We start from the raw sequence: 57,671 nt of genomic DNA, 5'->3' as shown, positions 1-57,671 counted from the left end.
GGCTTGGGAGGCGATCGAGGATGCAGGCATCGTGCTGGACCAACGCAACGGCACGGACATCGGCGTCTTCGCCGGTATTTCGCACACGGACTACCAGAATATCCAAGGCGGGGCGTCCGACCGCACCGGCATAAGCGCGCATTCGCCCACCGGCAATGCGCACAGCATTGCCGCCAACCGCATTTCCTACTGCCTCAACCTGACCGGGCCGAGCATCGCGATGGATACGGCGTGCTCTTCGGCGCTCACCGCCGTCCATGTTGCGTGCGAGCATTTGCGCGAGAGACGGTGCGCGGCAGCTCTTGCCGGCGGAGTGACCGTCATGATTACGCCGGACGGATTCATCGGATTCTCGCAGGCCTCGATGCTTTCACCCGACGGACGTTGCCGCGCGTTCGACGCATCGGCCAACGGATTCGTGCGGGGGGAGGGGGCTGGGATGGTTTTGCTCAAGCCGTTGTCCAAAGCCCTTGAAGACGGCGACCCGATCTACGCTATCATACGCGGCACTTCCGCGAACCAGGACGGTCACACCAACGGCATCATGCTTCCGGGCGAGGAAGCACAAGCGCGTCTGGTGCGCGAGGCGTGTGCGGACGCGGGTATCGATCCTTTGTCTGTCGGCTACGTCGAGGCCCACGGAACGGGGACGGCGGTGGGTGATCCCATTGAGGCGCATGCCCTCTCCCGCGCCCTTTGCCCGGGGCGCGCGGACGGAAGGCCTCTTGTCATAGGCTCGGTCAAAACGAATCTCGGCCATCTGGAGACTGCGGCCGGTGTGGCGGGTCTCATCAAGGCCGCCTTGGTGGTCAATCGCGGCCGGATCCCGGCTAATATTCACTTCACCACGCCCAGTCCGCACATCGACTTCGGGGCTGCGAAGTTGAGGGTTCCGACTCGAACCGAGGATTTTCCCGGCGGGGCGGACGCGGAGCGCATCGCGGGGGTCAACTCATTCGGTTTTGGCGGGGCCAATGCTCACGTCATTGTTTCGGAGCCTCCCAAGCAGCCGCGTCTGGATGGCGGCGGTATCGCGACAGAGCGCGCGTGGCCGGTCACGCTCTCGGCGCGTTCGGAGGAATCGCTCAAGGCGGCGGCTGCCGAATTGGCCGCTTGGATCGATGCGAAAACCGCGTCCAATGGCGGCGGCAATTTGCTTTGCGATCTTGCCTACACTCTCGGGGCACGACGCAATCACCATGCCTACCGGCTCACTGGGGCCCCTCTCTCGGCGAGTGAACTCTCCGGGGAATTGCGCTCCTTCGTGGCGGACGGCGCCGCCGCCGGATTGAAAAGTTCTTTCGCTCCCCAGCCGGAAAAAGCTCCGCGCGTGGGGTTTGTTATGAGCGGTCAGGGGCCGCAGTGGTGGGGCATGGGGCGCGAGTTGATGCGCACGGAGAAAGTATTCCGCGAGACGATGGAGGCTTGTGCGCGTGCCATGGCGCCGCACGCCTCGTTCTCTTTGCTCGAGGAGCTTGCCAAGGACGAGAACGAAACACGCTTGGCGGAAACGGAAGTCGGGCAACCGGCCATTTTCGCCATGCAGATCGCGCTGTCGGAACTCTGGAAATCCTGGGGCATCACCCCTTCGCTCATCACCGGACACAGTGTGGGCGAGTTGGCGGCGGTCTGTGTCGCGGGGATTCTTTCGCTTGATGTGGCGGCGCGCATCATTGTCATGCGTGCCCGCTTCATGTCGGGTTGCGCACGCAACGAAGGTGCCATGCTGGCGGTCGGCTTGCCGGAAGACGAAGTCCTCGAACTTATTTCGCGGCACGACCCGGCAGCGAGTATCGCGGCTTTCAACGGTCCGCGTTCGCTCACCATCGCGGGGCTCAAGCCGCCCCTCGAAAAAATGGCCGCCGAATTGGAGGCACGAGGTGTTTTCAACCGCTTTGTGCGCGTGCAGCACCCCTTCCACCACGCACTCATGCAACCCGCGGCGGCCGAATTGGAGAAGGCCCTTGCCGGCTTGCAGCCGGAAGATGGCACGATTCCATTCTTCAGCACGGTGACGGGCGCTCTGTGTCCGGGGCGCGAATGCACCGCGTCTTACTGGGCCTCGGGGATCCGAAATCCTGTTCGCTTTGTTTCTGCCGTGAAGTCCATGGCGCAGGAAGGCGTGGACGTGTGGCTTGAGATCAGCGCGCATCCCGCGCTGGCTCTGTCCATCCAAGAGTGCCTCGCCGACAACGGTGTCAAAGCCCCGGTTGTCTCCTCGACGCGCCGCGAGCGCGAGCAGCAGGCCATGATGGAAGCCGCGCTGGAGATGAACAACCTGGGTGCGACCGTCGATTTCGCGGCCATGATCCCGTCGCGGACCCAGCTGGTGCTGCCTTCCTACCCGTGGAAAAAAGAGCGCTGGTGGCACGAGTCTTCGGACGTGCGCAGCAGCCGGCTCGCTCCCGGTGGCCGGGGGCTGCTCGACGCGCGCCTGCCCCGATCGCTTCCGACTTGGAGCGCCCGTCTTGACGAACGCCACATGGCCTACCTGCGCGATCACCGCGTGGACAATCATATCGTGTTTCCTGCAGCCGGCTTCATCGCCATGGTTCTCGAAGCCGGTGTCCAGTTGTTCGAGGGGCGGCCCTTTGCCATCGAGGACTTCGAAATCCGCAAGCCGCTCATTTTGCCCGAAGCCGTCGAAACACTCGTCATGGAACTGTCCTATGATCCGGCCGAGCGCTCCTTCACAATCCAAAGCCGCTTCGAGCCCTCGACGACTTGGTCGGTGCACGTTGTCGGCTCGCTGCGCGCCGAGAGGGTGGAATCTTCATTCGAAGCCACGCGCTGGCGCGGGCCGGAAGGGGAACTCGATCCGGCGGACATCGACGAGCACTACGAGCACAAACGCAACCGCGGGTTGCGCTACGGCCCCGAATTCCGCGCCGCCCGCGAGTTGTTCGCCCGCAACGGAGAGTCCGCGGGGCTCGTCACGCTTTCCGAGGTCGCCGCGCAGCGGGCGGCGGAATATGCCCTGCATCCCGTCATCATGGACGGCGCGCTCCACGTTTTTTCCGCGGGTGCCCGCACGGTTGAAAGTCGCGGCGTCAAGCTGAAGCTGCCGGTCCGCTTCTCCCGCATCCTTTATTTGCGTCCGCCCGGCGCTGCCTGCCGTGTTCGGGCCCGCGTGCTCAATTGCAACGACGAACTGACGGAAGGGCGGATTGGTGTCTATGACACCGATGGCGCGCCCTGTGTTTTGGCGGACGGTTTTCGTGCGGTCGCGCTCAGTTCGGCCCGGCGTGCGGGCTCTCCCACGGGCGAGGGGAGGGAGCTTGTCTATCACGTGGACTGGGAAAGGTGCGCTGCGGACAGCACGCCGGTTGCACAGCCGCCGTTGCCTTTGGCTGCGCTGCATGAGTCCGCGGCATCAGCGCTCGATGCGGTGCTGGACCTTCGCGGCAAAGAACGCCTGGAGGCCGTGATGGTGGAGGAAGATGCAGTCGCCGCCGCGCAAGTTGCCGCGGGCCTTCGCGGCATGGGTGTCAATGGCGGGTCATTCACCGCGGATTCGCTGCGCGTCGCGCCCGGCATGCGCAGGGTCTTCCAGCGGCTTGCCGCCAAACTGGCCAAACGCGGACTGCTGGAGGAGTGCCAAGGCGAATCGTGGCGGACGAGGGAAAGTTTTGGCCGGGTTGCGGACTCCGCGCCGCACCTTTTGCGTGATTTTCTGGCGCGAGTTCCGGGACACACCTCCGAAGGTTTGTTGTGCGCGGCAACCGGGGCCGAATTCGGTTCCATCATGCGCGGTGAGAAGGATGCGGTGCAGGTGCTTTTTGCCGGTGCGGGCACGGATTGGCTGGAGCAGTTTTACGGCGACGGTTTGTATGCCAGTCACTGGCTGGCGGCGATCGGTGCGGCCGTGCGCAGGGCGGCAGACTCGCTGCCGGAAGGTCGCGGCCTGCGCATTTTGGAAGTTGGCGCGGGCACAGCCGGGCTTGCTTCCCATGTGCTCTCGCAACTCGAGCGCGGCTTGCACACCTACGTATTTTCCGACGTTTCGACGGGATTCTTCAGCGCAGCCCAGCAAAAACTCGCGGCATTTCCCGAGGTCGAATACCGGATTTACAACCTCGACCGCAGTCCGGCCGAGCAGGACTTCGAAGACGGCACATTCGATTTCATTGTCGGAACCAACGTTCTGCACGCCGCCGCCGATTTGCGGTCGGCCCTGCGGAATCTTCACGGTCTTCTCGCCCCGGGCGGCACGCTTGCTTTCATGGATGTGGCATCTCCGCGTCTGTGGACCGAATCGATCTTCGGTCTCACCAGCGGATGGTGGAATCTCAAGGACAGTGATCTTCGGCCCGAGCACCCTTTGCTCTCCCGGCAGCAGTGGGAGGAGGTGCTTCGTGATTGCGGATTCTCCGAGGTGGCCAGCCTTCCCGGCATGCGCGATCCCGAGGGTGGCGAAGGGCAAATCGGCGTGCTCGCCCGCAAGGCTTGGGCAGCGCCGAAACCGGAGCTGTCGCAAGCCGCGGAGTTGGACGAGAAGTCGTGGGTTGTTTTCGCCGATGACCATGGTTTCGGCGACGCACTGGCCGTGCGATTGCGTGAGTGCGGGGCGCGGTGCCGTGTTGTGAAGCGGGGGGAGACATTTGCCTCGGCCGATGCCGATACGAGCATCGTGCAGCCTGATGCTCCGGAAAATTGGCGCCGGTTGATCGACGATTGGTCCTCGGCCGACCGGCCGCAGCGCTTTGTTTATTTTTGGAGCCTCGATGCCGGGGATTCAACGGACGCCCTGATGGGAACGGACGCATTTTTGCACCTCGCGCATGCCCTCGAAATATTCGCTCCGCACGGAAAGGTAAGGCTGGATCTTGTCACGCGCGGGGCGCAGCCGGCAGGGCGTGACCCGGCGGATGTTTCCCCCGCCGCGGGGGCTTGCATCGGGCTGTTCCGCGTTTTTCTGAGCGAGCATCCTTCGATAACCAGTCATGCGATCGACCTTCCGCCCGTGGCTCGCGCCGGCGACGGCGAGATGCTGTGGTCGGAACTTCAGCGCAAAGACGCAGAGCGCGAGGTGGCCTTGCGTGGCGAAGCGCGCTACGTGCAGAGACTCGCGCGGGGTTTGCCCCTGCGGGACAAAACGCTGGGCGCAGATGTCCCGATGCGGCTTGAGTCGCGCGAGCGCGGCAGTCTCGACAGTTTGAAGTTCACGGCTTTTGCCATGCCGGCGCCCGGTCCGGGCGAGGTGCTGATCCGCGTGAAGGCTGCCGCCTTGAACTTTCGCGATGTGCTCAAAGCTCTCGGCCTTTACCCGGCGGAAACGGCCGACGCGCGGATGTTCGGTGATGAAGTGGGCGGCGAGATTGTTGCCGTCGGCGACGGGGTCGGGCACGTGAAAGTCGGCGACCGTGTTTTCGGCCTTGCGGTGTTCGGTCTTGCCACGCACACCCTCGCACGTGCCGCGGACGTGCGTTGCATACCGGAGGGCGTGACGTTCGAGGAGGCCGCGACGGTGCCTGTTGTGTTCATGACGGCATGGCACTCGCTGAAAAACGTCGCCCGCCTCCGCAAAGGTGAGACGGTCTTGGTCCACTCGGGCGCCGGTGGCGTCGGCATGGCCGCGATCCAGATCGCGCGCCACCTCGGCGCGAAGGTGATTGCTTCCGCGGGAAGCCAAGCGAAGCGCTCTCTTCTTTCCACTCTCGGAGTCGATCATGTCGTGGATTCGCGGCGCGGGGATTTTGCCGAGCGCGTGATGGAGCTGACCGGCGGGAAGGGTGTCGATGTGGTGCTCAACGCCCTTGCGGGCGAGGCGATACCCATGGGCCTTTCCTGCCTCGCGGAGTTCGGTCGCTTCATCGAGATCGGCAAACGCGACATTTACCAGAACTCGAAGCTTCCGCTGTGGCACATGCGGCGCAACGTCTCCTTCCACGTTGTTGCCATGGATGCGGTTTTTGCGGGCGACGAGGAGCTGACTCGCGAACTTCTGGCCGAGATTGCCGGATTGATGGAGCAGGGGGCTCTGCGGCCGCTTCCCTACCGCTCGTTCCCGGCGTGCCGTGCCGATGCTGCTTTTCGTCTCATGGCTGCGGGCAAGCATACCGGCAAAGTGCTTCTCGCGTTTGCCGAACCGTTCCTCCTGCGGCGTGGCGCGGAGCCGCATGCGCCGTTCGCGGTGGATCCGGACGCAACCTACCTTGTCACGGGGGGATTCGGGGGCTTCGGAAAAGTTCTCGCTCGATGGCTGGCCACGCGCGGCGCGCGCCATCTTGTGCTCGCCGGTCGCCGGGGAATCGATACCGACGGTGCAAAAGAATTTGTCGCGGAACTGGAAGCCGCGGGGGTCACGGTTCTCGCGGTCAAAGCCGATGCCGGTTCCGCGGAAGACACGAGGCGCGCGTTCTCCGAAATACGCGCTACGAAACGGCCTCTCAAAGGTGTGTTCCATCTCGCAATGGCGATCGACGATGCGCCGCTATCCGAACTCACGCCCGAGAGATTCGCAACCGTCCTGCAGCCCAAGGCGCTCGGTGCCCTGCATCTCCACGAAGAAACAAAATCCCTCGACCTCGACGCGTTCGTCCTTTTTTCCTCGGCCTCCAGCGTTTTTGGGAATCCGGGCCAGGGGAATTACGCGGCGGCCAATGCATTTCTTGATTCCCTGGCGCACCACAGGCGTTCATTGGGACTGCCTGCCTTGGCTGTGAACTGGGGTGTTCTCGGCGGAGACGGTTATGTGGCTCGCAACGAGAAAGTCGCGGAGTATCTCCTCCGCCAAGGAACGGCGGCTCTCGAACCATCGGAAGTCACATCCATTCTCGAGTCGTTTCTCGACGCGGATGCCACCCAGGCCGCGGCGATGCGGGTCGATTGGGCCAAATGGAGACAGGCTTTTCGCGGATTGCAGGAGAACCGTTTGCTCGAGCGCATCTTCGCCGCGGGCGTGGAACTCGAGGAATCCGCGGGTAAGACCGGAGACTGGCGGCTGCGCATCGAGGCGGCGCCTGCTGACGCCAAGGAGGCGGTCATCGTGCAGGCTCTGCAGGAAGTTGTCGGCTCCGTTCTGCGCGTCAAACCGGATTCCCTGCGCCCGGATCAACCTTTGACCGATCTCGGACTGGATTCGCTCATGGGCGTGGAGATCGAAAATCTCATCGAGGCTTCAATAGGCGTGGCCTTGCCTCCCACGAGTTTGATGCGTGCCCGCACGATTGGTCAGATCGCCTCTCTTATTCATGGTCATCTCGGTGGTGAACAAAATCCGGCGGCTGCGGCCCCGGCTGCTGTCGAGGAGGTGTCGCTCGAGGAGGTCGATCTCGATGCCTTGGCGGACGTCGATCTGGGCGATGTTCAGCCCGCAGATCGTGCGAGGGATGGCAAAGAAGCCAGACCCGTTGGTGCGGCTTGACCTTCGGTCATGCAGAAAGACCTCAAGTCGAAGTTGCAGGATTTGGTGGCGAGCGGTCAGGTGCGGCTTGTGCCGATGACGTTCCCCCAGCGCGAGTTATGGGAGACTTCACCGGTCGCGCCCGGGGACCCGTCGAACCACATCCGTTCGTTCATCGACCTCACCGGTCCGCTCACTTTCGACATGTGCCGCGAGGCCTTGTGCATGGTGGTTGCGAGGCAGGAGGTCATGCGGACGTCTTTTCTTCCCGGCAAGGACCGCCCTTTGCAAATGATCCGCGCGCAGGCGGAGCCGGCGATCGAATATCGCGAAATCGACGACCCGTCCGCCGGCGACGAGGAAATCATCGCTTCGATGGAGGAAGGGTTTCGCCGTCCCTTCGATCTTCTGCGTGGTCCGCTTTACCGTCTGCAAATGGTGCGGCGCGGTCCCGATCACAACGCGCTGGGTCTCACGATCCACCATGCCATCGCCGACGGCTGGTCGGTGACGAGTTTCGTTGAGGACCTCTACACCGCTTGCATCAGTCTCTGGCGCGCCTCCGGCAAAGATATGTCGCGCCTCAGCGGCATGCGTGATTCGCTGCCGCCTTTGCCGGTGACTTATTCCGCGTGGGGTGCAGGCGAACGCGCCCGCTGGCAGCCCGGCGAAATTTCCGGGCATGCGGACTATTGGCGTTCGCGGTTGGGCGGCAGCCGTCCCTTGTTCGACGTCGCCGGCGCGGTATCCGATCAATTGGAGAAGTGGGACACCAGCCTTCCGGCTGACCTGGCGGAGCCGGCGCGCGCGACCGCCCGTCGCGAAGGGGTGACGCTTTTCAGCACGCTTCTCGCCGCATTCCGTCTGGCCTTGCACCGATGGAAAGGCGCGAACGATGTGGTGGTCGGTGCCCCCGTTGCCGGACGCGCAAAGACTTCGCTTCGCGAGACCATGGGATATTTTTCGGCGAATGTTCCCCTGCGAAGCATCATCGACTCCGGTGCACCCTTCAACCGGACCCTGAAGAATCTTCACAACCAAGTCGTCGAGGATTTTGCGCGGGCCATGCCGTTCGTCGAGTTGGCCGCGGCAGTGGAGAATGACGCGCCGCGGGCCCGTCATTCGGTCTATGACGTGCGCTTCGGCGTGCACAACCACCCGTTCCCGGGTATCGAGATACCCGGAATGAGTTCCAGCCTGCGCAGCCTTTCGAGCGGCACGTCGCGTTTTGACATCGGGTGCGATCTGACGGAGGATGGCAAACGGATCATCCTTACCTGGCTGAGGCGACCATCAGCCGCCACCCGTTCGGATATGGAGGAATTGGACCGTCTGTTCCGTGCGGTGCTGTCGGAAGTCTGCCGCTGACAGGTGCAACAAGTCGAAAGCGTGTGCATGACATGAGCCGACAAACTGAAACAGGTGGGTGGGAGCCCTGGGCCAACCGTGCGTCGTTCACCATTGTCTCCGCGGCCTATTACCTTACGGCCGCCGCGATGATCGTCTGTCTTTATTACCGCTGGTGGCTGCCGCTTGTGCCCCTTGTGCTTCTTTCCAGCCACCTGATGCATGCGATGCTGCTCGCTTTCCACGAGGCGGCTCACGGGATCCTGCGGAAGAACAGGGTTTGGAACGAGTTCGACGGTCTTTTGGTAGCTGCTTGCAGTCTCAGTTCGCTCACCCTCTACCGCGTGCTGCACCAGCAGCACCATGTCAACGTCGCCACGGTGAAGGATGTGGAGCTTTGGCCGTTTGTGGATCCGAAGCAGCCGCTCTGGTGGCGGCGCCTCGCCGCCTTTCTCGAGCTTAACTTCGGCTTCTTTTACACGCCGTGGTTGTTCTGGCGTTTTTTCTTCGTCCCCAACTCGCCGATCACGAACCGTCGGGCGCGCCGCCGCATCTGGCTCGAGTTCTGGCTCATGGTTGTGTTCTGGACCGCTGTCTTGTGGTTCGTCGCGCGGTTTGACGCGTGGATCTGGTTCCTCGTGCTTTATTTCATACCGGCTTTCATAGCCGGCAACATGCAGAGCTGGCGCAAATACATCGAGCACGTCGGGTTGTGCGGCAACACGGGGCGGAGCGCGACGCGCAGCATCCTCAACTTGGACTGGAAAGGCAAATTCGTCTCCGTGAGCCTTCTTCACCAGCCTCTGCACGGCGTGCATCATGTGAAGGGTTCGCTGCCTTACCACGAGTTGCCGAACAACACGCATTTGATCGTTCCGACGGACGAAGGCGACACCGTCCCTTTTCCCAACTATCGCGCGGCCTTCGCCGATCTTTTCAAGTGCCTCGCCGATCCGCGTGTGGGCAGCCAGTGGAACGTTTCCCCGGCCGCCTGACCGGCCATGCCTGATGCCCGCGACTGATTCCAACGGCGTCCTCTTCGAGGCGGCGGGTCTGGCCAAGGAGTATGACGACGGCCGGGTGCCCGCCTTGCAGGGTTTGGATTTCAGCATTCGTGATGGGGAGTTTGTTTCGATCGTCGGGCCCAGCGGGTGCGGGAAGACCACGCTCCTGAACATTCTCGGCCTTCTTGATGCACCGAGCGGCGGCGTCCTGCGCTACCGCGGACGTTCGCTCCAGGAGTTGCAGGATCCGGCGGCCTACCGAGCCCGCGAGATAGGCTTCATTTTCCAGTCGTTCCACCTCCTTCCGACATTCACCATCGAGGAAAATGTGCAGATTCCGACATTTGGGCTGACCATCCCGCGGTGCGAGCGCAGAAAGCGCGCTGCCGAGTTGCTTGAATCCGTGGGCCTCGGTCATCGAATGGATCATTTGCCGGTCAAGTTATCCGGGGGGGAACGCCAGCGCGCAGCCATCGCGCGCAGCTTGGTCAACCGGCCCTCCATTCTCCTCGCAGACGAGCCGACCGGTAACCTCGACAGCAAAAACTCGGCACACATCATGGAACTTCTTATCCGCTTGCAGCAGGAGCATCGCGCCACCCTCGTTCTCGTGACCCACGATCTGGAGATTGCGAGCCACGCGCAGCGCGTATTGCGCATGAAGGACGGACGCATTGTTTCCGACGCGAGCGGGACGCCATGAGTTTTCTGCACGTCATTTTTCGCGGTCTCTGGCGCCGTCCCGTGCGAACCGGTCTAACCGTGCTGGGTATCGCTGTCGGTATCGGGGCGGTGGTGGCTCTCGTCGGCATGGCTTCGGGTTACGAGAAAAGTGTCGTCGATCAACTCGAGGTTGTCGGGATCGACATCATCGTCAGCAACATGCAGGGCGGGATCATGCCCAAAGCGTTCGACCAATCCGTTGCCGGCCGGATCCGCAAAATGTCCGGGGTTGCCGATGCGAACTGCACGCTCATGCAGATGCTCAGCGTCGAGGACGCCCCGATGATGGTGGTTTCCGGACGTGAGTGGGGCGGGTTCACATGGAACCAGTTCCGTCTCGTCGGGGGACGGCTTCCCGGTGATGCCACGGAGAGGTCTGTCGTTCTCGGCACGCTGGCCGCCGAGGTGCTCCGCAAAAAGCCCGGCGACAAGATTCAGATCGAGAACGGCGAGTTCGAAATTGCCGGGATCGTCGATGGCCGATCCGTCGTGGAAAACGGCGCGATTGTCATGTCCCTGCCGTTGTTCCAGGAGGTCTCGGGCTACGAAGGGCGCGTCAATTTCGTGAATGTCCGGACGGTTCCGGATCTCGGCCCCGATGACACTGCGGCCCTTTGCTCCGCAATCGAGAAGGAAAATCCCGGTCTCCGGGCGGTCCGCGCCCGCGACGTGGTTGGAACAAGCCAGGGCTTCCGCGTGGCACGCGCCATGAGTTGGAGCACGTCTCTGCTCGCCGTGGCCGTGGGGATTCTCGGCGTGATGAACACGATGCTGATGAGCGTGTTCGAGCGCAAACACGAGATCGGTATTCTCTTGGCCCTCGGGTGGCGGCGCTCCCGCATCATGTCGCTGATTCTCTGCGAATCGGCTGCCATGGGGTTCCTCGGCGGCGTCGTTGGCGTCTTGCTCGGTGCGCTCACTGTCACGCTGCTGGTCCAGTTTCCGGGCGTGCGCGGTCTGCTGGAGCCGGATCTCGGGTGGGCGCTGGCCATCCGCGCGGTTCTTATCGCGGTCGCGGTTGGGATCTTGAGTGGACTCTATCCGGCCTGGAGAAGCTCGCGCCTTTCGCCCAGCATCGCGCTTCAGGGTTGACCGGCGCGGAGCCCGGGCGTTGAGTGCGCTCATGAAGCTTCCTTTCCTCGCCGTCATTTGCCTGGTGTCTTTGATTTCATCGGTTGTTTGTGCGGAGGAACCGGAATCTCTCACCGCACCGGAACTCGCCGCGAAGCTGGCCTCCGCCGTTCAGGACGGGAACTCTGCGGCCCGCGCCCGCTTCTCAGTCCAACCGTCGCGCGGCGGGGAGGCGACGGTGCTCCAAGTGCAGATCAAATCGCACCGTGATGCCGAGGGGTCCGCGGTAGCCTACGAGGTGCAGTGGCCGGCCGGGCGCAAAGGCGAGCGTTTTGTCATCAGTCAAAGGGGCACGGGTCCGGCCAAGGGCGCTAGCTATATCCCGCCGGATCGTCGCGAAAGCATCACGTCCGGTCAGCTCTTGGGTTCGCTTCTCGGCACGGATCTCGCCTTCGCCGACGCGGTGGAAAACTTTTTTCTCTGGAAGAACCAGACGTTCTGCGGGCGCGAACAAATCGGGGGCACCGACTGCGTGATCCTTGAATCCAAGCCCGGCGCCGGTGACTCGAGTCCTTACGGCAAGGTCAGAAGCTGGATCGATCCGCGTCGGATGGTGGCGCTTCGTGTGGAAAAATCGGACAAATCGGGCCGAATCCTGAGGCGTATCGACTCGAGCCAGATCGTGAAAGACGACGTCGGCCGTTATGTTCCCGCGACCATGACCGTGCGGCGCGCGTCGGGTGAATCGGTGACGGAGATCGACGGTTCGAATCTAAGGCATGACGTCCGTTTCGCGCCTGCGGACTTTGAGATTCCTTAAACGTCGTTCTTCTTCTCGAAGACTTCGACGTCGAAAATGTTTCCCGATTCGGCCCGTCCCGTCGGTGCAAAGCCTCCGGTGGCCAGAAGGTCCTGCATCTGTTCGCGGGCGCGGTAACGGAAGCGCTTCCCGAAGACCTCCATGGTGCGAATCGCGCTGCACGTGCGGAAGGAGTTGGTGATGAGGAAGCCGCCAGCCGCGGTCATGGCGGACAACGCAGCCACGACATCGACGGCCTGCGGACCGCCATCGGGCGGTTCCAATCCGAGGTGCTCCTCCGTAGTAGTGAGAGTGAATCCGGGGAAATACTCGAGGATGCCCATCGCGGTCACCACGTCGAATCGCGCATCGTGCGCGGTTTTGCTCGATGCGTGCAGCAGGTCTTCTATATGCAAAACGATACCGTGGGGTGATCCTGTATGAAGAGCCAGGTGGCCGCCTGCCGCCGGCAGCTTGTTGATGAGGCGCAGCGCCTTTTCGATATTCCCGGGCTCCCGGTCGGTGATGGAGACGGAAATCAGGCGCGGGTCGTAGCCCTCCTGCAAGAGTCGTTCGGTGACAAGGATCATGCTCAGGCCGGTGCCGGCGGCCGCCGCCTTGAGACGGACGGCTTGTCCGGCCCGCAGGCGCCGCGAGGCGAGATCATGCGTCATGCGCGTTTCCCAAACGAGGCGCCACTGGACGTCGCGCGATTGCACGGCGTCGAGCATGATGTGGTCCCATGTGCCCGCGTTTTTGTAGATTTCCGGAATGAGCATCATGTAAACCGCATTCATCGGCGCGGCACCTTCCACAAATGAAGCAGTGTCTGCACGCGAGGGTTCGAGAAGCGTGCTCGCGTAGGGATGGCCGGAGCGCTCGAGTATGGAATTGCGATACACGGCAACGGGATGACCGTCCGGTCCCGTCCGTGTTTCGCATGTCGTGGTGCGATTCATCAGCCGGAAGGCGAACCGCCCGAGTGCGCGTCGCAGCAGGTTCGAAGGCCGTGGTGGTGCTCCTTCGAAAATCCTGCGGTTGAGGGCGGCGACGATCGCGCGCGCGGTTTCATCCTGCCCTTCGCCGTAAAGGGCGACAACCGCATCCATCGGTGACAGCGGCCCTGTGGCAAACGGCCGCGAAGTTATTTTGTTCGTCGCCATCGCGGTTTATTCGGGGAGGTGCGCGCGCCTGGCGAGCTTTTTCAGTCGCGGTGCAGGTTTTTGAGGAGGATGCGCTTGATCTCGGCCATCCCGAGCGGATGCAGGTGGCTCCAGTGCGCGCTGGGAATGATGCGCTCGCTTTCCGCCCCCTCCATGTGGCTGCTCCAATACGGCACGAAGCCGTCTGTGCTCTCCGGTTTCGTGCGATCGAGGTATCCTCCCTTGCCTCGGTCGCCGATGATCGAGTGGTAGGGAACCCCGGGCGTGGTCGGCAGCGAATCAACCGCTTTGACGACCAAGCTGTCGGGGTCGAGCAGATCGATGCTGTTGGGAAGGCGGTTGCGGTTGCGCAAACGGGCGGCGTTCTTCGCGGCTTGAATGGCTTCGCGGAAGACGTTTTCCGCGGTGATCGGGCTGCCCACCACGAGTGCACCGAGGCGGCCGAGGAAACTGCTGGCGCGTTCGCTGCCGCGGTGGGACGCCGATACGAAAATGACGCGGGAAACGCCGGGGGTGGATTTGAAGATCAGCGAGCGTGTGATAAGCTCACGCGTCTCGCCGGAGAACTGCGACTGCTCCGGTGGATGATCGAAATAGGCGTCCCACAGTGTCATGCCGCTGTCCGTGATGAGGAGGCGGCTGATCATCCCTCCCATGCTGTGGCCGATGACAACAGCGTCCTTGAGTCCGGGAAATTGCCGGCGTGCAAGCTGCCATTGGTTTCGCAGGATTGCGGCCGAGAGCGGGTAGGGAAGGCCGGACGGGTAGCTGAAGAACCAGAACTGGTAATTCTTGCGGATCTCCTCGTCACCACGCAGAAACTCGATAAGCGGAGCCCATGTCGCCGGCGAATTGCCCAGACCATGCACGCAGATGATCGGAATTTTTTGCGGGTTGAATGGCTGCAGCTTCGCCAAACGCGCGCCCCGCTCTTGCTCCTGCGGCTTGAAGAGCCCCATCAACTCCTTTTCCTGCAGTTCGGCAAGTGCCATGACAAGCGGCGCTTGGTAGTCCCCGGCAAGCGGGTAGCTGGCCCGGTCGAGTTCGACTGTTTCTTTGTCCAAGGGATCAATGAGGACGATCTCGCAGTCGCGGCCGCGGAAACGGATGACAGCGGTGAGCCCATAGTAAACATTCTTGCCTTGTGCGAAGGGATCGAGCTTGCGGTAGTCGAGGTCGTCGCCGATGACCACGATCGGAGCACCGAGTCCGCTTTTGCGGACACGCTCTCCGACAAGCTCGCCGTGAAGTTCGTAGCGGTCCGCGGGCGCGAATTCGAAGCGGGACGGATGATACCGGGCCTGCTTGAAGGGTGGAATGAGGCGCAGTCTCCAGGGCGTCCCGTCAGCCGATGGCGCTTCAAGCGCGCGGTCCCACGGTGCGTAACGCTGCGCGGCGATGATCTCCATAATCCGCGCCACGGCGAAGTTGTAGTCGCTTTGCCAGAGCGTGTTGTGCGGATCCTTCGACAGCTTGCGCCGTGCTTCGTCGGCTGCGTCGAGATAAGCCCCGATTTGGTCCATGGGCCGGGTGGAATGCTTCTCTTGGGCAAGAGCAAGAGTCCTTTGCTCCCTTGTCACAGCCAAGTCGGAAGGCTTCTTCCGGCTTGCCTTGGAGTATTCGGCGCAACCCGTCACCAGCAAAGCGGCGCCTATTGAAAATACCGCCGTGAGCCAACGTGTCATGATGACCGCAAAATCATCTGTGCACTGCCCCGATGTGTCAATGGAAGTGTGCTATGCACGAGTTCCAGCGGCACGCAGCGAATGTCCTCAACTTTCCGCGCCGTGGCCGAGCAACCCTTCCCGGATCGATTCCTGAAGAGGTCTTCCAATCCACAGACGCAGGATCACGTGGTAGAAATCCTCACCCGGAATCGCTCCGAGGCGCTGGTCGTCGAGTCCGAGAACCATTCCTTCGCCGGGAACAAAGTCCACCGTGATAACGCGACCTTTGGAAAGGTCTTCTCCGCTTCGAAGGTAGCCGAGGAAAGATTCAAGTTCGGGGGCGAACTTTTGCTTCTCCGCGGCATCGACGTTGCGGTCGATGCTCTCTTGAACCGTGGATAGAAATTTTTCTTTCTCCACCGGGCGAAGCATCTCCATGCGGATTCGCTTGGGTGCACGGTTGGTGGCCATGATGGCCTGCGCGTCGCTGCATGGTTGGTCGAGGAACAGTCCTACTTCATAGACCTTGAATCCCCAAACTGTTCGTGTCGCGGTGCCGTTGAGGACCAGATGTTGGCCCCCGACCTCCGCGGCCGAGGGAAAGCCGGCCGCAAAGATTTGGCCCGCAAGAAGGACGGCTGTGGCGACGGCCGCGAATACTGCGGTCTTTGTCATTGCCACAAAACCGGATCGACGTTTTCCAGATCGCGCCGCGCCTGGTCGTATCCTCGCTGCAACGCCGACTCGAAGCGGTCCCACTCGAGCAAGCCGATGTCGCCGACTGGCGATTCGATATAAAGGTCGGCCTCCCTGCGCCAAGCGCGTCCGCTGATGCGGCTGTGCAGGATCACCGAGCGCATGATGATGCCGATGGCATTGGGGTTGTCCGGGGCGCCGGGTGCGCGCGTTCCGGACCCACCTTGGTCGCATGCGATGATTCGCCCCGCGCCGTGCTCACGCAGGATGTCCGCCGGCAAATTGTTCACCACGCCGCCATCGACCAAAAGCTCGCCGTCTCCGACTTTGACCGGAGGAAAGACGCCGGGTATCGAAACGGTAGAGCGCAGCGCCTTCAGCAGCGAGCCGCTGCGGTGCACATGCGCTCCGGGATTTGTGATATTCGCCGATACGCAAGCAAAGCCTTTCCAGCAGTCTTCGATTTCGACATCGGGAAGCAGCTGGGGGAGCAGTCTGTCGAGTTTTCGGCCGGAAAGCAGCGAACTGCGCGGCACAAGAAGGTAATCGCGTTTTGTCGGGTTGGTTTTCACCATCACTGAGAACCGCGCCATCAGATCGTCCAAAGGCAGGTCAAGCGAGACACCCGATGCCACGATGGCGCCCAGGCTTGTTCCAGCCGCGGTGTCGAGGGGAATGCCATGCTCCCGGAGCGCGCGGATGACTCCCAAATGGGCGAATGACCGCGCCCCGCCGCCGGCGAAGGCAATACCGACCGCGCGCCCCGTGAGCCAGCGACCCAGACGCTGCCAATCCTCCCGCGAGTCTTCGCGCAGGTGGAAGCAACTCGTCGATTTGCAAGCGCGCAAAGCTTTTGCCGTTCCGGAGGGCCGGTTGCGTCCGTCGGGATGGAGGACAACGAGAATGCGCCGCGAGATTTCGGGAATAAGGTCATCGGGGAGCCGTGGTTCGCATCCGGGGCGGACCAGCACAAGGACGGCATCTGCGCTCCGCGCGCACTGTCTATTCCAAAGATCGTCCGCGGGGTCGCCCGCCATCGCAAGATGCGTGGCGAAGGCCTCCTTCTCGTTGAGCCAAATGGCCAGGCGGTGACGCCGGTCGACGGGAGTCCCGGCTCCCGACGGGGCTTCGTCCTTGGTTGCAAGGACTGCGTTATGGCCGCGTGCACGGATTTCGCCGGTCAATTTCGACGCGAATCCACGGGCATCGCAGGAGGGATCCGCGGAAAGGACCATGACTGAGAGCCTCTGCTTTTCCAGCGAGCGCGGACGGTTGGCGCGTTGGATGCGGTCGAATTGCACCTTGGCCACGTGGAAAACCGTCTGCGGGCACATGCGGGCGAGTTCGTTGAATGTCGCTTGGTCCAAGCCGGCGAGCACGCAGTCGCGCATCGCCTCCACCGTGGCGGAGCGAGGGGCGCCGGTGAGCAACGCCATCTCACCCACGGTCTCCCCGCGGCCGATGTCGCCTATGAACACCGGCTTTCCTTCGTCCTCGCGCATGGCGCGCAAGCGGCCGCTGACGACGACATACATCGCGTCGGCACTGTCGCCTTCGCGGAAGAGCGTTTCACCCGCGGCCAGCTCTTTCCAACGGATTGCCGGGAGAAGCTTTTCCCAGACGCCCGGCTCGAGGCCTCCCAGCTCTTCGTGCAAAACCTCCCGCAGGAGCGCGGCGTGCGACTCTTTCAGGGAGGCTTGGGGTTCCACGGGCCGTATCCTCGCCCCGCTCGCCTAAAGAATCAACCAAGTGGCCAAGCCAAGGAAGAGGCCCATGCTGACTACGTCGGTGGCGGTGGTGAGAAAGATGCTCGAGGCCGTGGCGGGGTCGGCGCCGAGACGGCGAAGGGTGGAGGGAACAAGAACGCCACACGCGCCGCTGACGATGCAGGCGCCGATCATCGCGAGAAAAACGATCCCGCCCAGTTGCCATGCCTGTGCGTTGCCTTGCATCTTGGCGTAGATCACCATTCCCGCGCCGGCGGTCAGGCCGACCAGCGCGCCGTTGGCCAATCCAAGCAGGGCTTCCTTCGTCAGGGCCGCCCACTCCTTGCCCTCTTTCATTTCGCCGAGAGTCATGGCGCGCAGAGCGACCGCCAAAGACTGGCAACCGGTGTTGCCCGACTGTCCCGCAAGCACGGGAAGAAAAACCGCAAGCAGCACGATCTTGTCCAACGTATTTTCGAAGAGGCCGACCACCGCCGCGGCGATGAAGGCCGTGAGCAGGTTGAGTTGCAGCCACGGATGGCGGAACAAAAAGCTGCGCAGCCAAGGTGTGGCGAGCCGTTCCTCTTTTTCCACGCCGACCATCGCGCCCGCTTGCGCCGTGAGTTCGAAAGCCTGCGCCTCGGCGAGCGCTTGACCACGGACCAGCCCGACCAGACGTCCGGAAGTATCGCACACCGGATAGACAGGGTAGTGGCGGCTGATCGTTGACTTCATCGCATCAAGCAGCGAGGTATGGGGATTCAGGCTGAATACTTCGCGCAGCATCAAGTCTCCGAGCCTTCGGTCGTGCGGATTCAACAGTAGATCACGCATGGTTATAACGCCGCTGAGCTTGTCTTTGTCGTCCGTGACAAAGCAGTAAGTGATGAACTTTTCTTTTGTGATCTCGCGCAGCTTTTCGATGGTCGAGCCCACGGTGTCATCCGCGCGAAAGACCGCCGCCGGCGGCTCCATCAGCGCGCCAACTGAATCCTGCGGATAACGGGCCTCCAGTTTCCATGTGCGCGCGATGTCCTCCGGCGTCACCGCAAGGATGGCGCCGAGTTTGTCCGGCGGGAGGTGACTCAAAATGTCTTGGGCGACGTTCGGGATGAGAGATTGGAGGGCCTTTGATGCTTCAAGAGGCCGCGCTTTTGCAATCAGCTGGGCGGCTTCACGACCATCCAGTGAAGCGCAGGTGCGAGATAGGTCCGATGATTCGTGGCCCTTACTAATCATTCGGTCGAATCTTAATAATTGTAGATGGTCCCACCATTGGTGCTTGAGCCACCTCCATGATAAATGTATGGCGGAGGAGTTGCCACTAGAGCCGGCGTTGGCAGTGGCACGGTATCGCGTCGGAAGTTCTGATTGTTCAGCGCGTCGTTGGCAATCAGCGCCGGATTGTTGAGCAGGTTCTCCGGAGTGACCGGGCCACCGTCGGACAAGCGCTTGTCGGCGATCATCTGCTGCTGGTTGTCGACGGTTTCCATGATCAGTCCCATCGACTCGAGTTCGCCTTCCTTGACCAGGCGCGACGTGCGGAGAATGCGTTTGACGTCCACCGGCACAGGATTCGGCAGACTCTTGGCGTTCGCGGCAACGGTGATCATTTCGCCGGGATTGAGCAGGACGGATTCGCCCAATTTTCCCTTGAGCGAAAGTCGGACCGTGCCTTCGAGCACGATCAACTTCACGGTTCCGGGGTTTCCCGGGCTGTATTCCATCATGAGCGTCGTGCCGGTGATCGCGGCCGTGACCGGCGCACTGTGAATTGTTGCTCCGCCGGCATCTTTCGGCACCTGCAGGAGGATGGTTCCATTTTCCAGATCCAAGCTGCGGGTGCCGCGCTGGAAGCTGAAAAGGGTGTTGGCCCCGAGCCGTGCCAAGGTGTTGTCGGAGAAAGTAAGTTGAGCGCGTGAGTTGCCGCCGGTGCGGACGCCGGTGTGGCCGCTGATCACTTCGCCGAGTTCGGCGGGCTCCGGTTGGTCGCCGGCCGGGATCACTTCAACTTGGTTGACAATCTTGCTGACCTTGGCCTGCTCCAGTCCCGCGGCAAACGCGGAGGCAGCGAGGAAAAGTGACGCGCATGCGATGAATCGGATGGAATTTTTCATGGCCGTCAAAATTTGTAGTTCGCCGAGATACCCGCGCCCGTGTTGAGCACGCTGTAGTCGTAGAAGTTCTCATTGGAGTCGTTGAACGACGAAGAAACGGATGCACCGACGCTGAAACGCGGGGAGAAAATCCAAGCGAGGCCGAAGCTGAGCACCTGGTTCCAGTCATTCCTGTTGATTTCGGGAAAAGGGAAATATGCCAATTGGTAAAAGAGATTGGCTTGCAGACGGCGCGTCAGATTCACCTGATAGCCGGCGAGCACGGCAAAGCGGTTGCGCACCGCGTAGCTCGGGTAGCCGTTGAGATTGATGTCCGATGCCAGTCCGAGCGTGGCCATGTGCGCACGGCTGAACACGAACGGCTTGTTCAAACCGAGGCGGATGGTTTGTTGGTAGAAAAGGGAAGAGTCGGATCCCGCGTCGGTCAGGAGGTTGTAGTTGTAGCGCGCGAAAGCGCTGAGGTCCTGCAACTCACGGAACAAGTAGATGAGCCCCGCTCCCAGGTCGAGGCTGTTGAAACTGTATCCGTTGTAGGTCGCGTAGCGGTAAAGTTGCTGCAGCGCGGTGGCCTCACCGTAAAGATTGCCCGTGATGCGCGGAACCCAGGAGGCACCGAATTGCATTGCGGTGAACCAGTCGGATTGCGCGCCGCCGTTTGTCAGCCCGGCGTTCGACGTGTAAAACTCCGAGACGTTGGAGAAGAGGGTGAACGCTTTGTAGCGATCGTTCGGAACAAGCAGCCTTTGTTCGCCGAGGTCCGCGTCCGCCGGGCTGGGCGGTGCGTAATCCGGGTCTTGGGCGAATAGTTGCCGGGTGATGGTTCCCATCATGTCCCGCCGCGCCACATCGGCATCGGTAGCCGACATTTGCACCGGAACCTGCGACTGGGCGGATGCGGTGGTGACGGCCAGCGGCGCGAGCAACAAGCCCGCGAGCATGATGGCCACGTATTGGGTCGGGTGTCTGGCCATAAGTGAGGGTTTGAAATTCATCAAACATGACCGTTGTGCATGCAAGCCAAAACGTGCCATTTTTCCGCCTTATGGCCCGTAAGTCAGCCTTTGGCACAAACCTCTCGCGGCGATCCGCAAAGCGCTTGGCTGTTCTCGGCGCTGTTTGCACCCTTTGGGCGGCGATTTTCGCGATCCTCTCCGGTCCGCTGACCATTGTGCCTTTGGAGTTGGCAGAGCTTTCGCTCCAAGATGCAGTGGTCAGGCATGGGACCAAAACGTCCACTCCGGAGAACTACGTTTTCCTGGCGCTCGACGAAGCCAGTCTCGACCTCAGCCAGCTTGATCCGGAGGAGATTGCCGCAGATCCCGCGCTTGCCCTCATGGCGCAGGAGTTTCCTTGGTCGCGCGCGGTCTACGCCGCAGCGGTCGAAAAAGTCCTCGGTGCCGGCGCGAAGACCGTCGTGCTCGACGCGCACTTTCCCCTGGCCGGCGAAGGGGACGAGGTTTTGCGCGACATCTTGCGGCGTTATCCCGGTCGTGTCGTGATTGCCTCGCTTTACATGGACTCGGAAATGTCCGTCGCGCCGGACGCGGTGCTCTATCACCCGCCTGCCGACACCATCGTCGCTCCGGGCGACGAGGCCAACGCGTCCGTCGGATACGCGAACTTCTGGCCCGAAGCCGACAAGGTTGTCCGCGCCGCCCATTACCGCATGACCGATGCTGACCTGCTCGGGCGCCCTGGGCTAGGGGGCGAGGTGCGGTCCTCGCTCGGCGCGATTGCACTCCGGCAAGCGGGATTGAAGCAGGACTTTCCCGCGGCGGGTTTGATGCGCTTCTGCCAACCGGACTCGTTTCCAGTGGTTCCGCTCTGGCAGCTCTTCGTTCCCGACCTCTGGAAGGCGAACCTCAAAGACGGCCAGATCTTTCGCGACAAAATCGTTCTCGCCGGTCCGCTGGCCGCGCGATTCCGCGACTTTTTCCGCACGCCGGTCGGCACCTTGCCCGGACCGGAAATTCACCTGCATGCGATGGCGGCTGCCCAAGTGGGAGCGTTTTACCGGCGCGCCACCTCCGGCTTCGTGATGGCCACCTGTTTTGCGCTTGGCGCCGTCGCGTTTGGCGTGAGTGCGTGGATGAGGCGTCCGCTGGCCGCGTTGGCGGTTCTGGCTTTGGCGCTTGCGGCTTTCATGGGTGCGGCGTTCCTGGTCTACGACTTTGCCGATTTTCTGCCCGGGCTGCTTTATCCCGCCGCCACGCTCGTGATGGCCGGTCTCACATGCTTCGCTTATGATTTCGCTCTCGAGCGGCGCGAGAAAACCCGGGTGAGGCGCAGTCTCGAGCGTTATGTCTCGCGTGATGTCGTGCGCGAGTTGCTCGACCACGAAAGCGACGTGTTGGAGCGTCTCGGCGGTTCGCGCCAGGACGTGGCCGTGCTTTTTTCCGATCTGCGCGGATTCACCGCCATCACCGAGCACGCGGAACCCGCGCAGCTCGTGGCCGACCTTAACGAATACCTCGGGGCCATGGTCGAAATCGTTTTCCGCAATCGTGGAACCCTCGACAAATTCATCGGCGATGCGGTGATGGCCGTGTGGGGAACGGTCGATTCGGTCGGGCCGCGCGAGGACGCCGCTCGCTCCGTGCGCACGGCTGTGGAAATGCTCGGTGCGGTCCGTCGCATGCGTGAGCGCTGGGCGCAGCGAGGCGCCCCGGATTTGCGGCTCGGCATCGGCTTGAATGCCGGCCCCGCAATTTTCGGGAATATCGGATCTGACCTGAAAATGGAGCCGACTGTCATAGGCGACACCGTCAATCTTGCCTCGCGGTTGGAGAGTTTGACCAAGCGCTACGGCGTGGAACTGCTCGCCAGCGAAACGGTGGCGGCACTGGCGTCGGGCGAATTCGCTTTCCGGACACTCGACACCGTGCGCGTGGTCGGGCGCTCGACGCCGGTCACAATTTACGCAGTCCCCCTCGATCCGGACGGTGCAGCGTGCCGTCCGCGGTGGCTGGAGAAACACGAGGAGGCGTGGGCTCACTACCGTGCGCGCCGTTTCGATCGCGCCGTCGATTTGTTCTCGTCGATCGCGGACGAGCTTCCCCGGGACAAAGCATTGCTTGCCATGATCGACCGCTGTCGCGGCTTTCAGGCCTCTCCGCCGCCCGACGAGTGGGAGCCGGTCATGGTGATGGAAAGCAAGTGAGCCTTTGCGCGCCTCGATGAGCTTTATTCGCGCGGCTTCTGGCCTTGAGGCACGAACAACTTCATCAGCCACGCTTTGCGCAGGTCGGTGATAAGGCCGTCGGCCTTGAGCGCAACATCATTCGATCGGCGCACGAGTTTTTCCAATTCGGGTGCCGAAGTCTGCACCGATTTGTCCACGCGGAGCGTGGCTTGGCGCAGGGCGGCGAGAGTTTCTTCGGCCTGGTCCAGCAAGGCAGGCAACTCTTTTTCGATCTTGCCGCTGACGAGAAGAAGGTTTTCGCGCGCTTTGTTGACATCGCTTTCTTCGGCGGCCAGTTCCGCGACAAACTCGCGCGTGGTTTGCGCGGTTTGTCGCGCATCGGACAATGCAGGGGGGATTTCCTTGAGCATCGATCCCGTCAGCGTGCGCAGTTCGGCCAAAGCCACGTGCATGTCGCCGTCGGGCCGGTTCAAGTCGCCGAACATCCGTGTTCCCGCGTCGATCAGCGGACGAAGCTGCTCTTCCAGCGCCGAGGCCAACTCCCCGATGCTTGCTTCGCGCCGGAAAGGCAACTCCGCCCCGTCGGCCAGGGCAGGCAGGTCCTTCGAACCGGTGGATAACTCGATGTAGGGGCTTTCCAGCGGACCGCGGCCCGCGAGCACCGCGGCAGCATCCGAACGCAGCCATTGCGCCGCGCGTTTCTGCACCCGCAGCATCACGCGCGGTTGTCCGGCATCATCCAGTTCCACCCGGCTCACGCGCCCTACACGGATTCCTTGCACGCTCACATCCATTCCGGCCGTGATCCCCGCCGCGTCGCCGGGCGAAGTGCGGAAGATTGTGACAGGCTGGAAAAGATCCTGCCGCCAACCGAGCACCGCGGCCATCAGCACAACGAGCACCACGAGTGCGGTCAAAAAACTTCCGACCTTGAGTCCGAGGTGCCGGAACCGCGGATCGCTCTCCTGCAAATATTTCATGACTGCGGTGGGAGAATATTTCCGCGTATGCCCGCGGGCAAAGCCGATTCGGTCTGCAGGACGAGCCATGCGGCATCGGGAAGCGCCTCCCGCAGCCAAACAAGCGCACGCGAAACATGGCTGCTCGCTCTGGCCTCCAGGGCATGGCGCATATCGCAGGCGATAATTGCCTCCGGTTGGGCGACCCACGCGCGGAGAACGGCGGCAAGAGCGCGGGCGAGGGGAGAGAGTTGGTGCGGGAGTTCGCACAACTTTTTCACCGGGAACCATTCGCGCCATGGTTCGGACTCAAGCAGGTGCTGCAAGCGGGCGGCGGCTTCCTCCAAGCGCTCCGGATTCCGCCAAAGAAACGGCAAAAGAATATTCTCCCCGGTATTGACGTTGCTCACGAGTCCACCGTCCGGGGTCATGGGCATGACGCGCCCGAGCAGGCGCAGCACCTCTTTCTCCCGCAGCGCTGCGACATCTTGATCGAACCACACGATGCCACCGGCACGCGCATCCGCCAGGCCCGTGGCAAGATCGAGCAGACGGTGGCAATCCTCGTGAGTGTCCGCCCGCCACCCGGCCGTTTCCCCCGCGGCAATCGACAGCGCGGGAAAATCGGCGCCATCGAGGGCCAGTCCCGATGAGTTGAAAACCGTGTTCATCGTCCGACTAACGCGACAAAGAGTCCTTCTGTCACCACGATCGCTCCGAATCCGTGCACCATGGCCGTGCGTGTGGCGACCGGAATGCCGAGCGGACCCGAAACGGCGAGCAAACCCTGTTGGCAGGAAATCGTGCCGATGATCGCCCCGAAGATTCCGGCCTTGAAAAGCGAGAGGATCGCACTGGCCGGCTGGAGGCCGCCGGCGAATTTGCCCATGGCAACGGCAAAGTCCCAATTGGAAAACACCGACATCAGGGAAATTCCCCCGAAAACCATCGCCACTTGAAAATAAACGGTCAGGGCCGCCACGCTCAGCACGCATCCCGCGACGCGCGGAGTCACAAGATATGCTCCCGCGTCGATACCCATGCGGTAGAGGCTGGCAATCTCGCCTTGCTGCCGCGCGCTCGCCAACTCGGACGCTATGGCTGAACCGCTGCGCGCGAGGACAAAAAATGCAACCACAAGAATCGATGCCTCGTGCAGAACCAAAAGCCGGAACACATCGAGCGCGAGCCCGGTCTCTTGGAGCAGATTGTAAAGCGGCGAGAGCGCGGCAAATCCAAGGATTATCGCGATCAGCGTCAAAAGCGGAAGAGCCTCCAGTCCGGTGAAATAGATCTGTTTGAGCAGAACGCGCCGTCCGGGTTCGCGCATCAGGGCGGGGGCATTGCGCGCCGCATCGAAAAACACCCCGAAGTAGGCGCCGGCGTAGGCGAAAAGCCAGGCCAGGAAGCGCCGCGTTTGCGGGAATATCGCGCCCATCGTGTCAGAAAAAGTTACCCAGACTCTGCAATGTGTTGAGCTGTTGCTGCAGTTGTTCCAGCCCGATGGCGGGCTCGGGTGTCGCGATCGTGACGGGCTTGCCGTATGACATCGACAGCTCGGCCTTAAGTTTGACAGCGATCGGCGAGTTGAGCCCTTCGCTCACCGATATTTGGACCGCGATGCGCCGCGGAAGCGTGTCCTTTTTTCCGACCCACACGCTCATCTCCCCGTCGGAGAGTGTCATAGTGTCGCTGGTGTCCGCGGCCGCACCGCCGGTGAGCGCTGTTTGCAGCTGCGCCAACATCATCATCTTGCCGTCCGCCTTGTTTTCGCGCATCGCGTTTTTCAGCAACCCGGTCAGCCAGGCCCCGTCGATCCGGTAACGATGGATGTCGGTAGCCTCGCCGTTGATAGGGTCGCCCGCGCTTTTTCCGAGAAACTGCAGTTCGCGCGACTGACCGAAAACCTTTTCGGTCGGACGGAAAAGCAGCGCCCATGTCACTTGCTGTTCGCGGGGGACGAGGGGATCCGATGCCGGTGACGAAGGATCGTCCAACGGCACGCGAAGCCATGCGCCGGTGAGGATGTTCGGGCCGATGAGCGCGGATGCCAGGGCCGCGATCGGATTTTGCTGCCCTGCTTGCGCCAAAGGCATGTTGGCGAAACGCAAATACGCCGTCCTCTCGACGAGCGTCGCCTCGATGCCGCCGAACGCCCTGCCCGCCGCCGCGATGCTCAGCAACGTCACGCCGGCAAAACGCGCGTCGGTTGTGGGCGGGACCTGGGCGAGCGCCGCAGCCAGCGAACCACTCGGATCGAGCGAGATCGCGAAAGCCGCGCGCGGGGTGTCCATCTGCGAACTGTCCACGAACCCCCGCAAGTCGAGCAGGTCGAACGCACCAACTGCCGTTTTCGTGGCAGAGTTGGCGGGGGCGGATGCTTCGAGATTGCCGCCCACGTGCCCTGTCACTTCCACGTATTTCAGTTTTTCGCGGATCAACTTTGCCGCCGCGTATTGCCGCCAGACGAAAAAGCCCGCTACGGCAGCGGTCGCCCCCGCAGTTGCGAGAATGATCAGAAGAATATGGGGCCAAATGCGCCGCTTGCCTGCAGCGGCTTGTTTTTTGTGATCACAGGGCGCCGCCCCGGCCGCGGCCATCACTTCCTCGATGACGCTCTCCTCCCATTTCTGCCCGCGCAAATGCGCGATCACTGCATCGGGCGTCTCACCCTTGGCCAGTCGTCCCTTGGCAAACTCTAAAAGCTGCGGATCCATGGAAAGTTATTGGGCAGTTTGCGTTCTTCTCCCGTGATGTGGCACGACAAAACGAGATGTCACCCGTGAGCTCAGCTTCTGTCCTGACTAAAATTGCCTGAGCAGGAGAGTGCTTAGTGTGTTCCGGCGAACCACCGGAGCACGCGCAGGAACCCATATCCGAGCATGGCTGTCACGGGCAGGGTAAGGACCCAAGCCCAGATCATTCGCTCGACGACGCTCCATTTCACTGCGTTCAGGCGCTTGGTGGCGCCCACGCCCATGATCGAGGAGGAAATGACCTGCGTGGTGGAAACGGGAATGCCCCAATGGCTGGCAACTTGGATGATCGCGGCCGCTGTGGTTTCCGCCGCAAAGCCATGGACCGGCTGCAGCTTCACCATGCGATGTCCGAGGGTCTTGATGATCCGCCAGCCGCCGGCAGCGGTGCCCAAAGCCATGACGAGAGCGCAGGTGACTTTGACCCACATGGCGACCGTGAACTCCGGCGTATGGAGGAACCCCATCCATGATGGCGCATGATCGAATGATCCTGCCGTGGTGGCGGTGAACAATGTCAGCGCGATAACCCCCATTGTTTTTTGCGCGTCGTTCGTGCCGTGGCTGAAGCCCATCCACGCCGCGCTCGCGAGTTGCAGCTTGCCGAAAATCTGATTCACCGTGACCGGGCGCCAGTTGCGCAGCAGCACCATGAGCAACGCCATCACCGCAAAACCCAGGACGAACCCGCAAACGGGCGAGGTGAACATCGGGATCACGACCTTATACCAGAGGCCACCGAAGGTCTCTTTCGCGGCGTCGAAAGTTGCCCACTTGATTACCGACCAATGGCCGTCGGCCGAGGCGAGCGTGGCGCCGCAGAGCCCGCCGATCAGCGCGTGGCTGGAGCTTGAGGGCAGCCCCTGCCGCCAAGTGACAAGATTCCAGACGATGCCGCCGAGCAGAGCGCACAGCACGGTGGTGGGTGTGACAAACTGCGTATCCACCAGCCCCTTGCCGATCGTGGTAGCCACCGCCGTGCCCCAGAGCGCGCCGAAAAGGTTGAACAACGCCGCGAGAATCACCGCCTGGCGGGGCGAGAGAACCTTTGTCGAGACGACCGTGGCGATGGAGTTGGCTGTGTCGTGGAAGCCGTTGATGTATTCGAACACCAAGGCGACGAGGACGACGGTGATGACCAGCGAGAGCGCCATGGCCGGCGGTCAGGAATGCTTCAGCACGATTTGGAAAATGACATTCCCCGCGTTGCGGCAGCGGTCGATGACCTTTTCCAGCAGTTCAAGCAGATCTTTGCACAGAAGAATGGTCACCGGGTCCTGCTCCGTGCGATAGAGGTGCTGCAGCATCTCCAAGATCAGGTTGTCCGCTTCCCCCTCGATTTTTTGCAGTTGGTCGTTCTGCTCCTTGACACGTTCAAGGTGCTTGCCCGAACCGAGTTCGCGCACCATTTCGAGGAGAGTGTCGGTTGCTCTGACAAGCATCGCTGTCTGCTTGGAGAAATCGATGCCGTGCAAACGTTCGGGGCAAAGGAGCAGGCGTTCTCCGAATTTCTCCGCCGTCTTCGGGATCTTGTAGAGCGCGTGCGACAGCGCCTCGATTTCCTCGCGCTCGAGCGGTGTGACAAAAGTCTTGCAAAGCAACTCCGTGAGTTCCTGCGTGATGCGCTTGTCCTTGCGACGCACCTGGCTGAACTCCTCCAACCCGCGCTGGCCGGGCTTGGCGTTCAGCAGATCGATGAGCAGGCGCGCGCTTTCCCTGGCCTCCTGCGCGCTCGCTTCAAGAAGTTTGAAAAATCGGTCTTCTTGTCCGAGGAGTCGCTGCAGGGAAAACATGATTGCACTGAATGTATCAGACGGCTCGATCGGCGCACGCGGAAACTCGGCATGAGGCAGGACAAATGGCGGTGAGGGAGGGATTCGAAAACCTTGATTTTACAGAGAGAAATTTAGTGCTTTGCGTTTTCGCAGCATTTTCGCAGCATCATTTTCATGCCAACCGACTCGAAGCCTGCCTTGGTGGTTTCATTGCGGAACATGTCCATACCGATCTTTGAGAGGACGGACAAGAAGAACGGGTCGGTCTACCGCGGCTACGTGTTTTCCTACACCGAGGCCGGGCAGCGGAAGCAGAAGCGCTGCCGCACGCTGGATTCGGCCAAAGCCGAGGCGCAAAAGTTCATCCGCGACCGCACCGAGCACCAACCGCACCAGCGGGAGATTTCGCTTTCGGAGTTTGCCGACTGGTCGGCGGCGATGCGCATGCTGCGCGGTCGGGCCGAGACGCTGGTCGAGGTGGTGTCCGAGTGGGCCCGGGCGCAGGACGCGCTGGGCGGACGCGGAACCTTGGCTGACGCCACGGCAGCCTTTGCCCGCACGGTGCGCGAGACCAAGCTGCCCGCCATCACCGTGCCGGACTTGGTCGCCAAGTTCGCCGCGGCCAAAAAAGCCGAGGGGCTTTCGGCGCTCTACGTCGACGACATCGAAAAAAAGCTCACACGCTTTTCCAACACGTTCCGCGGCCACATCGGCAGCATCAAGGCCGAGGAAATTTCGCAGTGGATCTTCGCGCGCGCCAAAGGGCGCCATGCCAACAACCTTCGCGCGGCCATTTCGACGCTCTTTAGCTTTGCGCGCGCCGAGGGCTATCTCTCGCGCGAAAAGAAGCACGCGGCCGAACTGGTCAGGCGCGTCAAGGAGCGTCCGCCGCCGATCGGCATCTACACGCCCGGGCAACTGCGCGCGGTTCTGTCCAAGGCACGCGGCCGCACGCGCACAGCCATGGCCATCGCGGCCTTTGGCGGCCTGCGCATCACCGAGGTTTTTCGTCTGGAATGGAGCGATGTGAACCTCGAGCGCGGGCACATCGTGGTCCAAGCCGGCAAGGCCAAGACGGCCAGCCGCAGGATCGTGCCGATCCTTACCGCCCTGGACGCATGGCTCAAGCTGGTGCCGGCCGAGGAGCGTCGCGGGTTTGTCACTCCGCAGTACGCGAACTTGGAGAATATTTCACGCGTGTTCTCCGGGGGCTTTGACGGCACGGGTGTCGAGTTCAAGCAGAACGGTTTTCGCCACAGCTTTGCCAGCTATCGGCTGGCCACGGTCAAGTCGGCCGACCAAGTCGCCCTGGAAATGGGCAACAGTCCAAGGAAGCTTTTCACCAATTACCGCGAGCTGGTCACCGAGGATGAAGCTGCGCAGTGGTTTGCCGTCTTGCCTCCAAGGCCCGGGCGTGCCCCGGCCCGCAAGAAACGCACTGGCAAGAAGAAGTGAGCCAAAGTTGACACGGCGCAATTGGCGCCATGCAAAACGAACACGACCAAACAGCGCCGAATCAACTGCTCAAGTGCCCCGAAGTAGCGAGCATCCTCGGCCAAAAAGTTTCCACGATTTACGCGTGGTGTCGCAGCGGAAAGCTGCCGCACCTGCGTCTCTCCCGCCGGTCCTATCGCATACGGCGATCGGATCTTGAATGCTTTCTGACTGCACACGCGCGTTGAGTCACGCTGCGCTCAGTTGCACGAAAGCACGCAAACCGGCCGACAAACGCGTCTTGCAACGATAACCCAGGGTATTCGACGCCTTGGTGATGTCGGCCCAGGTCTCCACCATGTCCGCAGCTTGTGCCGACAACCGCTCGAGGATGGCTGCTTTGCCTGTGATCCGCTCCAGCGTTCCGACGAGCTTTGCCAGCGTGATGCGACGCCCGCTTCCAAGGTTGAAAACCTCATAGGGCGTTTTGCGGTAGTCCAACGCAGCCGAGATGCCGGCCACGATGTCGCTGACATGCGTGTAGTCGCGCTGGCTTGAGCCGTCGCCATGAAACGGAATTTCTCGCCCCTCCAGCATGGCGCGGGTGAATTTGCTGATCGCCAGATCGGGCCGCTGCCCGGGGCCGTAGACGGTGAAAAAGCGCAGCACGACGCAGCGGATAGCGTGGAGATGGCTGTAGACCGAGCAGAGTTGCTCGGCGGCAACTTTCGTTGCGGCGTAGGGGCTCAGCGTAGCGGGCAGGGGACTTGATTCCTTGAAGGGACCCTTGCCGCTCGCGCCGTAGACCGACGAGCTGCTGCCAAAAACCACCTGGCCGATGCCCGCCCCTCGTGCCGCCTCCAGCACGTTGAGCGTGCCGGTGACATTGGTGTCGATGTAGGCGCGGGGATTGGCGATTGAGGGCCGCACTCCAGCCAAAGCGGCCAGATGCACGATCGAGTCCCAGCCGCGGTCGGCTACTTTCTGGAGCTCTGCGGCATCACGAATGTCGGCGACAAAGACCTCGGCCGCGAGGTCCTTGATATTCTGCCGCTTGGTTTGCGGACTGTAGAAGTCGTCGAAGTTGTCGAGGATGCCGACCTTGGCGCCCGCCGCCAGAAGGCTTCGGGCCAAGTGCGAGCCGATAAATCCGGCCCCGCCTGTGATGAGCACCTTTCCTGTCATTGCGGCAATGACAGGAGCGCTGTCAAAAATCCTGCGGCGGATGTTTGAGCCTCTCCTCGATCCGTTTGGTGCGCTCGTCGATTCGGGCGAGGGTTTCAGCTCTTTCCTGTGCCACAGCTTCGATCGCCGTAATGCGGGCTTCCTGTTTGATGTTTTCCTCGCGCACGTAACGCACCTGCTCCGGCAACACGATCCACCCGCTCAGCGCCGAGAAAAGGGCTACCAACATCGCTACCGCTGCCACCGCCTCGCTAAAGGTCAGCCTCAGGCCGCGTTGGTTTCTCACTTCCTCGATACTCATGTTGTTATGTTCTCCGTGTTTTTTACACTGCTCCTGCGCTGACTTGGGCTAAGTCAATACTTGCCACCCAGCGAATCGTTTTTCCTGCAATTCCAGTAACCCGAACTTCCAAGGCGTCGTTGGTATCATCTGCAACTACAGAGGCAGAGGCACTGGAAAGCGCGGTCTCTGCCCCGCTGTCGCTGGTGACAGACCCGACTAAAACGGTGCTTCCAGCGTTGTTCCTTCGGATTCCCCCACGGAAAAACCACCATGCACCCAAATTGTCGCTTACGCTATAAGCGGCCAACTTAATAGAGAAAGACCACAAAGTTAGTGCAGGAATTGTCATTAACAAATGTGAACCATTCAAAAACAGCGGTTGATTGGCTGTTGCGTCCAATGTCGTTCTTCTTGCCACCAACATACAATGCTGGGCATCTCCGTCGGCGATAAACCGTCCCGATGCGTGGGCCACTTCGCCAAACTTGTTGGTTTTTCCTCTGGCCCCGCCGATTATCGACGAATAGTCGCCCGTCGCTTGATTCCCTAGTCCGCCGAGAACCGAGGAGTGTAAAGCAGACGCCACATTACTCCTGCCACACCCTATTGCGGCAAACTGGCCAGATGATGCGTTGCCTTCACCCCCACCCACAAAAGCTTTGTGTGCTGCCGTGTTGCCCAAACCTCCAACCACAACTCCATGGGGGTCAGTGGCCGAGTTTGATGCACCACCGACCACGACTGCTTGCGAAGCCGCCGCCTTGTTGTCGTTGCCGCCACACACCACGCCATAGCTGCCAGTTGCACTGTTTCTAATTCCGCCACCCACTGTGTCAAACAAACCGTTCGCGGTATTATTTGTGCCCGCGACAACTTGCCCAGCAGAAGTGTCCGTTTCCCATGTATTGAGAACCGTTACGTCGGTCCACGGCTCTTGGTTGGAGCCTATATTTGAAGTTAATACTAACGTAACATTCGTACCGATTTGTGTTGCGCTATTAACGGTGCGATACGCAATTTGCCAACCAAGTTGGTTGCTAAAATACCGAATTTCAATGGCGTTCGATCCAGTATTGTCAAAATCTGCTGCCGTCGCGGCAAGAACTGTAATCGTGTTTGTGATGGATAATATGTTGTTGGCGCGGCTCACCTTCTGAGCAGCCACGTTGTTGACGCCGCCAACAATCCCACTCATGTTGCTAAGGGCCATATTATTCTGACCACCACCAACCAGCGAGTATCCACCTCTGGCCGAGTTCTTTTTCCCTCCCGCTACCACCGAATAGTCTGCAATCGTGGCATTTTCCTCGCCGCCACTGACGGTCGAATGTGCATTTGACGCAGAATTGCCACTTCCGCCGCTCACCACGCTACCAGTGTTTCTAGTGCTATTTGAGTTTCCTCCCGCAATCACTGAATAGTCACCATGAGCAACGCTCTCACGCCCGCCAGCTACCACGCAGTAATTACCTTTGGCAAGATTGCTACTCAATCGTGGTTGGATGGCGTTGGTTCCGCCGCCAGCAACGTGAGTGATTTCTAAATTCGCCCTTGCTTGAGCAGCAGTAGATGCGCCGGTTCCGCCACCACCTATGCTGCGAACGCCATCAATCAGTGGCACTAAGTCCCAACAGCTTTGATATATGTTGTAGATAAATGAAGCCGCTTGAGATCGTTCGAGTGTGATGAGTGAGATGCCGCCATTAACAACCGAAAGCTTGCCAATGACGTTCTCTATGGAGATCAAATCTCCGCTTTGATTGTCCGTCGTTGGAAGATTCACTGTTAGGTCTGTGTAGTACGGCCCCGTGTATTTTATATATTTATTGCGGCCTGCTGAAATGGTTGTTGTAAGCGGTGGACCATTTAACGACCCTAATATCTCGATATGATGTTCAAGGGGCCATCCAGCCCCGATGTCATTTGGGGACAGGGATACAGCCCCCGTTTTTCCCGCCACCGATTTGACGGGAGCCGCCGCAGCGGCACGAGCTGAAGTATGGTAAAGATTTGTTGAACCCTCAGGCACCGCATCGGTTGACCCCGGCGAAGCAGAAATTTCGACGTAGGTAGAACCCGACCAGCGGTATGTCTTGTTTGTGTCGAGCGCTACGTAGATGGTTCCCTGTTCCCCAGTTATTGGAAGTTCCTCGAAGTTATCTATCTCGATGACGTCATCGACGTAGCTCGGTAGTTGGCTTGCAGGAACTTTTCCATATTCCAAGCTGGGAACACCCAAGAGTTCGGGGGTGAGAACGATTTCCTTCAAGGATCCGTCCGCCTGCTCTTGCAATACCGTGATGTCGTTGAGTGCCATAGTCGTGTTTCGTTACCAAGTACCGAGTTGCACGCGGCGCCATGTGTTCGTCGCCACGCAAATGTATAAATGATTTGAGGCATAGGCCACTTGCCCCGGCAGGCCTGCCGAGTTCGTCGCCGCCGGATTTGCAACCCACGCCACGGCCCGCGCATTAGTCAGAGTCGTCGCCACATTTGCCGAAAGCCGCCCATCATCAAGCGTGCCGCCGGTCAATAAACCGGCATTCGTGGTTTGCGGAGCCACTGCCACCACCGCATTGCTAAAATCCGTAATCTGCTCAGCTGCCAACGTCCCATTTGTCGCCAACTTTCCATCCAATGCACCCGACAACCCCGCGATGTTTGTGATCGGCAAAGCGGGAAAATTTGTCAGGTTGATAGCGTTGTTGTTAGCGAGATTCGTAAGCGCTGCAGAAGCCGTTTGAAAAGCCGCCGCACTATTTGTTGCCGCCGTTCCCAACCCCAATCCAGCCCGCGCATTTGCCGCGTCCGCGCTCCAAAAATTCGTCGGCGTCACCACGACCCCGTTGCAGTGCTGCACCGGGCGAATTGTCTGGCCCAGCGCTGCGACCGGCATCACTCCCCAAAGAACCGCGCAAATCATCTTCATTCCTCATTCTCCCCCAAATATGTCCATTGCCATTCAGGCACGCCATCGATGACTATTGGTGCGTACTTCCACCACGTAGCGCCCTTGTTGAAGCTGTATTCTTGGTACCCATCGATATTGGTGCGGCGTATGTTGACGACGTCTGGCGGCGTAGTCGTTGGGCTGTAGATATCGCGATAGACGGTCATGAGGATCGTCTGGCTCTTTCGTGTTTTGCCATCGATCACCGCGGTCACTTCGGCGTTTAGTAGCACGCTGCCTGTGCCGGATGCGAAGAGAGCAGCGAGATCACTTCCGCGCAGGGAGATCGGAAAAAGCCAGCCTTCATCCATTCTGGCTGGGGCGAGCCATGAGGCCAGGGCCATCGGTGCACCGCCGGCAGGAGGTAGAGCTGCAAACAATCCGGCACTTGTGGGCGGGATGTCCCGTTCAGGGACAACGTAGAGGTCTAAGTCCGTTCCTCGCTTGGCTGTGAGTTCGGTGACGGGTGTGCGTCGGAACACGTCGCCTGTCAGCAGTCCGGAAGTGGTGTCGAGATAAACGACCATGTGCCCTTGGCTGCGTGTCAAAGTCAGCATCCGCACTGCTTTTCGTAGGAACCGGGAGCAGCGCCCGTTACGTTGGGCCAGCGGTCTTCAGGACATGACGAGGTGGCCATCATTGCCTTGGCGGGCATGAAGCATCCGCACACTTCGCAAAATCGGGTTTGCTGCACAAATCGCGGGCACTCGGCGCAGATGGAGAGCCGCGCATCTCGCAGTGTCGAAACTGGAAATCCCGCCGCGCCCCACGTGGCGATTTCTTTTCCTGCGCGGTAAGCCTGCGAGAGAAGTTGCCTCATACGATCTGATAAGCAGCGGAGTCGTCAAAATAGATGCCCGGAAATCCCGGCACGCCGCCCGCGGCTTCGATGTCCACGGTTCTTCCCCAGATGTTTGTGATGGAGAACGGCACGCCGTCGATGCTCGAACCGTCGAAGGGGAATGGGGAAATCGGCGAGTTGTTGGATTGCAGGCTCAGTGGATAGCTGGCCAGCACGTTGCCGCTGTCGGTCACGTTGATCATGGCGCCCGGCGAAGTGTTGGCCACACCGGCGCTGGCGTAGTTGATGAGCGCAATGCGGAAGGTCTTGAAAGCTGGCAGGCTCCCGATTTTGTATCCCACCGGCAGGTAGTTCACGCTGGCCGTGGCGTTTCGGATGGCTTCGGTCCATCCGGTGCAAACGTTGTATTCGATGTAGCAGACTTGGCGGCGCGATGGATCGGGCGGCGGCGGTGTGGTGATGGAAACCTCGGCCCACGCGCCGTATGTCGGGCCGCTTTGCACCTCACGCAGGCGGTAGCTTATGGCCGTGTCGTAGCCGAATGCTCCGCCAGGAGGTGCTTCGTCCTTGTAGATTGCCGTGTTCGGGCCGGTCGTGGCCAATGCCGCGTAGCTGCCGCCTCCGATCTTGCGCTCGATCTCGTAGGCGGTTTCGGAAGTGGAGAGATCGTTCCAGACCAAGACGATCTTGGTCTGCGACATGTAGGTTGCCGCCGCGCCGGTTGGAGTGGTCGGTGTGCCGGGGTTGCTGTTTAGTCCGGCCAGATAGTCGTCGATGATGTCGTTTGGAATGGCGAACACGTTGTATCGGTCCATGCCGGGGCTGCCATCGTTGGCCCCGTCCTGACCGGCATTGTTGATGTTCGCCGTGCCTATGGCGCGGTTGCCCAGGCCTGCGCGAAACAAACCGCGGTTGCAACCGTGACCGCCAGCGCAAGGAGCGGTGAGGCCGCCGCGCAGAGTGCCCCGGTCATTGACATAGTCGATGTGAACGCGCGCGCCGTAGTTGAGCTGCGCCGCGTCGAAGGCGACGAACGTGCGGCGTGTTCCCGTCGTGGCTGGACAACCTGCGTAGAGGAGTGTGCCCGATCCGTTGTAGAGGCGCACAAATCCGATGCCATGATGGCAGCCGCCGCCAGGCACGGCGCACTCGAACCACAAGCCTTGGTCGACGAGCGTGGCCACGGTTCCGCCGCCCGGATCAGTGATCGGTGGCGCAGGGCACGCTGTCTCCGTTCTGCGCAGGTAGCAACAACTCAGGTTCTTTCAGCCGCAACGACAAGCGTTGTCGAGCTGCCTCCCATGTAGGCCGGCACGTAGATGCGAAAGACCACCAGTTCTTCTTCGCCCGCGGGGATGGTGGTTTTGACGAAGTTCTGGGACATGTCCGCATTGATGAGCTGCGTCATTGCGGTCCAGGCATTCGGCCCGCGTGCGGTCTGGGCTCCGAAGAGACCAACTTTGCTGAAGAGTCGGTAGTAGGCGGTCGGACCGCCGATGCGCAGGATGGTTCCCTTGAAGTTGGTGTAGAAAAGCACGCGCAGTGTCAGATGCGCTCCGGGCATGAGGTAGCCTTCGGTCACGAACTCGGCCGCCTCGTTCGTGTCGTTGTAGATCCGGGCGTTGATGAGCGTCTGATACCTGCGGCCGTCGATGAAATGGCCGGCATAAGATGCGGGAAAGTTGGCATCGGCGTAGCGAGGAACAACCTTCGGTGCCGTGTGGGACTGCAGCGTTGCGGTGAAACTGCGGTCAACGGTGCTCATCACTGTGTTGTCCAGAAGCCAGTCGTCCTCGGCCAAATCCGTTGCGTCCACGAAATACGAACCCACACGCGATGCCCCTGCCTCGAATTGCACGGAGGAGGAAGTTTTCATGGCCCACAGCGCCCGTTCGAGCTCCGAGGGTTGCAGCACTCGCGATGTGCTGCTTGAGGAAAACTGCCCGCTCTTGGCCAAAAGCAGTAGCCGTGAGTTGGTGCGATCCGGGCGCACTTTGGCGGGGTTTGCTGTGCCATCAAACTTGAGCGGCGCGAGAATTGGCACCGCTGCGGTGGTCGAGCTGCTCAGCCCTCCGCCATTGAATGCGGTCACGACAAATTGCGCGGTGCCGATGTGGGTGCCGCCCTCGTCGGCGCTTAGGTAAGAATCACCCGGCAAGTGGCTGGCCAGAAAGTATGTGCCTTCGGTCTGCCCGAGCGTTTTTGTGCCGAGCGACACATCGTAGAATGCAGCGCTTGCGTTGGTGTTCCATGTGAGCAGCGCCGTGCCGGGAAGTTTGGAGACTCCAGAGGCGACTGGTGCGCTCGGTGCCGTCCACGGGCTTATTGTGATGGCTCCGGTTGAGATAGCCGCGCTGCGACCGCCGGAGCCGAAGTCCATGCCGATGAAATACTCGTAGGTGCCCGCGGCGCTTACGCTCTCGTCATCAAAGAGGCTTGGATTTGCATCCAAGAGGCGGCTTGTCACTCCGCTTGGCGCGAGACGTTCGAGATAAACTTTGTATGCAGGCTGTGGCGATGCGGCCACAAGCCAGTCGATGAGCGCGCTCTTGCGCTTGGCCGTGCTGCTCTCGGCCAGTGAGGCAGACACGGGTGCGCCGCTCACAGGCGCTGCGGCCGTGGTGAAGCTTTCGATTGGTCCCAGCGTGGTGCCTTGGGAATTTGTGGCGAATGTGCGGTAAAAATACTCGGTAGAGGCCGTTAGCAAATCCAGCGTGCAGCCGAAGAATCCCGTTCCCGTGCCAGAGGACACGGCCGTCGCAATAGTGCTCCATGCGGCGTCGGTGGCCGGAAGCACATCGGCGAAAAGGAGTCCGCGATCGGTAACCGGCGCGTTGCCGTTCCACCCAACAACGTTGTCGAAAACGTGGGCTCGGTATGGAGATGCTTGCGGCAGAGTTCCCAGAGCCACGGAGAACACCCTGTTGCCGGTGGCAAGGTTTTGCGGGGCAATGGGTGTGAGCTTGTTGAAAATGTGGGGCTCGGCGGACACGAACGCCGTCACATCGGTTGGACCAAGCGTGTATTGACGGTCGGAGAGAGTTTCCCAGGTTTCCTGCGTGCCGACGGCCAGCACGTATTTGAATACGATGGTGTCTCCGGCGTTGCCCTGCACGGGAATCGTGGCCGAGAAGATTCCGTCGGCATCGTTGTCCAAGAGGAAGTAGACCGGTTCCCAGTTGGTGAAGTTTCCGCGCACGCTCACGGTGCCGGAGGAGGGGAATGTGCCTGCGGCAATCGGCTCGTGAAGACTCAGGCGGAAGGTGACAAATCGGGATGCCATTTTACGCCCATCCCTCCCTGAATGCCGCCGCATCGGTGGCCGGTGTGCCTAGCATGTGGCGATAGAGTTGCCCGAAGGTGAGGCTGTTTGCCGATTTGGTGGTCACGACAAAACGCACGCACCATGCGAAGACGTAAATGGACTGCACGCCGGTGTTAGGATTCTGCGAGCCGCCGCACACGGTCAGAGCGTTGCCGTCGGTCGATGTGCCCACGAAATTGTCGGGATACGGGCCTTCAAAGAGCGCCTCGTAGGTGCCGGTGACTTGGGGCACGCCGTAAAATCGGATGCCTGCGGCATCGGGAAAATAGGTGATGCCCGGAGGCAAGGCCCCGACGCGCCGAAACCTTGCGTTCACGAAATACTGGCCGTTGAAGCGCTGATCGACGAGGAACTCGGTGGCCACGGGATTGGTGTCGGCGCCGATGAGCACCTTGGCGCGGATGGCTTCGATTCGCCCCGCGTAGAGCGAGGGAGTTATTGCCGCTGTACCACCCGCCGGGACTGATGAAGGCATCTTGGTCTATCGGACCATGTCCGTGGATATGCGCATCTGGAACGGACGCGTTGTGATGATTTGGGTTTGCGGACCGGGAGCGCGCGTCGGGGTTTCGATCTCCAGCTCGAACTCGCATGTCACGTTGTTGTGCTGCACCAAGTCGGTCTCGATGTCTTTGAGCCACGATTCCAGCCGCGGCAGAGTTGCCAGTGATGCGTAGACGAAGGCCGAGGTGACAAACGATGTGCCCGAAATTTCCGTGGTCTTACGGAAGGCCAGAGCATCAGTCTTGAGAAATGCCGGGCCAGTCGTGCCGCGCAGGGCAAACTTTGCCATCACCAAAGGCACATTTGCGCTGTTGCCGCCTTGGGTGAAGTTGAGCTTCCAGACAAGGTCGTCGTTGATGCGCGCGGTGGTGATTGCTGCGACAAGGGCCGGTTCGGTTTGCGCCGCCTCGGGATCGCCCGCCGTGACGGCCAAGGTGTCCATGTTGATTGAAACCGGCCGACATACCTCCACGGCGGCGGGTTCGAAGATTCCCAAAGTGAATGCAACCGGGGCGCTCCACCCATCGGAATTGCGCGCCATGACCGAGAGATTCCAAATGCCCGGCGTGGTGCCAGAGCCTGCAAAGGTGCCGCGCAAAATGTCGAAGAGGACGCCGTGGGGCAGAGTTTCGCTGTTGCCGATGGCCCACTGTGAAGGGCTGTTGGTGGCGCTTAGTTGGAAGAGGAATTCCTGGCCGACTCCGTAGACCAATACGCTTTGTGTGCCGCTGATGACCGGGACTGCCATGATTATTCCAAGATTTCGGGTTCGGGATGAGTCGCGTAATAGGCGATGAAGCCGCGCGGGTCGGGCACCTCGTTTTCTGTGTCAAAGCACGAGAGGCGCACACGCAGCACAAATTCCGTGGTGAGTGGCAATGTCTCGGCGGGGGCTGCCACGGTTTTGCCGTAGCGTCCCACGGCACCTGTCCAATACTCGCCGCTTGTGCCTACATCGCGGTAGAGCGACACCTCGAATCGGTGGCGGGCCACCACGTCGGTGACATGCACCTGCTGGTCGATCAGCGGTGTGCGCCACGTGTAGCCCTGCAGGTTCGGCCCGATGGGAGAGGGTTCCACATCGGCTGAGCGGTCTCCGATTTCCCAGACCACGTTCCACACCGCGTCCGTGTTGTTGTTGAACATGCGGAAGTCGAAATCGCGCAAGAAGCTCCAGCGCTCGCGCAAGGGCAGGGAAACCGGAGTGAAGGCGAAGGTGTAGAGCGTGCGCTCGAACACCTCGGGATAAAACGAGTTGGTCTGCCTGTAGCGGCGCACGCGATACCAGAGCCGCCCGTCGCTGGCCACGAATTGTCCGGGAGTGGCGCGCTGCGCGGGCCATGATCCGAATGCCGGAAGCGACGTGCCGGTTCCGGTGATGCGAAGCACGCTGTTGGGCTCCGGCGCGGGCAGTGGCGCGGTCGTTGTGACCTCGGTTGTGGGATCAGTCACGGATGGGGCGAAGTCGGTGACGGTCGCATCGTGCACGGCGGGCAAGAGCCCGAGCGCAGGCGATGGCAGGCTGTCCACTTTGGTAATGCCTCCGGTGATAATCACACGGTCACCTCCAATTTTGTTTGCGGCATGATCATGGCGATTTGCCCGCGCACGGGCGCATCACCGGTCTGCGTGTCATCCACATCGAAAGCGGCAAGCCGCAGCCGCAGCACGGCAGGGGTGGAAAATCCCTCGCCGGCGGTGCTCTTGCCGTAGGTTGTCCAGTTTGATGCGCCCACGCCGTCCTCATTCTTGATGCGCAGGCTCCAGCGCATGGATTCCAGCGCGGGAGAAATGGCGATTTTCGTCTGTCCGAGGAGCACGGTGTTGATGCCGCTGCCCATGAGGGCACCGCTCTGCATTTCCACCGCCTCGCATTTGAGGATGGACTGCGCGGCCAGATTTACCTGCGGCATGTCCTTTGCCGCCGCATCGAAGAACTCGCCGATTAGGCGCATGCGAAGCTCTCCGGTCACCTCCAGCGTCGAATCCCGGGGGAACTGCTCCGGTCCGATGTATAGGCGCCACAGCTCGCGCTCGAACTCCAACGGGTAGTAGATGTTTCCGCCCTCGGATTTGACCCGGTAGTAGGAGCCTTTGCTGAAGCCAAAGAGCGCCTGTGCCGGAACGCTCTGGTCACGGCGCCCGAAATCGCCGGGCAGGATGAGTTCCTCTTGGGAGTTGTTGCGATACACGGTTGGCGCTGCGGATGCGGGCAGCACGGTTGTGTCGGTAATGGTGGAGGTCTGGATCGCCTGCAGGAGTATCGGTAGTCTCGTGCTGGACTTGCGCGGCCAGAGTGCAGGATCGGCGGTCACCTCGGGAATTTCCGGTTCTATCACGTTGCCCAGTGCGTCCTTCCTTGGTGCGGAACCAGTTTGCGCCGCCCTTCCGATTGCCGGGATCACGGCGCGATAGACCACGTTGGATGCGAGGGCGTCAGGATCGCGCTTGGAGGTTGCCTTCTCCTGCTGTTTCTTCTCCTCTTCGCTTGCCACGGTAGTGCCCGTCGGGGCTTGCGGCGGATCGGTGGGCGTTTTTTCCGCGACCAACTGGGAGCTGAGCGTGATGTTCTCCTGCTCGCCTCCGATGAGATTTAGATCGGGCAGAACCTCACCGAAGGCCGGCACGCTATAGGCGGCAGGCTTCGCCGCAGCCGATGCGCTTGCCGCGCCCGGACGTGGCAGCATGAGTTCAAGGTCGGCAACACGGCGCCCGAGGTCCTCGATGATTGAATCAAGGCCGACGACTTGCGCAATCATGTGGGTGTGGATGTTCTGAGCGGTGACCGGACCCGCCGTGCTAATCGTGACGGCAAGACTCGCGGCGGGGACGGGCTCTGCGAACGTGAGCACCAGCTCGTTGTCGCTGGCGAACTCTGCCGAGTAGCTATCCGGCGAAACGAGGAGGTTTGTTCCGCCGTTCTCGCGCACGGTGACGTGAAGCGCCGAGGTGCCGAGGTTGTGCGGGAAGCTGTATTGATTGTCCGTGCCGTTTCCGAACGAACTCACGTAGTGCTGGTTTCCCGTAATGACTTGGCTCGGGGTGAACGGCACATAGTCCTTTGGCGACGGTTCGCGCAGCCAACCCACGTTCTGCAATCCGGTGAGGCCCGGGAAAAGGACTGCGCGCTTCAGACGCACAGATGACTGGATTTTCACCGTGCGGTAGGCCGCGTTCAGGTCGTCGTCGCCAGTGGCCGTGTCGTCGAGCACATCGAACTCGATTTCGAGGGGCACATCTGCGATTTCCGGCGACGAGCGCAGCGCGGTCCACACCTCCGAGGAATTCAGATCGAGTTCAACTGTTGGGTCGCCGGGTGGTGCCGAAGCCACAATCGCTTGGAGCTGCTCCACGTCGGTGCCTAGATACCACTCGCCGCCGAAGGTAATGAGCGCCTGGCCGGTTGTGGGATTTGTCACGCTCACCGAGCGATCCGGCCCGATCTGCGCGAGCATCTTGTTGAGTGCGGTCTGGATTTCCGTTGGACCGTCGGCCAGATCGAGGATGTCGGTGCGGTAGTAGCCCTCGAGCTTGAGTTGGTAGGAGCCGCGGAAGTCGGGCGGAATGGTGAGTTGCTGGATCTCGGGATAGGCAAAAAGGCCGTCCGGGCTGGTGTAACCGTCTTGGATGGTGGTCACAAACGGCGCCAGTGGCAGAACTCGCTGCGATGAATCCGTGTGGGCTAGAGGCGCCTGGACCAGGCGGAGTTCGTGCATCCACTCGTTGTTGACCTCGTAGGCGAAAACGCGACCGAAGCTCGTGGGGAAAAGCGCGTTGTGCACCACGCTGAGATCAAGTTTCCGTCCGTCCTCGCAACGGATGAGGTAGCTGCCGTCCTCGTAAGTGACCTCGACTCCGGCGGGAATCGTGGCCAATGGGGCGAGTGCGGCCTTCACTTGGGCGGCCGTGGAGTTGTGCGGCAGGATCGCGCTGGTATTGAGCGAGCTTGTCGTTCCGCTCCCGACTTTGAGTGCGAAGCTGCCGCGCGCTGGTCGTTGGTCGAGAAACCCTACTGATGCCCGAGCGGCACGGATTTTCGGATAAGTTTCCGTGGGTGTGCTGCTGCCGATTCGCTGGAGGAATCTGAACGACATCGCGAGAGTGTCACCCGCGGTGAGCGACGGGAATGTGAAGGTGTCTCCCGCTGTGCTTGTCGAGAGAACCCTGCGGGTCAGGTCGGCAAATAGGAGCTGGCGCATTTACCAGCACGCAGCTTGTCAAAGCTCGGTTTCCGGCGGCGCGTCGCTGTAGTAGGTGATGCCGAAAGTTTGCGGAGAGAAGGCAATCACATAGTAGGGAAACTTCGGATTGAGCCTGATTTCCTGATTGGAGGAGGCGAACTCCTTTTCCCGCTCGGCTTTGAGCCGCGCCATTTTGTTGAGTCCGTATTTCTCGGTCATGCGTTCCAGAAAACGCCTTCGTTTGTGGTGGAGTTGAAAAGCACCTCGGCGATGCGCTGGATTTCGGCCTCTTGGGCGGCGTGGAGCGCTGCCGGGGCCAGCGTGTATCGCGAGGTTAGGGCAAAGAGCCCCGCCACGCCGCCAAGCTGCGGAATGTTCACCGGCATTGCGTTCCTTGCCTTATGGGCAAGGTTCCAGAAGCACTTGTTCTGCACGTATGGCCACCAGTTGTCATCCGGCTTGTCTCCAGCCTGGCCCTCCGGAGATAGCAAGTAGCACGTGGCAATGAGGATTTTGTCCAAGCCGTCATCGCCCACGGCGCCGGAAAGTCGGGTTGCCAAGTCCAATGGAAGCTTTTCCTCCATGATTGGCGCTTGGTTCAGTCGTGCACGTGCTCCGAACACATCCAACGATCTCGTGTCGTAGACCACCGAGTATTCGACCAATGAACCAAGCACGATGTTGTTGGTGATGGTCGGCGTCATTGAATAGGTGGCGCGTGCCACGGTGACGAAGATGTCGAATGCCACCAGACTGCGGGTGCCGGGATCGGTGTCCAATTCGGCCAGATTGAAGTTGTCGAAGTTGGCCAATGTCACATCCGGTGCTTTCACCTGCTTGACTCCGAGCTTTTTGAAAAAGGCCGGAACCGCGCTTCCGTCGGACCCGACTGGGCGTGTTGCTCCCACGGGAATCCATCCGGCATCGATCAAACCGAGATCCTGCGGCTTTGGGTTTTCCTTTGTTGGAGGCGGTGCCGTGCCGGGCACCAGAGGATCGAATCCATTGACGAAACCGGCCTTCACCGTGAAGTGCCATTTGCCGTTGATCCAGCAAAGCATGACCGACCACGGATGACGCCACTGCCCCACATCTTCCGCGAGAGACACGGTGGTTTCCTTGGCGCGGTGGATCAGCACGCCCGGACCCGCCTGCGCATGAAGCGCTCCTGCTGCCTTCAGTGCGGTATTCCAAGCCGTGGCCAATACCTTCATGCCGGGATGAAGAAGTGCCTGTTGTCGCGAAAGGCATGGCGAAGCGAGAAGTAGGAGATTTGCCGTGCGCCAATCGAACCGTTCTTGAGCTTGATGAGCATTGCCACCGGATGTCTTCCTTTGAACTTGTCGTCGGTTGCCGCAGTGCCCCCTGTGACCATGATCACGGCCTCCGGGTTCTTCTCGTCGATGCGCTTGGTTGCCTCATTGATGGTGACTTCCACGTAAACCCATGCCCGCCCGTCATTGAACTCCGAGGGCATGGGCAATGTCGGCGGGGAATCGCCCGCTTTTCCGCTGATTTTCACGCCGTCAATGGTCGGCTCGATCCCGTTCACGTAGCCCGCACCGACGATGAGTTCGTTGTCGTTGACCGGAGTGACGTAGAACGCCCCTACAAATGTCTGCGTTGGCACAGCCGCTTTGATGACTGTGCCTGTCTCCGACTTGATGAGGCGGATGCCCCGCCCTGCGGCGAGTTGCTGGCTTTTGAGCCACGGGAGAAACTTTGCCAGCCGTGGTTTGATGCGTTGGCCCGGACGCGCGAGAAGTTCTTCGAGTTCCTTAACCATCCAATGATTCGTAGATGTCTCTGGCGGCCTCTTTGGCGCCGGAGGATTTCTCGCCCGAGAGCATCCAGCGCCTTGTCACCTCCCACTGCTGACCTTTCTGGGTGACAACCGGAGGCAGCGTGAGCCAGAAGCGGTTGCCGGGTGAGGGGAGATTGCCCGGCGGGTTGTCGGTGATTCGACCCACGCTGGCGAACACGTCGCCGGGTATGGACGAGTAAACGCGCTTTTGCGACCACACGCCACCGAGTGCAAAGTATTCGCGCACTCCTCGCATTGGGTTGTCCATGAAGTTGGCTGAACCGCCGCTGCCGCCGAGTCCGCCCCCGGAGCCTGTTCCTTGAGGGATGTATTTTCCCCACGTGACCTCTTCGTTCTCGTCGAGAGTGCCGTAGTATTTCTTGAGCAGGTCGGCAAACTTCGGGTGTGTGCGAATGTCGGCCTGCTCGAAAGACGGCGACCAGTCATAGACGGTGCGATTTTCGTCGTCTCCGCCCCCGCCGCCACCGCCGCCCCCGCCGCCATCACTGCCCATGACTCCCTCGAAGACAGCGCTTGCAATGAACTTGCCGCTGTCCTCCTGACGCACGTCGTATCCCGTGCGCTTTGCTCCGTTGAACGAATCCGGAATTGCCCCTATGGCTTCGGAGAGGGTTTCTCCGTAGTAAGGCACACGAATGGTGACCGCACCGGTCTTCTCGCAGCTCAAAGAAAGTCCTGCCAGTTGCATGGTTATTACGCTTAGTCGAAAGCCTCGGCGTAGAAACGGCGTGGCGGGTTGGCCAGCAAGCTGCGGATGTCCGCGAGCAAACGGTTTGATTCCGCCTGCTTGCGCACCATTTCCTGCTGCGGTTGGCGGTCTTCGCCGAAGAAGCGTCCGCCGAGACCGACTTGGCGGAATGAATCTGCGACTTGCACAGGTGGTCGGGTAGCTGCGCCTCCAGATTCCTGGCGTAGTTGCTCCAACTCCGCCTGCTTGCGTCCGATCTCCGCTGCCGTGGCGGGGTCTTCTCCCTGGGCCTCTAATTGCTTGGCCACTTCACCCGCGCGCTTCTCCTGCTCGAGGGCTTTCACGCGCTCCTTATCCCCGGATGCTTCGGCAGCCACCTTCTCGGCCTCCAACATTAAGTCGCTGCGCATTTCGGCGAGTTGCTTTTGCTGCTCGGCGCGTCGTGTCTCCTCCTCGGACTGCCGCTTTTTGACTGCGAGCAACTTCTCCTCGATGGCCACAAGTTCCAAGAGTCGCTCCTTTTCGGCATCGGTAAGGTCTGCGCGTGCATTCTGTTCATTGATGTAGTCGGAGAGAGCCTGTGCGCTGGAAGATCCAGCCTGGCTGAGAAGTTTGCGCTCGGCATCGTCCGGGACCATGGCGTCCAATGCTGATTGTGCCCCCTTTTCGTCGCGTGCCTTCATAGTGCGTTCGAGTTCCTTGGCGAGTTCCTCAGCCCGCTGTTTACTTTCTGCCAAAGCCTGTGCGCGGGCTTTTTCGGCTGCATTCGCCGCAATGTATGCCTGAGGAATGTTTGCCAGCGTTTGCTTTTGGCGCTCTATCCAGCCCACTTGCTGCGAAAGCTGTTCCGCCACGGCGGCCAAGGCGTCATCGTCGAGGTTTTCAAACTCGTCGTTGAGATTTCCCAACCTGCGGCGTGTCTCTTCGACCTGGGAATCTAACTCTGCCATCAGGCTCTGACGTTCCTCCTCGCTCGATACCGCTTTTATCTTGGTCGCGTTGCCCGTGAGCAGGCGGGAGCTTTCATCACCCACGTTCTTTTGTGCCCGCGTGCCTTCTTGCATGCGGTTGAACTTTCCCATGACGGCCTCTATCGCCATGCCAATGGCCACGATGGCTGCACCGATGCCGGTTGAAATAAGCGCACCCTTCATGGCCACACCGGCTGCACGTGATGATGCAACCATTCCTGTGAAAGCGGAGCGTGCAGCCACGCCGACAGATGCCAGAGCAGCACGTGTCATGCCCATCGATGATGTGATTGCAGCCGCACTGCCTGCCGCAGCAGCTCGTGCTGAAACGGTCATGGTGGCAAAGGCGGCACGGGCGCTGGCGGCAAATGAAGCCAGCGTTGCGCGGGGGCTGGCCATGGCGGCGGAGACCGATGTGGCGGTGCCTGTCACCGACGAAGATATGGCTGTGGCTGTGGCGCGGGCTGAGGCACCCATGTTGACCATGGAGGCGCGGATCGATGCTGCCATTGAAACCATGGATGCTTGCGACCTCTGCGCAGCAGCGGAAACCGATGAGCTTACGGCTGCAGCTGCCTGTTGCGCGGAAGCTGTGACCGCTGCGAACGATGTGCGCGCGGCAACTCCGAGGGATGCTATGGCAGCGCGGGGATTTGTCATGGCTGCGGTGAGCGGGGCCAGCGCGGTGGCCAATGGAGTAAACGCTGCCCGGAGGTTCATTGAAATCGGCCCCATTGCGGCCGCCGAAGCCGCCGCGCGTTGGGCATCGCCAGCCACAGTCGAAAATGCCGCACGGGCTGTTGCGCCCATGGAAACCAGATTCGCCCGGGCCGAAGCCACGGCTGCTGACATCGACGCCATGGCCGCGGGGACTTGGCCGCCGGCAGTTATCACGGCCTGCGTGAGGCCGGATCTGCTGGCGAAGATAGCCGCGCCGAAGGTGGCAAACAGAGGTATGAGCGACTGCATCGACTTGGCCATGGAGAAAAAGCTGTTTGCCATTTGTCCCACGGATTGACCGATGCCGGTGAAATCCATCTTGGAAAGTTCCTCGAAGACGCCGAGGCCCGTTACCTCCGACATGAATCCGACAAAGAACTGATTCACCTTGCCGCCGAGGGCTTCGATTGCATCGCTGACCGAATCGAAACGCGCAGCGTTGGCCTGGAGCACGTTTCCGAGTTCGCCGACTTGTGCAGATGCAGTTTGAAACGCCTTGGGGTCGCGCAAGAACGCGAGCATCTCCACGCCGGAGCGCCCGAAAAGTTTGATGGCTGCCGCCGCACGGTCGGCTGGGTCGGGGATGGCGCTGATAACACGCGAGAGTTCGGTGAACTGGTCCTGCAGCGGCATCCGGCTCAGGGCCAAGGTATTTATCCCCAGTTCTTCCAGAACGCCTTTTGTTGTGACGCCGTCCTCGTTTACACCGGCCAGCGCTTTCTGAAAGCGAGCGATCATTGGTCCTGCAGCCTCCGCACCCATGCCTGCATTTTGCAGGGCTTGCCTGAGCACAACCAACTCGCTCACGCTGGCACCAGTCGAAGCGCTTAGGTCGCTTAGCTGGCCACCGAGATCCAGTGCTCCTTTCATCTGTGACATCACGGAGCTCACTCCGGCCATGGCGGCTCGTGCTGCAACGAATGCTCCGGTTATCCCCGCAGTGACGACCTGCAGATTGCGGATCTGGCGTTGCACGTTGCCGATGGCCCCAAGAAATGGCGCAGCATTAAGCTGCATGTCGGCGCGAATCGTGCTCATCGTCTGAATCCGGCCGAGCGGCCCGCCTTGCGCAGGATGTTGTCGACGGCGCGGTCAAGGGCGTTGGCCTGCACATCGAGAGCCCATTGGATTCGCCGCTTGAGTCCTGCAACTTTTGCCGCAAAGCCCACAATGTTTTCCATGCGGATATGCACCTTGGTGCGCGTCACGGTGACTGCGCATTTTCCTCCTCCGGTTCCGTGGCGCACGATCCATGCGGGAAGCCTTGTGCCGAGCTTTTCTGCCGAGGCATTCCATCCGGCTGCGAGCATTCCGACTTTCTTGAGCACATCGTTCGCGTAGGCCTTCTTTCGTGCGGCCAGAACCACGGCTCGGATGTTTGCCACGGCCCGCCTGCCACCGCGCACGCGCCCATTTCGACGGCGGTTGGCGTAGTGCCAACCTTTGATGCTCGGCACAGCCACGTCAGTTGGTTCGATCAGCGTCTTTCCAAGCTTGGTCTTCATTTCACTGATTCCCTGCTGGCGCATGGCGTTGAACTTGCGAAAGAGGCTTGGACTCAAGCCCACGAAGATGCTGTTCAAATCGCCCTTGATTGCGGCTTCGCCCCGCTTCTTGGATTCGGAGTCGAGCTTGCCTGTGGACGGGGGAGTGACGCTCGCGGCCCGCTTAATGAAATTTCGCGCAGCGGAGCGCAAAACCTCTTCGCTGTCCTTGAGTGTGGCAAGTTGGTAGGTGCGCATGGCCGCCTCCAGCCGCCGTGTATCAAAGCGGATCGTCATCGTCTTGAGGTGCAGAGTCAAAAAACGCTCTCAGCGGTTTCAATACAGCCGTATCTATTTCAGCGCGACGCACCGTCCAGACGTCGTTGGCCCGCAGGTTTGCGTGCTCGTAGGCAATCAGCCTTGCCAGCGGGAGTTCCCAGAGAATGAACGACTCCGACCATCCAGTGGCTTTGGCCAGCATGAAGACGCGCGAAGCGATCCATGCCGGCTCAATCAGTTTGGGGGTGGGGACTCCGGATCGCCCTTGGCGGGCTTTGGTTCCACATCAAATCTCACCGAAGCGAGTATTTCCCGGCTTTGCTCCAGTGCAGACTTTGCCCCGAGAAGCACGGCGAACGGAAGATTCTCACCCCACTCCAGCACGGCTTGCTGCCAAAGCGCCGGATTAAGTGCCATGCGTCGCACGGTTTGCAGAGGGGCGCAGTGGATATAGAGAAATGCCAGCAACTCGAACTCTCCGAGGTCCTCTATTGGTCTGTTGTCGATGAGAGCGCGGTAAACGCGGTTATTGGTCAGCACGCATATCGATGCGCTGCCGCCCGTCATTGGTCGCATTACCACATTCTCGGCTAGTTCCGCATTTTCCGGCGCCACGACCGATGACATTGCGGCCGCTTCGCGTTGCATAGTTTCAGTGTCCATAAACCTCCGTACAAATGGCCTCGATCTCCTCGGGGCCGAAGTTTGCTTTTTGCAAGAGTCGCCGTCCCTTGTTCTCGTCGCCGCCCATGACCAGATACGCCGTAGAGCGTCCGCGGCGGAATGCCACCAGTGGGCGTTTGTCCCGGATGCTGCGCACCAGCCTTCGGTAAGCTTCGAGGGCTTGGGCCATGTAGGCAATTGGGTGATCCGGGTTGGCGCGCTGCCACGCGGAATCCTTCATCCGCCGGATAACTTGCCCCGTGGTGAGGGATTCGGGCGGGAAATCCGGCCTAAACTCCACGGTTGTTTCCTCCAAGTTCCAAGCCGTCACCGTTTTCGGCGTGGCCTCTTCGGTTTCGATGATCCGGTTGAAATCGTAGATGGCGACTCCTGCAACTGCTGCTCCCGCAACGGCTGCTGTGTCAGCGCTGGCCACCGCCGCGCGGCGAGATGCGGCATCGTCGTTTGTTCCGGCGATTGTGTCTTTTACGATGTGGTAAATGCTCGGCTGCGTCATGAGGGTAAATGATCAGTGAGCTGCTTGTGCTCAGGTAGAGCTTGGGGCGTTCTGGAAGCTCACATTTGTTTCATCGAAGTCGTCTTGGTTCTGGGTGTGAGTCCTCTCGGTGACGATGGTCGTGCCGCCCGAGACGAGGGAAATTGCGGTGTCGAGATTGCCTCCGACTTCGTCTCCGGAGGTTCCCAGGATTGTGACGCTGCCGGAAATCATGGGATCGAAAGCTTGGGCCGCGGCAAAACCGCCGTCCTTGTTCTTTCGCACCACCTCACTGAGGCTTTTTTCCACCTCGAGGTTTTGCACCATGGTGTCGCTGGCCGAAGCTACGCCGATTTCGAGTGAAGCTGAGATTGGCATTAGAGTGATTCGTATCCTTTGTAGGTCACAGTTCCTTCGGGCGCTCCGTCGTTGGATTCGCTGATTTTTGCGCTCACCAATTTCAAGGTGCCTTCGCTAAACGCACCGGCGGCGACTACTGCGAGGCTGGGGGAGCCGATCACATCGAGCGTCACCTCCGTGGTCTTGAGCTTTCCGGCCAACAGCTTTTTGGTGACGCCGGTCTCGTCGCGGTAGTTGTAGGTATCGACCGACTCTTTTGTCGTCGCAGTCTTCACCGCCGTGTCGCTTGGTGCCGAAGTGCCGGATGGAAGGGGTCCGATGCCAAATGTCGCGGGCATGACTTGGTTCGGCGTGTCAACTGTGCGCGACGAGTGTTTTCTCCGTCGGCGCTTGGATTGCGGCTGCTTTTTCCGCCTTTTCCTTGAAGGCGAAACTTTCTGCCACGCCCCGGGCTGTCCAAATTTCGACGCGTCCTGCTTCGTGGTCGCCGGAGCGCATGGCCATGTGCAAGCGTGCTTTGGCCGCATCCAATGGCTCAGGTCCGTGGCTAACCTTGGTTTGCTGCCCAGTTGGCGTGAACATCGTGATGGCCGTCTGCATGTCCCAAAGGTGGAGTGTCAATTTGCGGCGAGGCCCACGGTCAGCGTTTCCCGGGTTAGCCAATAGTGATCCTCTCGGTCGTTCGCCTGCTCGTTGCGGAAGTGACCGCGCACCGGCGCAGGCACTGTTTGCAAGGCTTCGGACACCTGCTGCCAGTAACCTGAGTGAACCTGCGCCGACTGGTCCAGGGCATGCGTGCGCAGCGTGACAACGACGGTGCCACGATAAAAACCCGCGCCGAGGTGTTGGCACTCGTCACAGGAAACGACAACGAATGATTTCTCCTGCGGAAGATCCTCGGCGGAAAGCCCGGTAAGAACCGGGATGAGCAAGGCGCCTGCAATGTGGCCGGCGTAAGCCGCTTCCATCGCTGCGGTCGGACTCATACGGGCTCCATGGTCAGAATGACCAAAGGGTGCGGCGGACGTGAGACGAGGCGGATTACCCGGAAATGCTTGTCGTCGTAGGTGACCAGCGTGCCAACCACGGGTTTTGAAACAAGCCAGTCGCTGCGCAGCATCTTCACAGTGAAGTTGCCTGCGCTGTTGAAGCCGCCGGCCTCAAGCTCCAGGGAAAGCTCCGGTTCGGCCACCAGCGCAGAAAAATGCCTGTCGTTGATGCGGATCGGCTTGCCGAACTCGGCAAAGATCTCGACCACATCTGCGGCCATTTCATCGAAGATCGTCACGCCCGAGCTGGCGGTGTCAAAGTTGCTCAGGTTACGCCGGCGTAACCCTAAACGAAAACCCCTCCCGCGTTTCCACGAGAGGGGCTGCCGCTGTTGCCGTGCCCCGGACTAGGAAGGTTTGACCAGGCGGCGGATGCCCTGGCTCATCGCTGCTTTGTAGCCGTAAAGGCATTCGACGGTGACGAAGATTCGGTTCGAGCTGGTTTCGGTGTAGCGCAGGTAACCGAAGGTGAGGCCGGTCTCCGGATCGGTGACTGCACCCGCCTCTTCGTATTCGGCGACAGGAACCAGGTAGCGCATGGCGATAGCCATACCGCTCGGATGGGCCGCGAAGCCGACCAGATCCTCGCCGTTGTCGGGCAGGATGGTGGACGGAAACACGTCGAATCCGGCGATGCGCCGCAACTGCGCTTCAATCACGCCCGGAGTGGAAAGCGGGAGAATGAAGCTCTTGTTGACCACGTCATCGGTGAGGATGTTGGTGTAGTAGGCATCGTCGAGGATGAGGGCGCGATCGGTTATAGGCATCTTGACCGCGCTGCACGCCTCGCGAATTTCCAATGTCTTGCGGTAGGTGAAATCGGTGGCCGCAAAAGGAGGGATCGCGGGCGCCCCGAAGTTGGCCGCGGTGATTTCGGACAGGACGTCAGTAAGCACGTCCTCGGCCAACTGCTTGACCGCCGAAATGACGAGGTTGTCCAAGATCGGCAGTGCCGTCTCGGCCGCCTCGCGGGCGGTCACGTGAACCGTTTTGTATTTGTGACGGTTGAGGACGACCGGAACGACGGAAATGGTGGAGTCCGCGTTGAGGGTGTAGTTGCCGGTGAAGTCACTGGACTGGCTCGGTGCACCGATGACCGGGACGCGCACGGTGTCGAGCTTGTCGGCCGGTTCGGGGCTGAAGTTGGTCGAGAAGGCACGCAGGGGCGTGAGCCCCGACATGAACGGCTGGAGCGCGTTCTGCGCGACCTTGATGTCTCTGACGTTGGTGAGGGTGTTTGCCATGGTGATTACTTGTTAGAGGCTGCGAGGATGGTCGCTTTCTGTTGCGAGGTGAGCTGACGCCAGAAGGTGGTTTGCTCGGCGGGGTCGGTGATCGCGGCAAATTGCTCGGTGATACTTGGAGCCTTTGGTGCTTGCGGCTCGACAGATGCCGTGACGTTGGCCGGGGCCTGGTTGCCGGTCTCGGCAACGATTTCCGCGGCTCGTGCGGCCGCGCGTTTTTCAAGGTCCTGCTCGTGCGCCTCGAGGTCCTTGTTGCGGCTGGTGACGGATTCGATCGTCTGGCGGGCGGTGGCCAGGTCGCTGGCCAGTTGCTCGCGCTCGGCGCCGACCGCGGCGAGTTCCTGGGAGAGGGCCTCGGACTTGGCGGTGAGGGAGGTGATTTGATCGTTGGCCTCGGTTAGCAGAGATTCCTGTGCCTTGGCGTCTTCGGTGAGTTTGGCCAAGGAAGCCCGTGCTTCGGCCAATTCGGTTTCGAGTATGGTCGTGTCCATGGCCTCCGCTGCCGTGTCAACTTCGCGCACGTGAAGTTCGCGCAAACGGGCCATCACTTGGGCTCTGCCGTCGACCATGCCGCTCATGTTGAGGCGCATGGCGCGCCGACCGCTGAAGGTCTGGCCTTCCATCGCCTCGTCGGGAATTTTGCGTCCGCGGTATAGGACAGCCGTGCGGAAGTCGGCGGCAATTTCCTCGACCTCGCTCTGCAGCCAGTCTTTCTGCTCTTCGGTGAGCGAAGTGCCCGGAGTTCCGGCGCTTTTGAATTTGCCCGCCGCAAAAACTTCCATTTTGAGTCCGGCTTTGGCGAAGGCTTCGCTGGAGTCGACCACCGGCAATATCACGCCAATGGAGCCGACTCGGGCGCTGGGTGTCGCGTAGACCGCATCGCACTGGCTGGCGACCCAGTAGGCTGCCGAGCACATTTGGCCGGCGCTGAAAGCGTAGACCGTCTTGGCCTTTGAAGCTGCGGCAACCGCAGCTGCCAGTTCAGGAGTTCCGTTGACCGATCCGCCCGGGCTGTCGATGTCCAGAACGATGGCCTGCACATCCTCGCGCTCGGCGGCCTCGTTGACCGCCGCCATGACCTCCTCGGTGTCGGTGGCCCCAAAGACCAGTTGGTCGATGACGTCCGGGTTGCGCATCATCGGGCCGCGCAGAAGCACGGTGCCGATACCGCCTTCCACAGACAGGAGCTGCGACTCGGTGCGGAGCGTGGTCGGAACGCCTTCTTTGAAAAACGACTGGGCCGCGCTGTAGATGACCCCGAAGGCCTCGGGAGTGATCAGCCACGGCTGCTTGTGCAGCTGACTCAAGTTCACGGCCTAAGCCGCAATGTCAACTTTGGCGGCCTCGCCGGCGGGCTTCCACAGCATCTCCGGAGGCACGCCGTATTTGGCGGCCGTTTCCATGATGAGCTTGGCATCTTGAGCCCGGCGCTCGAGTTCCTCGCGGAAATCGGCGCCGAGTTCCTGGAAGTGATCGGTCAGAGTCTTGAGCCCCATCTCGACATCCGAGCGGTTCTGCTGTGCCTCGCGCCCTGCATCGACGGTGATGCGTCTGGGTGTTGTGCAGGAGATCCGCCACCAGTTTGGCAGTGGCGCCAGTAGTCCATGCTCGATGGCATCGGCGATGACAAAGGCCCACACCGGTTCGATCAGGCGGCGGATCAAGATCAGTTGGCGGAAGGAAAAGCGCCGATCGGCCTTGGCCACGATGAGCCGCACGCCAGCGCCTCCGACCGAACTTGAATCGGCGGCGAATTCGTAAGGCAAAACTCCAAGGGCCGAGTCGCGACGCAGGTGGTTCAGAAATCCCGTGAACGTGGGACTTGGACGATTGGAGACAAAAGTGTCGATGGATTCGTCAGGCTGCAGGGCCACGATTTTGCCGCCCATGATTTTTTGGAGGCTGGCGGGATCAGATGGCACGGCCGTGTCGGTCGGCGTGCCCAGGGAAAAGTCTGTGGAGTCATCGAGAAGTTCGGCCCGCGCAGTCTTCAGCACGCGCGCGATGTCGGCGTTGTCTTTGACCGCGTGCTTTTCCAAGGCCAGCAACTCCATCTCGTCGAGCACATGGTTGATGGAGTGCTGAATTGTCGGGGCGTTGCGCACAGAACTTGCCGACTCGGGCTCGAAAATGTGCAGCACGGATTCGGCGTTCACGTCGCGTGTGCCGGAATCCTCGAGAATGCGGTAGAAACGGGGCGAGCCATCTTGAGCCAGTCCCACGCCGTCCACCGTCTCGTCTGTTTCGTCGCCGATGCGATGGGATTCGATGAGCTGAAGTTTCGGGCGGCCACCTTGCCGCACTTTCATCACGAAGTATTCGCCGTCGATGTCGATGCCCCGGCAGATGAGCGACTGGCACTCCTCGAAGCTGAAGCGGCCAGTGACCTCGCAGCGCGAGGACCACCTGCGGAAATACTCCTCGGCCTGTTCGTTCCATTCGGGGCTGTTGCTCTGGGCTTGCGGCTGGATGCCGTCTCCGGTCGAGTAGATGGCCATATTGGCCACGATTTCGCGAACAAAGCCCGAATTGCGATGGAGGTAGCGGGAGCGCCGAACCAACTCACGGCGCACGTAAGGCGTGAGGTCGAGTTTGCCATCGCGGGGCACCGCGCCCGGCACGATGCCGCGGCGACGGGAAAAGTTCGCCGCATCGTAGGGAGAGGCCCAGGCCTTGGGCTGAAGCAAGGGCGGCAAAAGAAGCGAGGCAACCTGACGGAGTTTACTGATCATCGGTCAATGAAGGCGATGCGCGACTGGCCGATGCGGGCCGCTGGCGGATAAGATGCCGGAGCGAGCTTTCGCAGAGCCGACTGGCAGGCCGCGATCACGGTGTGGATCTCGTCGATGCGGCGCTTGGTGGCCGAGGAACCCGAGTCCGACCAACTGGCGAGAGTTTTGGTCAGTTCGGCTTTGTGGATGGAGAGGATTTCCTCCACCTCGGCGCGGGTGAACCCGATGGTGTAGTCGACAGTGGCCACCTTGAGCGCAAGGCCGGTGTCAAAGTTCGGTGATGCGGACGTAGGAGCGCACCAGTCGCGTCGGGCGGATTTTTCGCCAGACTCCGTCGCCCGAGCTGCTATCGCGATCGCCCTTTCCGTTGGTGTTGCCCTCAACAGTGATGATTTGATCCGAATCTGCCGACTGGTCCCTGATCACGATGCCGATGTGGCTGAAATCGAAGACTGCCAAGTCGCCAGCCAATGCGCGAGCTGAGCGCCCCAAGACGGGCAGGTTTTTGTCCTTTGCCCAGCGGATGAAATCGAAAGCAGCGGCGGTTTTCGGGCGCCATGCATTCAGGGGTTTATCGTTGCGCAACGATAAACCCTCTCTGACGGACAGATCTTCGAGCCACTTTTTGATAACCCAACACACAAATGCCGCGCACCACGGCCATGGGGCCGGCTTGAGCCACGTGGCGGACTGGTATTCGACAATTTTGGGACCGCGGTTGTTGCCGCCTACTTCACGGACTCCGATTTCTGCTGCTGCAATATTGGCGAGTTTTTTGCGAAGGCTCATGCCTCCGGTTCGGAGTCAACTTGAGCGTCTCCGGGTGGAGTGAACTCGCGGCCGATCATTTTCAGCATGACCGCCGCCACCACCTGCATGCATTCGCAGTCCCAGTAATGGTTCGGGCGCTGGCCGATTTGCTTCCAGCGCCATGTGCCGTTGACGTTGACCCGGTGCTCGCTCTCCATCTGGCCGAGGTAGTCGTCGTCGATGTCGTCCGGGACTTCCCAAGTCGGACCCTTCTCGGGGTTCTGATTGCGGCGGAGGCGTGAAAGGATGTCCTTCACGTTGAGGTTGGACCAGTAGAAGACCGATGCCTTCTTTTCGGCCGACAAAAGGACGCGTCGGCGAGGGGAGTAGAAGCGGTGGATGGCCCGGTTGCCCGAAAGCTTGTGGGAGAAGGTGGAGCGCTTGTCGCCGATGAGCGCGGTCCAGCCGTGGTCGGCGCAGTGGCGATACACTTCGTAGGCGTTGTGACCCGCGTCGAGAAAGACGAGGTTCGGATGGATGGCAAATCGCTCCTGCATAGTAGCGATGTCCTCGAAGGTGAGGATTTTCTCGTTCCACATGAGGCGGGATGAACCGGTGGCGCTCCATGAGCGAACGACGGCAAAGAGGTGATCCAGTTGCACGTCCACGGTCAGAATTCGCAGGAAGGCAGCGGTCTGAGCCGGTTCCGCCGGGCCGGGCACGATCTTGCCGGCTTTGCTCATGACGGCCTCGTCCTCCCAAACCTCGCCCCTGCGATATCCGGTGCGCTCGATCTCCAACTTGTAGTCATCAGCCATTTCCCGCCACGGGATGGCTAGGCGCTTTTGGTAGAACTGCTTGAGCGAGCTGAAATCGCCATGGCGCGCTGTGGCCTTGGCGCGCAGGTAGAGTTCGGCCAGAACGCCCCAGCTTTGGGAGCACAGTGCGTTCCAATGAAAGCCCGCATTTTCTGTCGATGCCTTCGGATTGGCGGCCACGTATTTGCCGCTGGCATTGAGTTCGCGGCGTTGGCGCTCGGTGTCCTCAAATGCCCGGCTGCATCCGGAGCAAAGGAGCACGGTCGTCTGGCGCACGGCCTGATAGTCCCAGTTGTCGTTCTCGTCGCGCGCCGACTTGCTCCACTCCACGTTTTCCCAGGAGAAGGGCTGGCGAAGAGAGCAGGTCGGGCAGGCGAAGGTCCATTGCCGCTGGTCGGTGGTCTCAAACTTGCGCTGCGTGTCGTCGCCCTCCTCGCCGGCCTGCGACATAAAAACGCATTTGCCGAGCCATCCGAAAGCGGTGACACGGGCCTCGGCCTCGGCCATGTGACCCGCCGGCCAGCGCCAGGTTTCATCGCCGATCAGCCAGCGGATCGAGCGTCGTTGGAGGTTTGTCTTGTTGTGCGCCCCGAGCACCCAGAGCGTCATGCCGTTGCGGAAATGAATCGTGTTGTTCTTTTTCTTGTGGCGGTTGCGC

51 protein-coding genes and 1 pseudogene (1 of these 52 running past the window's edge) are annotated in these 57,671 nt (G+C 60.9%); 9 read left to right on the top strand and 43 right to left on the bottom strand.

The window, feature by feature from the left end; genetic code table 11:
- The 6 genes in view from FGM15_05510 to FGM15_05485 are tightly spaced (at most 32 nt apart) and all read left to right on the top strand, a layout consistent with a single transcriptional unit that may run on beyond the window.
- On the top strand, window positions 1-7,366 hold the 3' portion of the coding sequence (locus FGM15_05510; GenBank protein MBU3665320.1) for an SDR family NAD(P)-dependent oxidoreductase. The gene continues 296 nt to the left of window position 1, outside the view; the window shows 7,366 of its 7,662 coding nt (coding positions 297-7,662); its start codon lies off the left edge, out of view; the stop codon is at window positions 7,364-7,366.
- Window positions 7,367-7,375: 9 nt separating this feature from the next.
- Complete coding sequence (locus tag FGM15_05505) at window positions 7,376-8,713, top strand: condensation domain protein (protein ID MBU3665319.1); 1,338 nt, start codon at window positions 7,376-7,378, stop codon at window positions 8,711-8,713.
- A 32-nt stretch (window positions 8,714-8,745) separates the two neighbouring features.
- Complete coding sequence (locus FGM15_05500; protein MBU3665318.1) at window positions 8,746-9,687, top strand: fatty acid desaturase; 942 nt, start codon at window positions 8,746-8,748, stop codon at window positions 9,685-9,687.
- A gap of 13 nt (window positions 9,688-9,700) precedes the next feature.
- Window positions 9,701-10,399, top strand: a complete 699-nt coding sequence (locus FGM15_05495; GenBank protein ID MBU3665317.1) for an ABC transporter ATP-binding protein — start codon at window positions 9,701-9,703, stop codon at window positions 10,397-10,399.
- Window positions 10,396-11,511, top strand: a complete 1,116-nt coding sequence (locus tag FGM15_05490; protein MBU3665316.1) for an ABC transporter permease — start codon at window positions 10,396-10,398, stop codon at window positions 11,509-11,511. Before FGM15_05495 ends, FGM15_05490 begins: the two co-directional genes overlap by 4 nt.
- A 31-nt stretch (window positions 11,512-11,542) precedes the next feature.
- Window positions 11,543-12,310: an outer membrane lipoprotein-sorting protein gene (locus FGM15_05485; protein ID MBU3665315.1), complete on the top strand. Its 768-nt coding sequence runs from the start codon at window positions 11,543-11,545 to the stop codon at window positions 12,308-12,310.
- On the opposite strand, the gene FGM15_05480 is transcribed toward FGM15_05485, so the two are convergent.
- The 7 genes from FGM15_05480 to FGM15_05450 form a co-directional block, all read right to left on the bottom strand.
- A complete protein-coding gene (locus tag FGM15_05480) occupies window positions 12,307-13,452 on the bottom strand; it encodes a hypothetical protein (GenBank protein MBU3665314.1) in 1,146 nt (381 codons plus the stop codon). The two genes, FGM15_05485 and FGM15_05480, sit on opposite strands and share 4 nt — an antisense overlap.
- 41 nt (window positions 13,453-13,493) lie before the next feature.
- The gene (locus FGM15_05475) at window positions 13,494-15,137 is read right to left on the bottom strand and encodes an alpha/beta hydrolase (protein MBU3665313.1); all 1,644 of its coding nucleotides are present in this window, start codon (window positions 15,135-15,137) and stop codon (window positions 13,494-13,496) included.
- A gap of 87 nt (window positions 15,138-15,224) precedes the next feature.
- Window positions 15,225-16,049, bottom strand: coding sequence for a hypothetical protein (locus tag FGM15_05470; GenBank protein MBU3665312.1), 825 nt, complete (start codon window positions 16,047-16,049; stop codon window positions 15,225-15,227).
- Window positions 15,791-17,524, bottom strand: a complete 1,734-nt coding sequence (locus FGM15_05465) for a cyclic nucleotide-binding domain-containing protein (protein ID MBU3665311.1) — start codon at window positions 17,522-17,524, stop codon at window positions 15,791-15,793. The genes FGM15_05470 and FGM15_05465 overlap by 259 nt, the downstream gene beginning before the upstream one ends.
- Before the next feature lie 24 nt (window positions 17,525-17,548).
- On the bottom strand, window positions 17,549-18,760 hold the full coding sequence (locus FGM15_05460) for a magnesium transporter (GenBank protein ID MBU3665310.1): 1,212 nt from the start codon (window positions 18,758-18,760) through the stop codon (window positions 17,549-17,551).
- Window positions 18,761-18,771: 11 nt separating this feature from the next.
- Window positions 18,772-19,638 (bottom strand): FecR domain-containing protein, encoded by an 867-nt coding sequence (locus tag FGM15_05455; GenBank protein ID MBU3665309.1) that lies wholly within the window; start codon window positions 19,636-19,638, stop codon window positions 18,772-18,774.
- Window positions 19,639-19,643: 5 nt separating this feature from the next.
- The gene (locus FGM15_05450; GenBank protein MBU3665308.1) at window positions 19,644-20,609 is read right to left on the bottom strand and encodes a hypothetical protein; all 966 of its coding nucleotides are present in this window, start codon (window positions 20,607-20,609) and stop codon (window positions 19,644-19,646) included.
- A gap of 26 nt (window positions 20,610-20,635) precedes the next feature.
- Here FGM15_05450 and FGM15_05445 point away from each other — a divergent pair, with 26 nt between their 5' ends.
- A complete protein-coding gene (locus FGM15_05445; protein MBU3665307.1) occupies window positions 20,636-22,798 on the top strand; it encodes an adenylate/guanylate cyclase domain-containing protein in 2,163 nt (720 codons plus the stop codon).
- Between the two features lie 23 nt (window positions 22,799-22,821).
- Here the strand turns inward: FGM15_05445 and FGM15_05440 are convergent, their stop codons facing one another.
- The 5 genes from FGM15_05440 to FGM15_05420 form a co-directional block, all read right to left on the bottom strand.
- Window positions 22,822-24,039 (bottom strand): MCE family protein, encoded by a 1,218-nt coding sequence (locus FGM15_05440; protein ID MBU3665306.1) that lies wholly within the window; start codon window positions 24,037-24,039, stop codon window positions 22,822-22,824.
- 367 nt (window positions 24,040-24,406) lie between these two features.
- Window positions 24,407-25,177: an ABC transporter permease gene (locus FGM15_05435; GenBank protein MBU3665305.1), complete on the bottom strand. Its 771-nt coding sequence runs from the start codon at window positions 25,175-25,177 to the stop codon at window positions 24,407-24,409.
- A 4-nt stretch (window positions 25,178-25,181) separates the two neighbouring features.
- Window positions 25,182-26,456 (bottom strand): hypothetical protein, encoded by a 1,275-nt coding sequence (locus tag FGM15_05430; protein ID MBU3665304.1) that lies wholly within the window; start codon window positions 26,454-26,456, stop codon window positions 25,182-25,184.
- Between the two features lie 113 nt (window positions 26,457-26,569).
- Window positions 26,570-27,649 carry an inorganic phosphate transporter gene (locus FGM15_05425; protein ID MBU3665303.1) on the bottom strand — a complete coding sequence of 360 codons (1,080 nt, stop codon included), beginning with the start codon at window positions 27,647-27,649 and terminating at the stop codon, window positions 26,570-26,572.
- 9 nt (window positions 27,650-27,658) lie between these two features.
- Window positions 27,659-28,288 (bottom strand): DUF47 family protein, encoded by a 630-nt coding sequence (locus FGM15_05420; GenBank protein MBU3665302.1) that lies wholly within the window; start codon window positions 28,286-28,288, stop codon window positions 27,659-27,661.
- Between the two features lie 156 nt (window positions 28,289-28,444).
- On the opposite strand from FGM15_05420, the gene FGM15_05415 reads away from it, so the two are divergent.
- A complete protein-coding gene (locus FGM15_05415; protein MBU3665301.1) occupies window positions 28,445-29,725 on the top strand; it encodes a hypothetical protein in 1,281 nt (426 codons plus the stop codon).
- A gap of 29 nt (window positions 29,726-29,754) precedes the next feature.
- Window positions 29,755-29,952, top strand: a complete 198-nt coding sequence (locus FGM15_05410) for a helix-turn-helix domain-containing protein (GenBank protein MBU3665300.1) — start codon at window positions 29,755-29,757, stop codon at window positions 29,950-29,952.
- 1 nt (window position 29,953) lies between these two features.
- Here the strand turns inward: FGM15_05410 and FGM15_05405 are convergent, their stop codons facing one another.
- The 31 genes and pseudogenes from FGM15_05405 to FGM15_05255 form a co-directional block, all read right to left on the bottom strand.
- Entirely contained in the window at window positions 29,954-30,889 is a 936-nt protein-coding gene (locus tag FGM15_05405; GenBank protein MBU3665299.1) for an SDR family NAD(P)-dependent oxidoreductase, read from the bottom strand.
- Between the two features lie 22 nt (window positions 30,890-30,911).
- On the bottom strand, window positions 30,912-31,190 hold the full coding sequence (locus FGM15_05400; protein ID MBU3665298.1) for a hypothetical protein: 279 nt from the start codon (window positions 31,188-31,190) through the stop codon (window positions 30,912-30,914).
- A gap of 1,894 nt (window positions 31,191-33,084) precedes the next feature.
- Window positions 33,085-33,387: pseudogene (locus tag FGM15_05395) on the bottom strand (hypothetical protein).
- A 114-nt stretch (window positions 33,388-33,501) separates the two neighbouring features.
- Window positions 33,502-34,101 carry a hypothetical protein gene (locus FGM15_05390; GenBank protein MBU3665297.1) on the bottom strand — a complete coding sequence of 200 codons (600 nt, stop codon included), beginning with the start codon at window positions 34,099-34,101 and terminating at the stop codon, window positions 33,502-33,504.
- Window positions 34,098-34,649, bottom strand: coding sequence for a hypothetical protein (locus tag FGM15_05385; GenBank protein ID MBU3665296.1), 552 nt, complete (start codon window positions 34,647-34,649; stop codon window positions 34,098-34,100). The genes FGM15_05390 and FGM15_05385 overlap by 4 nt, the downstream gene beginning before the upstream one ends.
- Window positions 34,650-34,938: 289 nt before the next feature.
- Entirely contained in the window at window positions 34,939-36,108 is a 1,170-nt protein-coding gene (locus FGM15_05380) for a hypothetical protein (GenBank protein ID MBU3665295.1), read from the bottom strand.
- A gap of 71 nt (window positions 36,109-36,179) precedes the next feature.
- A complete protein-coding gene (locus tag FGM15_05375) occupies window positions 36,180-38,207 on the bottom strand; it encodes a hypothetical protein (protein MBU3665294.1) in 2,028 nt (675 codons plus the stop codon).
- A gap of 1 nt (window position 38,208) precedes the next feature.
- The gene (locus FGM15_05370; GenBank protein ID MBU3665293.1) at window positions 38,209-38,724 is read right to left on the bottom strand and encodes a hypothetical protein; all 516 of its coding nucleotides are present in this window, start codon (window positions 38,722-38,724) and stop codon (window positions 38,209-38,211) included.
- A gap of 6 nt (window positions 38,725-38,730) precedes the next feature.
- A complete protein-coding gene (locus FGM15_05365; GenBank protein MBU3665292.1) occupies window positions 38,731-39,501 on the bottom strand; it encodes a hypothetical protein in 771 nt (256 codons plus the stop codon).
- A 2-nt stretch (window positions 39,502-39,503) separates the two neighbouring features.
- Window positions 39,504-40,310 (bottom strand): hypothetical protein, encoded by an 807-nt coding sequence (locus FGM15_05360; GenBank protein MBU3665291.1) that lies wholly within the window; start codon window positions 40,308-40,310, stop codon window positions 39,504-39,506.
- Window positions 40,307-42,952, bottom strand: coding sequence for a hypothetical protein (locus FGM15_05355; GenBank protein MBU3665290.1), 2,646 nt, complete (start codon window positions 42,950-42,952; stop codon window positions 40,307-40,309). Before FGM15_05355 ends, FGM15_05360 begins: the two co-directional genes overlap by 4 nt.
- 18 nt (window positions 42,953-42,970) lie before the next feature.
- Window positions 42,971-43,153, bottom strand: a complete 183-nt coding sequence (locus FGM15_05350) for a hypothetical protein (GenBank protein ID MBU3665289.1) — start codon at window positions 43,151-43,153, stop codon at window positions 42,971-42,973.
- Window positions 43,150-44,148: a hypothetical protein gene (locus FGM15_05345; GenBank protein ID MBU3665288.1), complete on the bottom strand. Its 999-nt coding sequence runs from the start codon at window positions 44,146-44,148 to the stop codon at window positions 43,150-43,152. Before FGM15_05345 ends, FGM15_05350 begins: the two co-directional genes overlap by 4 nt.
- Window positions 44,145-44,720, bottom strand: coding sequence for a hypothetical protein (locus FGM15_05340; GenBank protein ID MBU3665287.1), 576 nt, complete (start codon window positions 44,718-44,720; stop codon window positions 44,145-44,147). Before FGM15_05340 ends, FGM15_05345 begins: the two co-directional genes overlap by 4 nt.
- Entirely contained in the window at window positions 44,713-45,447 is a 735-nt protein-coding gene (locus FGM15_05335; protein MBU3665286.1) for a hypothetical protein, read from the bottom strand. The genes FGM15_05340 and FGM15_05335 overlap by 8 nt, the downstream gene beginning before the upstream one ends.
- 11 nt (window positions 45,448-45,458) lie before the next feature.
- Window positions 45,459-48,176, bottom strand: a complete 2,718-nt coding sequence (locus FGM15_05330; GenBank protein ID MBU3665285.1) for a hypothetical protein — start codon at window positions 48,174-48,176, stop codon at window positions 45,459-45,461.
- Window positions 48,173-48,919 carry a hypothetical protein gene (locus FGM15_05325; GenBank protein ID MBU3665284.1) on the bottom strand — a complete coding sequence of 249 codons (747 nt, stop codon included), beginning with the start codon at window positions 48,917-48,919 and terminating at the stop codon, window positions 48,173-48,175. Before FGM15_05325 ends, FGM15_05330 begins: the two co-directional genes overlap by 4 nt.
- Complete coding sequence (locus FGM15_05320) at window positions 48,903-49,103, bottom strand: hypothetical protein (protein ID MBU3665283.1); 201 nt, start codon at window positions 49,101-49,103, stop codon at window positions 48,903-48,905. The genes FGM15_05325 and FGM15_05320 overlap by 17 nt, the downstream gene beginning before the upstream one ends.
- 32 nt (window positions 49,104-49,135) lie before the next feature.
- Window positions 49,136-49,564 (bottom strand): hypothetical protein, encoded by a 429-nt coding sequence (locus FGM15_05315; GenBank protein ID MBU3665282.1) that lies wholly within the window; start codon window positions 49,562-49,564, stop codon window positions 49,136-49,138.
- Window positions 49,554-50,081, bottom strand: a complete 528-nt coding sequence (locus tag FGM15_05310) for a hypothetical protein (protein ID MBU3665281.1) — start codon at window positions 50,079-50,081, stop codon at window positions 49,554-49,556. The genes FGM15_05315 and FGM15_05310 overlap by 11 nt, the downstream gene beginning before the upstream one ends.
- Window positions 50,082-50,111: 30 nt before the next feature.
- Complete coding sequence (locus FGM15_05305) at window positions 50,112-50,438, bottom strand: hypothetical protein (GenBank protein ID MBU3665280.1); 327 nt, start codon at window positions 50,436-50,438, stop codon at window positions 50,112-50,114.
- Window positions 50,438-50,758 carry a hypothetical protein gene (locus FGM15_05300; GenBank protein ID MBU3665279.1) on the bottom strand — a complete coding sequence of 107 codons (321 nt, stop codon included), beginning with the start codon at window positions 50,756-50,758 and terminating at the stop codon, window positions 50,438-50,440. The genes FGM15_05305 and FGM15_05300 overlap by 1 nt, the downstream gene beginning before the upstream one ends.
- 16 nt (window positions 50,759-50,774) lie before the next feature.
- Window positions 50,775-51,020 carry a hypothetical protein gene (locus tag FGM15_05295; GenBank protein ID MBU3665278.1) on the bottom strand — a complete coding sequence of 82 codons (246 nt, stop codon included), beginning with the start codon at window positions 51,018-51,020 and terminating at the stop codon, window positions 50,775-50,777.
- A 17-nt stretch (window positions 51,021-51,037) separates the two neighbouring features.
- A complete protein-coding gene (locus FGM15_05290) occupies window positions 51,038-51,406 on the bottom strand; it encodes a hypothetical protein (GenBank protein ID MBU3665277.1) in 369 nt (122 codons plus the stop codon).
- On the bottom strand, window positions 51,403-51,708 hold the full coding sequence (locus FGM15_05285) for a hypothetical protein (protein ID MBU3665276.1): 306 nt from the start codon (window positions 51,706-51,708) through the stop codon (window positions 51,403-51,405). Before FGM15_05285 ends, FGM15_05290 begins: the two co-directional genes overlap by 4 nt.
- Window positions 51,709-51,816: 108 nt before the next feature.
- Complete coding sequence (locus tag FGM15_05280) at window positions 51,817-52,713, bottom strand: hypothetical protein (GenBank protein ID MBU3665275.1); 897 nt, start codon at window positions 52,711-52,713, stop codon at window positions 51,817-51,819.
- A 5-nt stretch (window positions 52,714-52,718) separates the two neighbouring features.
- Entirely contained in the window at window positions 52,719-54,026 is a 1,308-nt protein-coding gene (locus FGM15_05275) for a hypothetical protein (protein MBU3665274.1), read from the bottom strand.
- A 3-nt stretch (window positions 54,027-54,029) separates the two neighbouring features.
- Window positions 54,030-55,445, bottom strand: a complete 1,416-nt coding sequence (locus FGM15_05270) for a phage portal protein (GenBank protein ID MBU3665273.1) — start codon at window positions 55,443-55,445, stop codon at window positions 54,030-54,032.
- A complete protein-coding gene (locus FGM15_05265; protein ID MBU3665272.1) occupies window positions 55,442-55,693 on the bottom strand; it encodes a hypothetical protein in 252 nt (83 codons plus the stop codon). Before FGM15_05265 ends, FGM15_05270 begins: the two co-directional genes overlap by 4 nt.
- A gap of 19 nt (window positions 55,694-55,712) precedes the next feature.
- On the bottom strand, window positions 55,713-56,234 hold the full coding sequence (locus FGM15_05260; protein ID MBU3665271.1) for a hypothetical protein: 522 nt from the start codon (window positions 56,232-56,234) through the stop codon (window positions 55,713-55,715).
- On the bottom strand, window positions 56,231-57,671 hold a 1,441-nt coding region (locus tag FGM15_05255), incomplete at its 5' end, for a hypothetical protein (protein ID MBU3665270.1). The genes FGM15_05260 and FGM15_05255, both read right to left, overlap by 4 nt.

The organism is Chthoniobacterales bacterium (assembly GCA_018883245.1).
GTDB lineage: Bacteria > Verrucomicrobiota > Verrucomicrobiia > Chthoniobacterales > JACTMZ01 > JACTMZ01.
Note: the sequence above shows the minus strand (reverse complement) of the source record. Positions and strands in the feature narration are given on the sequence as shown.

Excerpts from the sequence above, each read along its gene's own strand:
- FGM15_05505 (MBU3665319.1), top strand. The coding sequence starts at position 7,376 with ATGCAGAAAGACCTCAAGTCGAAGTTGCAGGATTTGGTGGCGAGCGGT.
- FGM15_05500 (MBU3665318.1), top strand. The coding sequence starts at position 8,746 with ATGAGCCGACAAACTGAAACAGGTGGGTGGGAGCCCTGGGCCAACCGT.
- FGM15_05495 (MBU3665317.1), top strand. The coding sequence starts at position 9,701 with ATGCCCGCGACTGATTCCAACGGCGTCCTCTTCGAGGCGGCGGGTCTG.
- FGM15_05490 (MBU3665316.1), top strand. The coding sequence starts at position 10,396 with ATGAGTTTTCTGCACGTCATTTTTCGCGGTCTCTGGCGCCGTCCCGTG.
- FGM15_05485 (MBU3665315.1), top strand. The coding sequence starts at position 11,543 with ATGAAGCTTCCTTTCCTCGCCGTCATTTGCCTGGTGTCTTTGATTTCA.
- FGM15_05480 (MBU3665314.1), bottom strand. The coding sequence starts at position 13,452 with ATGGCGACGAACAAAATAACTTCGCGGCCGTTTGCCACAGGGCCGCTG.
- FGM15_05475 (MBU3665313.1), bottom strand. The coding sequence starts at position 15,137 with ATGACACGTTGGCTCACGGCGGTATTTTCAATAGGCGCCGCTTTGCTG.
- FGM15_05470 (MBU3665312.1), bottom strand. The coding sequence starts at position 16,049 with ATGCGACCAAGGTGGGTCCGGAACGCGCGCACCCGGCGCCCCGGACAA.
- FGM15_05460 (MBU3665310.1), bottom strand. The coding sequence starts at position 18,760 with ATGATTAGTAAGGGCCACGAATCATCGGACCTATCTCGCACCTGCGCT.
- FGM15_05455 (MBU3665309.1), bottom strand. The coding sequence starts at position 19,638 with ATGAAAAATTCCATCCGATTCATCGCATGCGCGTCACTTTTCCTCGCT.
- FGM15_05450 (MBU3665308.1), bottom strand. The coding sequence starts at position 20,609 with ATGGCCAGACACCCGACCCAATACGTGGCCATCATGCTCGCGGGCTTG.
- FGM15_05445 (MBU3665307.1), top strand. The coding sequence starts at position 20,636 with ATGACCGTTGTGCATGCAAGCCAAAACGTGCCATTTTTCCGCCTTATG.
- FGM15_05440 (MBU3665306.1), bottom strand. The coding sequence starts at position 24,039 with ATGGCGCGAATGGTTCCCGGTGAAAAAGTTGTGCGAACTCCCGCACCA.
- FGM15_05435 (MBU3665305.1), bottom strand. The coding sequence starts at position 25,177 with ATGGGCGCGATATTCCCGCAAACGCGGCGCTTCCTGGCCTGGCTTTTC.
- FGM15_05430 (MBU3665304.1), bottom strand. The coding sequence starts at position 26,456 with ATGGATCCGCAGCTTTTAGAGTTTGCCAAGGGACGACTGGCCAAGGGT.
- FGM15_05425 (MBU3665303.1), bottom strand. The coding sequence starts at position 27,649 with ATGGCGCTCTCGCTGGTCATCACCGTCGTCCTCGTCGCCTTGGTGTTC.
- FGM15_05420 (MBU3665302.1), bottom strand. The coding sequence starts at position 28,288 with ATGTTTTCCCTGCAGCGACTCCTCGGACAAGAAGACCGATTTTTCAAA.
- FGM15_05415 (MBU3665301.1), top strand. The coding sequence starts at position 28,445 with ATGCCAACCGACTCGAAGCCTGCCTTGGTGGTTTCATTGCGGAACATG.
- FGM15_05410 (MBU3665300.1), top strand. The coding sequence starts at position 29,755 with ATGCAAAACGAACACGACCAAACAGCGCCGAATCAACTGCTCAAGTGC.
- FGM15_05405 (MBU3665299.1), bottom strand. The coding sequence starts at position 30,889 with ATGACAGGAAAGGTGCTCATCACAGGCGGGGCCGGATTTATCGGCTCG.
- FGM15_05400 (MBU3665298.1), bottom strand. The coding sequence starts at position 31,190 with ATGAGTATCGAGGAAGTGAGAAACCAACGCGGCCTGAGGCTGACCTTT.
- FGM15_05390 (MBU3665297.1), bottom strand. The coding sequence starts at position 34,101 with ATGAAGATGATTTGCGCGGTTCTTTGGGGAGTGATGCCGGTCGCAGCG.
- FGM15_05385 (MBU3665296.1), bottom strand. The coding sequence starts at position 34,649 with ATGGTCGTTTATCTCGACACCACTTCCGGACTGCTGACAGGCGACGTG.
- FGM15_05375 (MBU3665294.1), bottom strand. The coding sequence starts at position 38,207 with ATGGCATCCCGATTTGTCACCTTCCGCCTGAGTCTTCACGAGCCGATT.
- FGM15_05370 (MBU3665293.1), bottom strand. The coding sequence starts at position 38,724 with ATGCCTTCATCAGTCCCGGCGGGTGGTACAGCGGCAATAACTCCCTCG.
- FGM15_05365 (MBU3665292.1), bottom strand. The coding sequence starts at position 39,501 with ATGGCAGTCCCGGTCATCAGCGGCACACAAAGCGTATTGGTCTACGGA.
- FGM15_05355 (MBU3665290.1), bottom strand. The coding sequence starts at position 42,952 with ATGCGCCAGCTCCTATTTGCCGACCTGACCCGCAGGGTTCTCTCGACA.
- FGM15_05350 (MBU3665289.1), bottom strand. The coding sequence starts at position 43,153 with ATGACCGAGAAATACGGACTCAACAAAATGGCGCGGCTCAAAGCCGAG.
- FGM15_05345 (MBU3665288.1), bottom strand. The coding sequence starts at position 44,148 with ATGAAGGTATTGGCCACGGCTTGGAATACCGCACTGAAGGCAGCAGGA.
- FGM15_05340 (MBU3665287.1), bottom strand. The coding sequence starts at position 44,720 with ATGGTTAAGGAACTCGAAGAACTTCTCGCGCGTCCGGGCCAACGCATC.
- FGM15_05335 (MBU3665286.1), bottom strand. The coding sequence starts at position 45,447 with ATGCAACTGGCAGGACTTTCTTTGAGCTGCGAGAAGACCGGTGCGGTC.
- FGM15_05330 (MBU3665285.1), bottom strand. The coding sequence starts at position 48,176 with ATGAGCACGATTCGCGCCGACATGCAGCTTAATGCTGCGCCATTTCTT.
- FGM15_05325 (MBU3665284.1), bottom strand. The coding sequence starts at position 48,919 with ATGACGATCCGCTTTGATACACGGCGGCTGGAGGCGGCCATGCGCACC.
- FGM15_05320 (MBU3665283.1), bottom strand. The coding sequence starts at position 49,103 with ATGCTGGCCAAAGCCACTGGATGGTCGGAGTCGTTCATTCTCTGGGAA.
- FGM15_05315 (MBU3665282.1), bottom strand. The coding sequence starts at position 49,564 with ATGGACACTGAAACTATGCAACGCGAAGCGGCCGCAATGTCATCGGTC.
- FGM15_05310 (MBU3665281.1), bottom strand. The coding sequence starts at position 50,081 with ATGACGCAGCCGAGCATTTACCACATCGTAAAAGACACAATCGCCGGA.
- FGM15_05305 (MBU3665280.1), bottom strand. The coding sequence starts at position 50,438 with ATGCCAATCTCAGCTTCACTCGAAATCGGCGTAGCTTCGGCCAGCGAC.
- FGM15_05300 (MBU3665279.1), bottom strand. The coding sequence starts at position 50,758 with ATGCCCGCGACATTTGGCATCGGACCCCTTCCATCCGGCACTTCGGCA.
- FGM15_05295 (MBU3665278.1), bottom strand. The coding sequence starts at position 51,020 with ATGCAGACGGCCATCACGATGTTCACGCCAACTGGGCAGCAAACCAAG.
- FGM15_05290 (MBU3665277.1), bottom strand. The coding sequence starts at position 51,406 with ATGAGTCCGACCGCAGCGATGGAAGCGGCTTACGCCGGCCACATTGCA.
- FGM15_05280 (MBU3665275.1), bottom strand. The coding sequence starts at position 52,713 with ATGGCAAACACCCTCACCAACGTCAGAGACATCAAGGTCGCGCAGAAC.
- FGM15_05270 (MBU3665273.1), bottom strand. The coding sequence starts at position 55,445 with ATGATCAGTAAACTCCGTCAGGTTGCCTCGCTTCTTTTGCCGCCCTTG.
- FGM15_05260 (MBU3665271.1), bottom strand. The coding sequence starts at position 56,234 with ATGAGCCTTCGCAAAAAACTCGCCAATATTGCAGCAGCAGAAATCGGA.